At 59.3% G+C, this 57671-nt stretch carries 53 protein-coding genes (1 of these 53 running past the window's edge); 26 read left to right on the top strand and 27 right to left on the bottom strand.

The features are described 5' to 3' along the window. On the top strand, positions 1 to 504 hold a 504-nt coding region (locus V6R85_RS10470), incomplete at its 5' end, for an AGE family epimerase/isomerase (RefSeq protein ID WP_336377050.1). Between the two features lie 51 nt (positions 505 to 555). Here the strand turns inward: V6R85_RS10470 and V6R85_RS10475 are convergent. Genes V6R85_RS10475 through V6R85_RS10495 form a run of 5 tightly spaced genes read right to left on the bottom strand, consistent with a single transcriptional unit; the run spans position 556 to position 5991 of the window. Next, positions 556 to 1518, bottom strand: coding sequence for a glycoside hydrolase family 26 protein (locus V6R85_RS10475; RefSeq protein ID WP_060724773.1), 963 nt, complete (start codon positions 1516 to 1518; stop codon positions 556 to 558). A 13-nt stretch (positions 1519 to 1531) separates the two neighbouring features. After that, positions 1532 to 2035 carry a DUF995 domain-containing protein gene (locus V6R85_RS10480; RefSeq protein ID WP_003506364.1) on the bottom strand — a complete coding sequence of 168 codons (504 nt, stop codon included), beginning with the start codon at positions 2033 to 2035 and terminating at the stop codon, positions 1532 to 1534. Positions 2036 to 2049: 14 nt separating this feature from the next. Further along, on the bottom strand, positions 2050 to 3987 hold the full coding sequence (locus tag V6R85_RS10485) for a glycosyltransferase family 2 protein (RefSeq protein ID WP_112958612.1): 1938 nt from the start codon (positions 3985 to 3987) through the stop codon (positions 2050 to 2052). Next, entirely contained in the window at positions 3984 to 4967 is a 984-nt protein-coding gene (gene galE, locus V6R85_RS10490) for a UDP-glucose 4-epimerase GalE (protein ID WP_112958611.1), read from the bottom strand. Before galE ends, V6R85_RS10485 begins: the two co-directional genes overlap by 4 nt. Before the next feature lies 1 nt (position 4968). Then, positions 4969 to 5991: a UDP-glucuronic acid decarboxylase family protein gene (locus tag V6R85_RS10495; protein ID WP_003506358.1), complete on the bottom strand. Its 1023-nt coding sequence runs from the start codon at positions 5989 to 5991 to the stop codon at positions 4969 to 4971. A gap of 394 nt (positions 5992 to 6385) precedes the next feature. On the opposite strand from V6R85_RS10495, the gene V6R85_RS10500 reads away from it, so the two are divergent. Next, on the top strand, positions 6386 to 6736 hold the full coding sequence (locus tag V6R85_RS10500; RefSeq protein ID WP_020011870.1) for a hypothetical protein: 351 nt from the start codon (positions 6386 to 6388) through the stop codon (positions 6734 to 6736). 59 nt (positions 6737 to 6795) lie between these two features. Here the strand turns inward: V6R85_RS10500 and V6R85_RS10505 are convergent, their stop codons facing one another. After that, complete coding sequence (locus V6R85_RS10505; RefSeq protein ID WP_020809646.1) at positions 6796 to 7569, bottom strand: helix-turn-helix domain-containing protein; 774 nt, start codon at positions 7567 to 7569, stop codon at positions 6796 to 6798. A 912-nt stretch (positions 7570 to 8481) separates the two neighbouring features. On the opposite strand from V6R85_RS10505, the gene V6R85_RS10510 reads away from it, so the two are divergent. The 5 genes from V6R85_RS10510 to V6R85_RS10530 all read left to right on the top strand — a co-directional run bounded on the left by V6R85_RS10510 (position 8482) and on the right by V6R85_RS10530 (position 15840). Further along, positions 8482 to 9438, top strand: a complete 957-nt coding sequence (locus V6R85_RS10510; RefSeq protein ID WP_003506352.1) for a hypothetical protein — start codon at positions 8482 to 8484, stop codon at positions 9436 to 9438. A 151-nt stretch (positions 9439 to 9589) separates the two neighbouring features. After that, positions 9590 to 11608, top strand: coding sequence for a hypothetical protein (locus V6R85_RS10515; RefSeq protein ID WP_111780236.1), 2019 nt, complete (start codon positions 9590 to 9592; stop codon positions 11606 to 11608). A gap of 81 nt (positions 11609 to 11689) precedes the next feature. Beyond that, on the top strand, positions 11690 to 13894 hold the full coding sequence (locus V6R85_RS10520) for a type I secretion system permease/ATPase (RefSeq protein ID WP_112958610.1): 2205 nt from the start codon (positions 11690 to 11692) through the stop codon (positions 13892 to 13894). Positions 13895 to 13902: 8 nt separating this feature from the next. Next, a complete protein-coding gene (locus V6R85_RS10525) occupies positions 13903 to 15261 on the top strand; it encodes an HlyD family type I secretion periplasmic adaptor subunit (protein WP_003506347.1) in 1359 nt (452 codons plus the stop codon). A gap of 84 nt (positions 15262 to 15345) precedes the next feature. Beyond that, the gene (locus tag V6R85_RS10530; RefSeq protein ID WP_003506345.1) at positions 15346 to 15840 is read left to right on the top strand and encodes a hypothetical protein; all 495 of its coding nucleotides are present in this window, start codon (positions 15346 to 15348) and stop codon (positions 15838 to 15840) included. Here V6R85_RS10530 and V6R85_RS10535 read toward each other — a convergent pair. From V6R85_RS10535 to V6R85_RS10550, 4 genes are all read right to left on the bottom strand, one after another. Next, on the bottom strand, positions 15837 to 17105 hold the full coding sequence (locus V6R85_RS10535) for an O-antigen ligase family protein (protein ID WP_099087171.1): 1269 nt from the start codon (positions 17103 to 17105) through the stop codon (positions 15837 to 15839). The genes V6R85_RS10530 and V6R85_RS10535 overlap by 4 nt on opposite strands. 7 nt (positions 17106 to 17112) lie before the next feature. Then, the gene (locus V6R85_RS10540; RefSeq protein WP_087745626.1) at positions 17113 to 18372 is read right to left on the bottom strand and encodes a polysaccharide biosynthesis/export family protein; all 1260 of its coding nucleotides are present in this window, start codon (positions 18370 to 18372) and stop codon (positions 17113 to 17115) included. A 194-nt stretch (positions 18373 to 18566) separates the two neighbouring features. Continuing rightward, complete coding sequence (locus V6R85_RS10545) at positions 18567 to 19247, bottom strand: sugar transferase (RefSeq protein WP_003506336.1); 681 nt, start codon at positions 19245 to 19247, stop codon at positions 18567 to 18569. Positions 19248 to 19865: 618 nt separating this feature from the next. Continuing rightward, positions 19866 to 20414, bottom strand: coding sequence for a cupin domain-containing protein (locus tag V6R85_RS10550; protein WP_003506334.1), 549 nt, complete (start codon positions 20412 to 20414; stop codon positions 19866 to 19868). A gap of 145 nt (positions 20415 to 20559) precedes the next feature. On the opposite strand from V6R85_RS10550, the gene V6R85_RS10555 reads away from it, so the two are divergent. Both V6R85_RS10555 and V6R85_RS10560 read left to right on the top strand, forming a co-directional pair. Further along, positions 20560 to 21894 (top strand): aspartate aminotransferase family protein, encoded by a 1335-nt coding sequence (locus V6R85_RS10555; RefSeq protein WP_112958609.1) that lies wholly within the window; start codon positions 20560 to 20562, stop codon positions 21892 to 21894. Between the two features lie 143 nt (positions 21895 to 22037). After that, the gene (locus tag V6R85_RS10560; protein ID WP_111792900.1) at positions 22038 to 23858 is read left to right on the top strand and encodes a methyl-accepting chemotaxis protein; all 1821 of its coding nucleotides are present in this window, start codon (positions 22038 to 22040) and stop codon (positions 23856 to 23858) included. 98 nt (positions 23859 to 23956) lie between these two features. Here the strand turns inward: V6R85_RS10560 and V6R85_RS10565 are convergent, their stop codons facing one another. The 4 genes from V6R85_RS10565 to V6R85_RS10580 form a co-directional block, all read right to left on the bottom strand. After that, positions 23957 to 24742, bottom strand: a complete 786-nt coding sequence (locus V6R85_RS10565) for a L,D-transpeptidase (protein ID WP_003506330.1) — start codon at positions 24740 to 24742, stop codon at positions 23957 to 23959. Between the two features lie 19 nt (positions 24743 to 24761). Further along, positions 24762 to 25817, bottom strand: a complete 1056-nt coding sequence (locus tag V6R85_RS10570) for a L,D-transpeptidase family protein (RefSeq protein ID WP_003506328.1) — start codon at positions 25815 to 25817, stop codon at positions 24762 to 24764. 175 nt (positions 25818 to 25992) lie between these two features. Next, entirely contained in the window at positions 25993 to 26772 is a 780-nt protein-coding gene (locus V6R85_RS10575; RefSeq protein ID WP_099087176.1) for an SDR family oxidoreductase, read from the bottom strand. Between the two features lie 2 nt (positions 26773 to 26774). Beyond that, the gene (locus V6R85_RS10580; protein WP_031234233.1) at positions 26775 to 27158 is read right to left on the bottom strand and encodes a hypothetical protein; all 384 of its coding nucleotides are present in this window, start codon (positions 27156 to 27158) and stop codon (positions 26775 to 26777) included. A 93-nt stretch (positions 27159 to 27251) separates the two neighbouring features. Between V6R85_RS10580 and V6R85_RS10585 the strand changes: the two genes are divergently transcribed. Continuing rightward, positions 27252 to 27833, top strand: a complete 582-nt coding sequence (locus V6R85_RS10585) for a DNA-3-methyladenine glycosylase (protein WP_112958608.1) — start codon at positions 27252 to 27254, stop codon at positions 27831 to 27833. Continuing rightward, on the top strand, positions 27830 to 28009 hold the full coding sequence (locus V6R85_RS10590) for a hypothetical protein (protein WP_174054540.1): 180 nt from the start codon (positions 27830 to 27832) through the stop codon (positions 28007 to 28009). The genes V6R85_RS10585 and V6R85_RS10590 overlap by 4 nt, the downstream gene beginning before the upstream one ends. A gap of 214 nt (positions 28010 to 28223) precedes the next feature. Here the strand turns inward: V6R85_RS10590 and V6R85_RS10595 are convergent, their stop codons facing one another. Further along, positions 28224 to 28421: a hypothetical protein gene (locus V6R85_RS10595; RefSeq protein WP_003506320.1), complete on the bottom strand. Its 198-nt coding sequence runs from the start codon at positions 28419 to 28421 to the stop codon at positions 28224 to 28226. 174 nt (positions 28422 to 28595) lie between these two features. Continuing rightward, complete coding sequence (locus tag V6R85_RS10600; RefSeq protein ID WP_003506318.1) at positions 28596 to 29609, bottom strand: substrate-binding domain-containing protein; 1014 nt, start codon at positions 29607 to 29609, stop codon at positions 28596 to 28598. Positions 29610 to 29877: 268 nt separating this feature from the next. Between V6R85_RS10600 and V6R85_RS10605 the strand changes: the two genes are divergently transcribed. The 6 genes from V6R85_RS10605 (at position 29878) to V6R85_RS10630 (ending at position 35949) form a co-directional block, all read left to right on the top strand. Beyond that, positions 29878 to 31143 (top strand): ABC transporter substrate-binding protein, encoded by a 1266-nt coding sequence (locus V6R85_RS10605; protein ID WP_099087177.1) that lies wholly within the window; start codon positions 29878 to 29880, stop codon positions 31141 to 31143. A gap of 64 nt (positions 31144 to 31207) precedes the next feature. Next, complete coding sequence (locus V6R85_RS10610) at positions 31208 to 32182, top strand: ABC transporter permease subunit (RefSeq protein ID WP_112958607.1); 975 nt, start codon at positions 31208 to 31210, stop codon at positions 32180 to 32182. Continuing rightward, entirely contained in the window at positions 32179 to 33012 is an 834-nt protein-coding gene (locus V6R85_RS10615; protein WP_112958606.1) for a carbohydrate ABC transporter permease, read from the top strand. Before V6R85_RS10610 ends, V6R85_RS10615 begins: the two co-directional genes overlap by 4 nt. A 10-nt stretch (positions 33013 to 33022) precedes the next feature. Then, complete coding sequence (locus V6R85_RS10620; protein ID WP_112958605.1) at positions 33023 to 34051, top strand: ABC transporter ATP-binding protein; 1029 nt, start codon at positions 33023 to 33025, stop codon at positions 34049 to 34051. 56 nt (positions 34052 to 34107) lie between these two features. Beyond that, positions 34108 to 34893 (top strand): ThuA domain-containing protein, encoded by a 786-nt coding sequence (locus V6R85_RS10625; protein ID WP_003510932.1) that lies wholly within the window; start codon positions 34108 to 34110, stop codon positions 34891 to 34893. Positions 34894 to 34899: 6 nt separating this feature from the next. Continuing rightward, positions 34900 to 35949, top strand: coding sequence for a Gfo/Idh/MocA family protein (locus V6R85_RS10630; protein WP_112958604.1), 1050 nt, complete (start codon positions 34900 to 34902; stop codon positions 35947 to 35949). 180 nt (positions 35950 to 36129) lie between these two features. Here the strand turns inward: V6R85_RS10630 and queE are convergent, their stop codons facing one another. From queE to queC, 3 genes are read right to left on the bottom strand one after another with little or no spacing between them, the layout of a single operon-like run. Then, positions 36130 to 36885 carry a 7-carboxy-7-deazaguanine synthase QueE gene (gene queE / locus V6R85_RS10635; protein WP_060724790.1) on the bottom strand — a complete coding sequence of 252 codons (756 nt, stop codon included), beginning with the start codon at positions 36883 to 36885 and terminating at the stop codon, positions 36130 to 36132. Beyond that, a complete protein-coding gene (gene queD, locus V6R85_RS10640; RefSeq protein WP_003506304.1) occupies positions 36882 to 37238 on the bottom strand; it encodes a 6-carboxytetrahydropterin synthase QueD in 357 nt (118 codons plus the stop codon). The genes queE and queD overlap by 4 nt, the downstream gene beginning before the upstream one ends. Beyond that, positions 37238 to 37948: a 7-cyano-7-deazaguanine synthase QueC gene (gene queC, locus V6R85_RS10645; RefSeq protein WP_003506302.1), complete on the bottom strand. Its 711-nt coding sequence runs from the start codon at positions 37946 to 37948 to the stop codon at positions 37238 to 37240. Before queC ends, queD begins: the two co-directional genes overlap by 1 nt. A 353-nt stretch (positions 37949 to 38301) precedes the next feature. Here queC and V6R85_RS10650 point away from each other — a divergent pair, with 353 nt between their 5' ends. Beyond that, entirely contained in the window at positions 38302 to 38472 is a 171-nt protein-coding gene (locus tag V6R85_RS10650; RefSeq protein ID WP_003506300.1) for a hypothetical protein, read from the top strand. A 100-nt stretch (positions 38473 to 38572) separates the two neighbouring features. On the opposite strand, the gene V6R85_RS10655 is transcribed toward V6R85_RS10650, so the two are convergent. The 6 genes from V6R85_RS10655 to V6R85_RS10680 all read right to left on the bottom strand — a co-directional run bounded on the left by V6R85_RS10655 (position 38573) and on the right by V6R85_RS10680 (position 44860). Continuing rightward, positions 38573 to 39706, bottom strand: coding sequence for a Gfo/Idh/MocA family protein (locus tag V6R85_RS10655; RefSeq protein WP_003506298.1), 1134 nt, complete (start codon positions 39704 to 39706; stop codon positions 38573 to 38575). 24 nt (positions 39707 to 39730) lie between these two features. Beyond that, positions 39731 to 40495 (bottom strand): sugar phosphate isomerase/epimerase family protein, encoded by a 765-nt coding sequence (locus V6R85_RS10660; protein ID WP_003506296.1) that lies wholly within the window; start codon positions 40493 to 40495, stop codon positions 39731 to 39733. 57 nt (positions 40496 to 40552) lie between these two features. After that, positions 40553 to 41641: an ABC transporter ATP-binding protein gene (locus V6R85_RS10665; protein ID WP_003506294.1), complete on the bottom strand. Its 1089-nt coding sequence runs from the start codon at positions 41639 to 41641 to the stop codon at positions 40553 to 40555. Positions 41642 to 41646: 5 nt separating this feature from the next. Then, positions 41647 to 42588: an ABC transporter permease subunit gene (locus tag V6R85_RS10670; RefSeq protein ID WP_112958603.1), complete on the bottom strand. Its 942-nt coding sequence runs from the start codon at positions 42586 to 42588 to the stop codon at positions 41647 to 41649. Next, a complete protein-coding gene (locus V6R85_RS10675; RefSeq protein WP_003506291.1) occupies positions 42581 to 43483 on the bottom strand; it encodes a carbohydrate ABC transporter permease in 903 nt (300 codons plus the stop codon). The genes V6R85_RS10670 and V6R85_RS10675 overlap by 8 nt, the downstream gene beginning before the upstream one ends. A gap of 144 nt (positions 43484 to 43627) precedes the next feature. Next, entirely contained in the window at positions 43628 to 44860 is a 1233-nt protein-coding gene (locus tag V6R85_RS10680; protein ID WP_020811968.1) for an ABC transporter substrate-binding protein, read from the bottom strand. Positions 44861 to 45082: 222 nt separating this feature from the next. Here V6R85_RS10680 and V6R85_RS10685 point away from each other — a divergent pair, with 222 nt between their 5' ends. Beyond that, entirely contained in the window at positions 45083 to 45805 is a 723-nt protein-coding gene (locus V6R85_RS10685) for a CPBP family glutamic-type intramembrane protease (protein ID WP_112958602.1), read from the top strand. Between the two features lie 65 nt (positions 45806 to 45870). Here V6R85_RS10685 and V6R85_RS10690 read toward each other — a convergent pair whose 3' ends face one another. Continuing rightward, complete coding sequence (locus tag V6R85_RS10690) at positions 45871 to 47301, bottom strand: mannose-1-phosphate guanylyltransferase/mannose-6-phosphate isomerase (RefSeq protein WP_112346565.1); 1431 nt, start codon at positions 47299 to 47301, stop codon at positions 45871 to 45873. A gap of 279 nt (positions 47302 to 47580) precedes the next feature. Beyond that, positions 47581 to 50010 carry a glucose/quinate/shikimate family membrane-bound PQQ-dependent dehydrogenase gene (locus V6R85_RS10695; RefSeq protein ID WP_112958601.1) on the bottom strand — a complete coding sequence of 810 codons (2430 nt, stop codon included), beginning with the start codon at positions 50008 to 50010 and terminating at the stop codon, positions 47581 to 47583. Positions 50011 to 50335: 325 nt separating this feature from the next. On the opposite strand from V6R85_RS10695, the gene V6R85_RS10700 reads away from it, so the two are divergent. The 7 genes from V6R85_RS10700 to V6R85_RS10730 form a co-directional block, all read left to right on the top strand. Next, on the top strand, positions 50336 to 51310 hold the full coding sequence (locus tag V6R85_RS10700) for a LysR family transcriptional regulator (RefSeq protein WP_162692728.1): 975 nt from the start codon (positions 50336 to 50338) through the stop codon (positions 51308 to 51310). Positions 51311 to 51469: 159 nt separating this feature from the next. Then, positions 51470 to 53758, top strand: a complete 2289-nt coding sequence (locus tag V6R85_RS10705; RefSeq protein WP_003510306.1) for an NADP-dependent malic enzyme — start codon at positions 51470 to 51472, stop codon at positions 53756 to 53758. Between the two features lie 306 nt (positions 53759 to 54064). Next, positions 54065 to 54904: a transporter substrate-binding domain-containing protein gene (locus V6R85_RS10710; protein ID WP_003510308.1), complete on the top strand. Its 840-nt coding sequence runs from the start codon at positions 54065 to 54067 to the stop codon at positions 54902 to 54904. Positions 54905 to 55183: 279 nt separating this feature from the next. Further along, positions 55184 to 55927: an amino acid ABC transporter permease gene (locus V6R85_RS10715; RefSeq protein ID WP_003510310.1), complete on the top strand. Its 744-nt coding sequence runs from the start codon at positions 55184 to 55186 to the stop codon at positions 55925 to 55927. Next, a complete protein-coding gene (locus V6R85_RS10720; protein WP_020811963.1) occupies positions 55924 to 56706 on the top strand; it encodes an amino acid ABC transporter permease in 783 nt (260 codons plus the stop codon). Before V6R85_RS10715 ends, V6R85_RS10720 begins: the two co-directional genes overlap by 4 nt. Positions 56707 to 56718: 12 nt before the next feature. Next, complete coding sequence (locus tag V6R85_RS10725; RefSeq protein ID WP_003510314.1) at positions 56719 to 57519, top strand: amino acid ABC transporter ATP-binding protein; 801 nt, start codon at positions 56719 to 56721, stop codon at positions 57517 to 57519. A 4-nt stretch (positions 57520 to 57523) separates the two neighbouring features. Beyond that, positions 57524 to 57671 carry the 5' portion of an MmgE/PrpD family protein gene (locus V6R85_RS10730; protein ID WP_112958600.1) on the top strand. 1199 nt of this gene lie beyond the right edge of the window, so only the first 148 of its 1347 coding nucleotides appear in the window; the start codon lies at positions 57524 to 57526; its stop codon lies off the right edge, out of view.

Genomic DNA, 57671 nt, shown 5'->3' on the forward strand with positions numbered 1-57671 from the left:
TTCTTCGCCCATGACTGGACACCCCACGACAGCGACAAGGGCCGGATCATGGAGCCGGGCCACCAGTTCGAATGGGCATGGCTTCTGGTGCGCTGGGGCAGCCTGCGCGGAAACGATGAAGCGATCGACAAGGCAAAACGCCTGTTCCAGATCGGCGAAGAGCACGGCATCTGCGCGCGCCGCAAGGTGGCGGTGATGAGCCTCTACGACGATTTTTCGGTGCATGACGGGCTGGCGCGGTTATGGCCGCAGACGGAATGGCTGAAGGCTTCGGTGCGGCTGGCGAGCGTCACGAACGGCGAGGAGCGGCAGCGTTACCTTGCCTCCGGTCTCAGCGCCATCGGCGCGCTGCAGCCTTTCCTTGACACGCCGGTCAAGGGGCTCTGGTTCGACAAATGGCCGGCCGACAGGCCGATGCTCGACGAGCCGGCGCCGGCAAGCACCTTCTATCACATCGTCTGCGCCATCTATGAGGCCGAGGCAGTGCTGGCGACGGCTAACTAGTATTGGAGCACCGGACGAGCGGCATCGCCGCTCGCCGGTTTTCGACGTCGATCAGGCCTTGGCCGGGCGCACGACGCGCCAGTCCGGTCTGCCGAGATTGTGCGGCCAGGAATGAACATCCTTGTCGTTGAAATAGACGACCTCTTCCAGCTTTGGAAAATCCGCCTGTTTCAGCGTCACGTCGTTCATCCACGGACGAACATAGGAATCGCCGCCTTCATAACCCAGTTCGGCAACCCAGACCGGCTTGTTGAAGGTTTCGACAAGTCCATAGCCCTTGCGCAGCAGATCGGTGAAGGTCTTCGGTCCGCCATATTCGATCTTGTCGTACTCCTCGAGACCGAAGACCGAAAGGCCGACCAGATCGGCGTAACTATCACCGGGGTAGTAGGCCTGCAGACCCTCGAGACCTTTCGGTGACCACATCACCTTGACGCTGGGAACCGCCTTGCGGGTCATGTCCACCATGCGTTTATACGCCGTGATGTAATCACGCGGGTTCCAGCCCGACCACGAGAAGCGGCCGGACGTGTCTTCCATTTCCTGTCCCCAGCGCAGGATCAGCGGGCTTTTCATCGCCGACATGCGCGCGGCGATCGCCTGCATGTTCTGGTCATAGTCACCTCTCATCACCTTGCGGCGCAACTCGTCGGAGGTGAGCCGCCAGTTAACGTCCCAGGACCAGGGTTCGACCGTGATCAACACGTTGCGCTTGCGCTCCAGAGCGTAGGCATCCGCAAGTGCGAGACTGTCGAGATCCACGTCCTCCCAGGGCAGGAACAGATGTTCCGACGCCACCCCGGTCTGGGCCGTGAAATCACCGTGCGGATCGTAGGCGCCGAAACGGATGCCGTCCGCATGCAATGTCGGTCTTTTGTCGGCAAGTGTCTTCATGCCCGTCGACGTCATGGGGGCGACACCCTGTGCGTCGAGCTTGAGCACCGGATACATGCCGGCGGTAAAGGCTGCGGCGGCACCACCTGCGAACAAAAGTTTTCTTCTTGTTATCTGCATGACACCTTACTCCCTACCTTGTTGCCGTCATCGCCTTGTCGTAAGCGGCGATCTGCGGCGTGACATCGTCCTTGCGGACGAGTTTGAGGAACTCATCGCCAGGGCGTGGCGGGTTGTGCCGGAACACGTACCATGGCCCGCCCTGTTTGCGCTGGTAGAGCACCTTGCCAATGCGGCCATGGTCGAAGCAGGTATCGGCCTTGCCGTTTCCTGCCGCGCTTTTCCAGGTGGCGCGCATGCACAGGGTGCCATTGGCATCGACGGTCCAGCGGCCTTCACCGATGGACTTCTTGCCCTTTTCTTCCGTTGCGGCGACGAATTTGCGGCCATCGGCAATGAAGCGTCCGCCGCCCGTTTCCCATTTCCAGGTCTTGTCGAAGTACATGTCCACGACTTCGCTGGTTCTGAGCGGTTTCGGCGTCTTCGTGCCGCCTGCAGCGTGGACGGCGCTTGGCACGACCACCGCAAGACAGAGTACGAAAGCGGAGAATCCGCATTTGCTTATTGTTGTTTTCATCACAGCCTCCTCCTTCATTGTCCGACCCTATTGTCGGCCAGCATGATCTCTCCGGTTGTCACCGCCGGCGGCGGCACCACCATGGGTTCCGCCTGCATTTCCTGCGGTCCACGCAGTCCCGGCACGGCGATGCGCAGTTTCAGACGTACCGATCTGGCACCCTCCACGCCCGCGCCGGCGACCGTGAACCGCGTTTCAGTGAAACTGACATAGGGTTGCCCGTGCGACAGGGCTTCCAGCCCGCCGATCGCATGGGAGCTGAGTTCTGCGGCACTCCCCGCCACCAGCAGCAGCGAACAGGCAGCGGCGGTCGCTCCCCCACGCAATGCCGGCAGCCTTGGCACGCCGTTTTCCATCGCATGGCGGATGAGCAGAAACACCGAAAGGCCCGCATAGATCGCCACATTGAGGGCGGCGAAGACGAAGAAGCCCTCCGCCCCGTTTTCACGCGGCGCCAGAACCATGGCCACAAGGCTGAGCGCTGCCAGAAGAATGTAAGGCGCGACGACCCTCAGCGGCAGCGGCGGTTTTGCCTGCGTGCCCTTCGGCGTGATGCGGAAATCGACGAAATCGCCACGGATCGTGTCGCGTATTGCCGCCAACACACCCATCAGCGACCAGGGCCAGCGCAGGAACAGAAACACTATGGCTTCCCAGCTGAAGAGCTTCGCATCATGCGGGCGGAATGCGCCCGTGGCACGCCAGAAGAACGCAAAGACGATCATGATCAGCGAAACCGGCAGGAAATGCGCCAGGAACGCCGGATAGGACGCGTTGACCAGCACATCACCGCGCATCAGCGCAACGGCGGGAAGCACGAACATCAGCGCCATGAAGCCGGAAAACAGGGGATACCAGAGCTGCGAAAACAGGAACTGGAACTTCAGCCGCGGCGACAGCTTCGGCACATAGTGCCGCGAATATTGCAGCAGAATGGTCATAAGGCTACGCGACCACTGAAACTCCTGCACGATGAGATCGGCAAACGTCACCGGTCCGTCGCCATGGGCGATGGCGTTGACGGCGTGAACACCGCGCCAGCCGCCGGCGTTCATCAGAAGCGTGGTGGAATGATCCTCGGCAAGCTCCGGCCCCAGGCCGCCCACTTCATGCAGGGCCTTCGTGCGCACGGCGTAGTGCGAGCCGATGCAGAGCGGCGCCCAGCCATTATTGTAACCCAGCTGCAGCGCGCCATGCAGGCTCGCCTCGGCATATAGCCTGCCGCGCGCCGCCCAGCTTTCACCTGCATTGGCATCGCAAATGCTCGGGGCCGAAACATATCCCACCTTCGGATCAGCAAAGGGACGGATGATCTCGCTCAGATAATCCGGTTCCGGCACATGGTCCGCATCGAACTGCGCGACGAAATCATAACGCCGATACCCGTAATGGTCGTAGAAATAGGCGAGATTGCCTTCCTTGCAGCGCGTGCGCCGAGGCCAGCTCTTGCGATGATACTCGGCGACACCCTGTCGGGTGGAAACGAAAACGCCGTGCGCGCCACACCATTTCAGCGTTTCCGCATCCGGAGCCTCGTCGGCAAGCCACACGTCGAACTCCAGGCCCTTCTGCTCCAGCATCGCGAGCAGCGTCTTCTGCACCACGGCGAAAGGTTCCGACGGCGCCTTGGTGACGACCATCGCCACCCTGCCCCGTGGCAGAGGGGAGCGCCGGTCGACGACCCTTGCGTTGAGAAAGATGAAGATGAAATAGGACGGCAGAAGCGTGATCCACGCGAGCGTGATCGTGACGACGGTATAATAGGGCCAGTCGATGACGCGATCGCGATCAAGCCACCAGATCCAGAAATAGGCGAGCGTCACCATCCATCCGCCGATGCCGAGAAGATAGGTCATGCGGTTCCAGCCGGCAAAGACCGGCAGCATCCGCAGATCGCTGGTGACTGCGACGGCGCGGGCCGAGGGAACGGAAGGGGTTGAACGGGCTTTCATGACCGCACCTCCAGTCCGAAACCGGGACCGGCCGTCCGGATGATGGTATCGATATCCGAACGCTTCGGGATAAAGCCGAGCATCTCTTCCGCACGCTTTATATCCGCAAACAGGGCTGGCGGATCGCCGGCACGCCTCGCACCGAAATGAACCGGCACTTCCTGCCCCGTCACGCGGTGGATCGCCCGGATGATGTCACCGACGGATGTGCCGTGACCGGAGCCGAGATTGACGCGCAACGTCTCGCCACCCTCGGCAAGATAGTTGACGGCGGCGACATGGGCATCGGCCAGGTCGCTAACATGGATATAATCGCGAATGCAGGTGCCGTCGCTGGTGTCGTAATCCGCCCCGAAGACATCCAGTTGCGGCAGCCGTGCGGCAGCCGCCATCAGCGCCCGCGGGATCAGATGGGTTTCAGGCTCATGCCGTTCGTAAAGCTCACCGTCCGGATCGGCACCGGCGGCATTGAAGTAACGCAGGGCAACGAACCGCAGACCATAGGCCGCAGCATAATCATCAAGCGCCATTTCGAATATCAGCTTGGTGCGCCCGTAAGGGTTGACCGGCATTTGTGCCGTTTCCTCGCGGATCGGCAATTGCGGCGGAACGCCATAGGTGGCGCAGCTGGAAGAAAACACCAGCCCGCCGATATTCTGGTCGAGACAGGCATCCAGGAGCGCCAGGCTGCCGCCGACATTGTTGCGGTAATATTTGCGCGGATCTTCGACGGATTCGCCGACATAGGCATTGGCGGCGCAATGAATGACGAAGGCCGGCGAGGATTCCCTGAGCGTGGCCTTCAGGAGACCACGATCCAGAATATCCCCCTCGATGAAGGGACCCCAGCGGACAGAATCCGCGTGACCCGTCGAGAGATTGTCATAAGCGATGGGCTTGAAGCCGGATTGGGCCAGCGCCTTGCAGATGTGGCTGCCTATGAATCCGGCCCCGCCCGTGACGAGGATTGTGCGGGGCATCTCATACGGCCTCCGCTACAGTCTTGCCTGCCAGCAGTGCATCGAAATAGACGATAGTTTTTTCCAGGCCGATTTCGAGCGGCACGCGCGGCTGCCATCTCAACAGTTCCTTTGCCCGCGAAATATCGGGGCGACGCTGCTGCGGATCATCGATCGCGGCGGGCAGATGCACGATGCGCGACCGGGAACCCGTCATGCGGATGACGATATCGGCGAGCTGCCGCACCGGAATTTCCGTCGGGTTGCCGAGATTGATCGGCCCGGTGCAATCCTTCGGCTTGGCCGAGAAGCGCAGGAAACCGTCGATCAGGTCATCGACATAGCAGAAGGAACGGGTCTGGCTGCCATCGCCGTAAATGGTGATGTCAGCGCCCTTCAACGCCTGGACGATGAAGTTCGAAACCACACGTCCGTCATCCGGGCGCATACGCGGCCCATAGGTGTTGAAGATGCGTCCCACCTTGATATCGACACCGAAGCTACGGTGATAATCGAAAAACAGCGTTTCGGCGCTGCGTTTCCCTTCATCGTAACAAGCTCGCGGCCCGATTGTATTTACATTGCCGAAATAGGTTTCCGGCTGCGGATTGACGTGCGGATCGCCGTAGACTTCCGAGGTCGACGACTGCACTACGGTTGCACCGCATCTGCGCGCTACCTCGAGCACGTTGACGGCGCCAAGCACATTGGTGAGCAGCGTGCCGACGGGATCGCGCTGATAATCTGGCGGTGAGGCCGGTGAGGCGAAGTTGAAGATCAGCGAGACATCGATGTCATAGGGTTTGCGCACATCGTGCTCGACTAGCAAAAAACGCTTATTGTCCCGCAAATGCGCCACATTCGCAGTGCGCCCGGTCGAGAGATCGTCGAGACAGATCACCTCGTGACCGCAACTCAGCAGGCGTTCGCAAAGATGGGAACCGAGAAAACCGGCGCCGCCATTGACGAGAACACGTTGGCCAGGCCTCCACTCGGAGTAGATGGTGACGCCGTTGTCATGTTCGTTGGGAACGAAATTACGCATTACACACTCCTCCCCATGATGAATCAGCGCAGCTGATTCAACTAAACTGGATCAAACTCCCGATTGTACGATATCTTGAATATCACCCTCCGGTTTTTACTTCTTCTGGAGGTTTTAATATTTCGATTCGATAAATTTCAACTTTCATGATAGGCGTGGCAGAAAACTGGTCAACTTAATTTCATCAAAATATTACAATTGATTACCCAAAATTACTCAAAATATCCTCTTGATTTAATACTTTTTAACTACGCCTCCATTATGCCTTTCTTATTGAGCATTAGCGCAAGCTTCGCTCAACCAGTCGGGGCTATCCTGGTTTTGTAAGGCTCGGTCCACCGGGAACAAAACCGCCCGGCGAGATGCGACAGACAGTCGATTTCAGGGGACACACATGATGAATGAAATGCCTTATTCCCATGGCGGCAAAGCAGCCCGCCATTGTCGTTTTGCGCTTGTTGCCGCAGCACTTGTAACTTTCACTTTCGCGACGGCTTCATGCTCAGTGGTCGAAGACGCCGTTCTCATCAAGACCGCGTCGGCCAATACCGCCACGATCAACAGCCGGGTTGCTCCGGCGAAGGCGTCCTACGGTTATCAAAAAACCGGCAACGCAGCCGTTACGCTTGTTGCCGATGCCTCGGGCACACCCGCGGCATCGCGGCAGTCCTATTCGGGTTCTTCTCCCTATATCTGCTCACCGAGCGGATTCGGGCAGAAATCCCGCTGCTTCCTGAGGCCCTGAGCCTCCTGGAGAGAAACCGGAGGGAACTGGCGTCCGGACGGCTCTAGCCGCCCCGACGCTCAGTTCTTCCAGCCGCCGGAGAAGGTCGTGTCTTCGTCTTTGTTGAAGAAGCGCGACGCCGCCTCCGTGCGGTTGCGCACGTTCATTTTCTTATAGATATTGCGAACGTGAACCTTGACAGTGTTCTCGGACAGATGCAGCCGATCAGCGATGATCTTGTTTTGCGTTCCCTTGCAAAGCAGGTCGAGGATTTGCACCTCGCGCGTCGTCAGCGCGGCCACGTCACCCCTGCTCGCAGCAAGGGCATCGGCACGATTGGCGATCACGGCATTGCTTTGAACGCTCTTGCCATTGATGGAAGGCGAATAGGGCGTGAGCTTGCCCAGAAGAGCTGCGGGAAAATGTTCCCCGCCCTTCATAAGCAGATCGACGGCCGCCATAAAGACATCGAGCCTGAGATTGAGCGGCAGCACGCCATCAATGACGCGCATTCCCACCAGCCTTTTCAGCGGCTCTTCGAATTTGTCGATGGTTTCGACGACGAGCGCGATCGGCGCGTCGGGATGCTTTTCCCGAACCTCCGAAAGAACGGCATGAAGGCGCTCACCGGACATCCGGTAAGGCAAAACCAACCGCACATTGTTACCGTAATCGTCCTCGATCCCCCCTGACGAGGTTATACTCACCACCGCGAATGTAGGGAACTTTTTGCCCAGCGCCTCCATGAGGCACTCGGAAAACAGGTCCGGATCCGCGATGACCAATAAAGTTCCATTTATAGGAGCAACGGCGTTTTTTTGTTTTGCCGCATAATCTGAAGTTCCCATGAACATTGACGCCTCCCTAAAGCGCTTACGCATTACGTTCTTTTGGTTGTGCAGTCTGTTGTCCGTCGGGTATCTTTCCCCTGGATCTTTAGGGGCCTCTCCCCGCCTCAGGCCATGTCAACTATTATTAATCACCCGTTAATTAACACACGCTAATACGAAAAGCTGTGTAAATAAATGGCCCAAACGGGTTATTTTTTACAATTGACATACAAAATAGGTTACGCCGAGATAGAATCATTCATCCGGCAACCCGCTGCAAAAACAAACACATCGGAAAAGCTTTCGCTGTGGTTTTGCAATCCTGGAAAATATAACTTTTAGTTGATATCCCTTTACATAGCTCGCCGGCGAAAGACCCCCGGAGCTGTTCCGTTTCGGGATAATGGCCTTTTCCCACCGAAATAAACCATGTTTTTCGAAAAGCCGCGTTTCTCCCGGCACAGCGGCATTTTTCTACGGCCAAACCAGCGAAACGGACCGCCGGACCACCGCTCGCGACATATATATTCGGGATGGGCGCCGATGTGTTTAGCCCGAATTGATATCTAGGAAGCGCAATTTTTCTGCGGCACAGTCTGACCGTCGCTGAACGGCGGCCGATGGAAAGACACCTCCGGCCTTGACGTGTGTTTGAAAACGCCGGTCCCTTTTCAAGAAATATGCAAAGCGAAAAAGACGAAAGCCACCGCGCTCCCCATCGGAGCGAGGAACGGATTTGTGCGCCGTTTTACCGAGTAGCGCACAAGGGCTGAACGAAAAGAGCCCGGTCACGGGTCAATACCGAACCGCAGATGATGCGTACCGAGTGCATCTGCAAACATCAATCTTAATGCTATCAGGAGCAAGCGCGAAAAAATCCCGTTTGAGATGAGAGGGATTTCGAAAGCTGCTCCGAGCTTTTCGGAGGAAATCGAAATGGGTTATAATCCAAAGTCCGGCGACGATATCACCAAGATCGGCGCGCTTTCCGATGGTTTTGCCAACACGGCGACCAACGACGCCAAGGTGGAAGACAGCAACGTCGGCACCGCAAACGGTGAAAACCGCAACAACGACAACAGCGACAACAGCACCAATGTGGATGTTGACGCCAAGGTCGATGTTTCCGCCAATAACGGTGACAATCGCGACAACGACTATGACTGGAGCTATGACAGCAAGTCCTATAGCGACAACGACACGAGCACCAAGACGAGCACCGAAACCAACACCGATATCAAGGTCGACTACGACTGGAGCTATGAAAGCAAGTCGTACAGCGACAACGACACCAATGTGAAGACCATTACGGATACGGACACGAAGACGTCCAACTATTCCGACAACGACACCTCCACCAAGACCACAACGACCTCCGACAGCTTCAACTCCGCTGACAGTTTCTACAAGTCGGATGACGACTTCGGCAACATCACGGGCGTCAAGGATGTCGGCAATCTCGGCATCGCCGGCGGAGACCTCACCTTCAACCTCGGTGACGACTTCTCCTTCACGCTGGACGTTGACAACATCCTCAACGGCTCGCTCAATGGCGACGGTAACGACACCGGCTTCAGCATGGTGCAGGCCAACCACCTGGCAGATCAGGATGAGGCCTATGACATCAAGATGCAGAATGGCGGTGCGGAAAACCATCTGAGCGCCAATGCCGGTGACGCCTTCGGCGCCGAAGGCATCGACGGCAAGGGATGGGACCTCAAGGCCGGCGACGACGCCGCAGGTACCAGCACTGCAGATGCATCGGCAATCCTTGCAAATTCCGGCTTCCATCTGGAACTGGTGCAGGGTGCCAACATGCTCTCCAACGCAGTTGACGCCACGATCACAGGCGGTAACTCGCATGTTTCTGACGTCGGTGAGGATCACTCCTGATACCCACCTCTTGACGAAAAGAGCTGCACCGGCACCCGCCGGTGCAGTTCGCGGTTGAAGGACCGGGTTTGCGTAAAACGAAGCACCGCCTCTGAGACGTGTGCCATGCGCAGCCCCAGGCTCTGCCGCGATGATCAGGGAGGGACCTCCAATGCATATCGACAAGATTTCGGACATGATTGCGCATTTCATCGGCCTGTTCGACACGGTGATCGAGGATGCGCGTCTGAGAACCAACTATAGCGAGGGCCCGGCACGTTCTGATCCGGACCGCCTGCCGGACGATGAAGCGGCAAAGCTGCTCGACAAGAACTACGACGTGCCGCTGCAGGACTACGACCCCGGCGTCAAATACAGCGCCGGCTATTATGATTTTGACTATATCCGACCGCATTTCGCCCGCGCTGTCGAATACGACATGCAGCAGCTTGCAAATGCCATTCCGGTCGATATTTCCGCCGCTCATTTCCGCTTCCCGGGCCGCCTTTCCTTTGAGGAAGAATATGAACTGGTGGTTCACCCCGGCCCCGGCTCGGTCATCGCGCATGTAGCGCAGGTCAATATTCTTCAGGACGACGACTATCTGAACATGACTGATGGCCCCTATGTGTGGCGCGACACCAGCTTCGTGACAGAGCGTACCGTCGAGTTCTACAATGAAGCAGCTATCTTTACGCCTTTTTCCGTTTTCCAGCGCACCGACAGTTACGATGCGCTGCAGGCGCTCGCCAAATCCGCGCACGACTATATCGACCATGCCCGCGAAAACGATGTCACCTCGCTTGGCACCGGTGCGGACCAGGATTTCGTTCTGGCCGGCAACGATATCGACGGTATTTACGTCAATGGCTCGATAGCCAGCGAAAAGCCGATGCTTGATGACTACATGCCCGATCGCGGTATCGCCAAGCCGCCGGAAGAGCCGGAAAAGAGCGATGTTTCGCTGCATGAGGATAGCCCGGCCGGCAACAGCCTTGATGTCGCCGCAGGCGCCAACGTCGTCGCCAACATCGCTACTCTGGTCAATACAGGCGTCATGACTTCGGTGACCGCCGTCATGGGCGATTATCATCAGATCGACGCCATCACCCAGGCCTATATCTATAGCGACCGGGACGAGATCGACTCCGTGTTCACACACTCGGAAGATCAGGCGGCGACGGTTGCCTTCAACATCGCCAGCTTCGAGCGCACCATCTATCCCGGCGCGGAAAACGCAGCAGCGGACAGCCAGGAAACGGGCGCGCCCCCAATATTCCCCACCGCCTGGCGTGTCAGCGTGCTGGAAGGCGACGTTTCCTTCGTGCACTGGATCGAGCAATACCAGTTCGTCAGCGACAACGACACGATGACGATAACCACCTCGGGCGCTACCGTCAGTCTGCTGACGGGCGGCAACGCCGCGCTCAACATTGCGAATTTCCTCGGCATCGGCATGCAATACGACCTGATCATCGTCGGCGGCAATGTGCTGGACATGAACCTGATCAGCCAGATCGCCGTGCTTTACGACAATGACTGGGCGCGCGCCAATCCCGATGCGCCCGATGGCGCCACCATCCAGTCCGGCAACAACCTTCTGTGGAACGATGCCGCCATTCACAATGTTGGCAGCAACGACCGTTTTGAAACCATGCCTGATTACATGACGCAGACGGTCAACGCGATCAACGCGCGCGACCCCAACATGCCGGATGCGCTGGCTCATGACGTCAATTTCGCCGGCTATGAGGGGCTGAACGTCCTCTATATCACCGGCAATCTTTATGATGTCAGCATCATCAAGCAGGTGAGCGTGCTGGGCGATTCCGACGACGTGACGCAGGCAGCCGCCAAGGTTCTCGAAAACAACGAGGACGCCACCGTCCACATCGATACCGGCAGCAACGCCGTCGTCAATCTGGCGCAGATCGTCGATTACGACAGCTTTGGCTCCACCACCTATGTCGCCGGCGGCGTTTATTCCGATGCCATCCTTATTCAGGGCGGCATCATCGAAAACGACACGTCGCAACCCCAGCAGGGTCAGCTGGCAAACGAGGTCATCGCCTTTCTTCACGACGATCCCGCCACCATCGAAAACGAATCCGATGGCGTCATCAATGCCGGTCACGACCTGTCATGGTCGAACGGACATTCGGCCGACGTCATGCAGGCGGTGACCGCGTAGATTTGGCTGGCGGGGCGACAATCGCGTCCCGTCACGGCCGAACCGCAAACACCGTGAGATCACCGAGGGGACCGATAAAAAATGGATCATATTTCAAGAAAAACCATTGCCGACGGACGCTCGCTGGACTTGCCGCTGGATCAGGAGGCGGAAGACAGCAAACTGACGGACGCCTGTATTTCAGCCATCAATGAAGCTGTCGAAAACCTGCGCCAATTATCCGGCGCGGAACAGGCCGCAAAAACCATTTCATCACCAACGCAGATCATTCCCCCACAATCTCTTCCCCAACCTCATGCAAAAATAGAACAGGCGGAACAGCTACGCGACGTTCCCACGGAAAAGCCGGCGCCTCAGCAGGACCGGCAACCCGTCTCTCCGCCGGAACCACATGCCAAGATCGACAATACCGACCTGCCTTTCGTCAAGACCATCGATAACAATGAAGGGCCGATCCGTGAAAACGAGCGCCGGCCGGTAACGGGTGGTGGCGGCAAGGAACCGACGGACAATGGCGGTGGTGGCGGCGGCGGTGGTGGTGGCGGAAGCAAGAGCGGTTTCCATAAGCGCAGCGAGCCGATCAACTTCGCCGCAAGTCTCGCCAAGGGCATCGCCGCCGTGCGACGCAACATGGTGGTGGTGATGCTGTTCACCGTCGCCATCAACGTCCTGCTGCTCGCCATCCCCCTTTATCTGTTCCAGATTTCCGACCGAGTATTGACCAGCCGCTCGATGGATACGCTTGTCATGCTGACGGTTGCCGTGCTCGGCGCGGTTCTGTTGCAAGCCTTCATGGACGCCATCCGCCGCTTCATCCTGATGCGAACCGCCGTCGAACTTGAGGTACAGCTTGGCGCGCCGATCCTTTCGGCCGCCGCCCGCGCCTCCCTGCATGGCAGCGGCAAGGACTACCAGACATTGCAGGACTTGCAGCAATTGCGTTCGTTCATCACCTCCGGCACCCTGATCGCCTTTCTCGACGCACCGCTGATGCCGCTTTTTATCGTGGTGGTCTATCTCGTCCATCCGCATCTCGGCATCATCATCATGGTCTGCTGCGCCGTGCTGTTCATTATCGCCTGGCTGAATCAGCGCTTCACCGCGAGACAGTTTTCCGAGGCGTCCGGTTATCTCAGCCGCGCCAATTTCCACCTCGACTCCATGTCGCGCAATTCGCAGATCATCAATGCGCTGGCGATGATACCGGAAGCGGTGAAGATGTGGGGGCGCGAAACCGCAGGGTCCCTGAAATCTCATGTCGCGGCGCAGGATCGCAACATTATGTTCTCGGGCGTTTCCAAGGCGGCGCGCATGATCACCCAGGTAGCGCTGCTTGGCTGGGGCGCGCATCTGTCGCTATCAGGTGAACTGACCGGCGGCATGGTGATTGCGGCCTCCATCATTTCCGGCCGTGCGCTGGCGCCCATCGAAGGGGCAATCGAGGGCTGGCACCAATTCAACAAATCGGCCGCCGCCTATGGCCGCATCAAGCAGCTTCTCGTCAATTCGCCGCTGAATTTCCCGCGCCTGCGCCTGCCCAATCCGGAAGGGCGTCTCGACGTGGAGCGCATCCTCTTCGTGCCGCCGCCGCAGAAGAAGGTGATCCTGAACGGCATCTCCTTTTCGCTGAAAAAGGGGGAATCGCTTGCCATCATCGGCAATTCCGGCTCCGGCAAGACGACGCTCGGCAAGATGCTGGTCGGCTCGATCCTGCCTACTTCAGGCAATGTGCGCCTCGACCTCATGGATCTGCGCAACTGGGACCAGCGGCAGTTCGGTGAAAGCATCGGCTATCTGCCGCAGGACGTGCAGCTTTTTCCGGGCACCATCAAGGCCAATATCTGCCGCATGCGCGACGATATCGAGGACCGGCAGATCTATGAGGCAGCTGTGCTTGCGGATGTGCATGAGCTGATCGCCGGTTTTCCGCAGGGCTATGAGACCGTGGTCGCCGCCGACGGCGCGCCGCTTTCCGGCGGCCAGAAACAGCGCATCGCGCTTGCCCGCGCCTTCTTCGGCGACCCCAAATTCGTGGTGCTGGACGAGCCGAACTCCAACCTTGATACGCAGGGCGAACAGGCGCTGGCCAAAGCCCTGCTGCACGCCAAAAGACAGGGCATCACCACCGTCACCATCACCCAGCGCCCGGCGCTTCTTCAATGCGTCGACAAGATCATGGTGCTGAAGGACGGATCGGTCGCCATGTTCGGCGAAAGGATGGATGTGCTGAAGGCGCTTTCCGGCAATGGCCGCCCGGCCAGCCAGTCCCCGCAGATCGAGGGTTGAGGACCGTCATGTTCAAGAAGAAAAACGCCGTTGCCGAAATCAAACCCCAGGGCCAGCTCGAATGGTATAGCGAAGTGCCGCGCTCGATCCGCCTGCATAGTTCGATCGGTCTTGCCGTGCTGCTCGCTTCCTTCGGTGGTTTCGGATTTTGGGCCGGCACGGCACCGCTCTCCTCTGCCATCATCGCCCAGGGTAGTTTCGTCGCCACCGGTAACAACAAGGTCGTCCAGCATCTCGAAGGCGGTATCATCAAGGAAATGATGATCAGCGAAGGTGAAACAGTCAAGGAAGGCGACGTTCTTCTGACGCTGGACAAGACGACGGCGCTTGCCAATGAACGCATGTTGCAGATGAGACGGCTTCGCCTCGAAACCATCGTCACGCGCCTGCGCGCCGAAGCGCAGGGGGAAAAGGGCTTCAAGGTGCCTGATATCGTCATGAAGGAAGCCGGCGATCCTGACATCAACGCCATCATCCAGAGCCAGAACATCGTGTTCCACAGCAAGCTCGTCAAGCTGGAGGAACAGCTCAACCTGATCGACAAGAACATCCGGTCGCTGGAGTTCCGCTATGCGGGTTATGACGGACAAAAACAGTCCTTCGACCGGCAACTGGCACTTTTGACGCAGGAGCGCGATTCCAAGGAGAGGCTCGCGAAGGATGGCGTCATCCGCAAGACCGACATGCTGGCGCTGGAGCGCGCCATTGCCGATGTGATGGGTGACATCGCCCGGCTGAGCGGCGAAATGAACCAGAGTGAGGCGGAGATCGCCAAGTTCAGGCAGGAAGCGATCATCGCCGTCAACGCCAACAAGCAGGCGGCGCTCGACGCGCTGGAAATTGCTGAATCCGATCTAGACAGCGTACGCGAACAGGTGCGCGGCGCAGCCGAAGTGCTGGAACGCACCATCATCCGCTCTCCCGTCAACGGCACCGTGGTGCGCGCCTATTATCACACGCCTGGGGGCGTCATCACGACAGGCAAGCCGATCATGGAAATCCTGCCCGCCCATGTTCCCCTCATCCTCGAGGCACAGGTGCTCAGGACCTCCATCGACCAGCTGCATGAGGGGCAGACCGCCGCGATCCGCCTCTCGGCACTCGACCGCCGCACCACGCCGGTTCTGAATGGGAAGGTTTTCTACGTTTCAGCCGATAGCATCGAGGAAAATGCCGGTCTGCAGGTCAAGGACGTCTATATCGTGCGCGTCCAGATACCTGACGAAGAGATCGCCAAGGTCCATAATTTCCATCCCGTGCCCGGCATGCCCGCCGACGTGCTGATCCAGACCTCGGAGCGTACCTTCTTCGAATATCTGACCAAACCGATCTCCGACAGCATGTCCCGCGCCTTCAAGGAAAGATGAAGAGATAACAGGGATTTACACTGTCAATCCTGCCCCTGTCGGCATATAATGCCCGTATAATTCTTTGGGGTGGGAGAAGCGGGCATGGCGGTGATGTCGGACGTATTGCTGCTGGTCGGCAGGCTGAATTACGTGTGGACCAACACCGAAAGCCTGATGATCTATCTGATCGTCCATCTCCTGAAAGTGGAGAAGGAAGCGGCCATCGTCGTATTCCTGACCCTCAACACCACGCGGGCGCGTATGGATCTCATCGAGCGCCTGGCGAAGCTTCCCTCCACCGATGCGAAGGATCGCAAGACCATCCTCTCCATCATGGCGCGGCTGAAGAAGGAAGCGAAGACGCGCAACAAATACAATCACTGCATCTATTCCTTCGACGAGAAGGGCGAAATCGCCAGCACACAGCTGATGCGGCTGGTGGAGGATGACAGCCAGGTGCGTTACGGCAAGGTCGAGCGCATGGACGAGAAGGAAATCGGCCAGCTGGAAAAATCAATCGCCGACATCGTGGAGGTCAGCAAGGACATGTGGAGTTTCATCCACGCCAGTCCGCATGTCTCGGCGGATTATCTCTAGGCTCTCGTCTGTAACCGCATGCCGATCGCCGGGTGAGGCTCGCTACCCTCTGCGGCCCTTGCCGGGAGGCACAGTTTCCCGGCTGCAAAATAAAGCAGGAATGAGCCTATCTGGTAGGGGAAGATGATGTCGATCTCCACGAAGGAACGCACGACAAACAGGGCGCAGATTGCAAACAGGATGACGCCCTGCGGGTCGCTCTTGCGCATCAGCACCGAGCGCAGATGCCCGAGCAAAGTTCCGTAAAGCACCATGCCAAGCAGGAGCATGCCAACGAACCCGTTTTCCACCACGGTTTCGATATAGGTATTATGGAAGTGGAAGCCGGTGCGGCCGGTAATGAAGAAATCGTTCCACAGGCGTTCGGCATCGGGAAAACCCGCGACCCAGAACCCCTGATAACCAACGCCGAGGATTGGCGTCTGTTTCGCCGCCTCGATGCCCTGCTGCCAGAGATAGGTTCGGCCGGTCAGCGTCGAATCCTTGCCGAAAATGCCGAGAATGGCGTCGAGCAGGCCGAATTGCAGGGAAGCGACCACCAGCAATGCGCCGAGTCCACCGAGCGCGAAAAACGTCATCTTTCTGTTCGCCGGCGAAAGCATGCCGATGGGAATGAAGCCGATGATGAGGGCGACCACCGCCGCCGTGGTAATGGTGGATGTGGCCGATTGCGACGCAAGGAGGCTATAGGCCGACAGGAGCCCGGTGACGCCGGCAATCGGCAGCCAGATGCCCCTTTGCTTGAGCACCAGCACCGACGCGGCGGCAAAGATGACGCCGAGCGAGGCATAAAAGCCGAGCTGGTTCTTGGAGGAGAAAGCGCCGACGAAACTATAGGTGCCGTCAAGCGCATCAAAGAGGTAGATGCCGAATAGCAGCGAATAGAGCAGAACGACGGCGATGCCGATAAGCGCGCCACGCGTCAGCGTCCGGATCGAGATCACCCGCATCGCGATCAGCGCGCAGACGATATGCGTCATATACTGGATGGAGGCGCGCATGGTCACCGACGCAGCTTCCGACCAGAAGCTGGACAGAACCGTCAAAATGCCGAAGGCGAAAATCCACAGATAACGCGGATAGTTGCCGAGCACGCGCCGGTAATCGACCACCACCAGCGGCAGCCACATGCCATAATAGGCCAGAACCGAGATTTGCCCGAAACGCGACGAATAGGCGAAAACGAAGAATGACAGCGCAACCGCCGTCATTCCGTAGATTTCATTGCGTTCGGGATCGATCAGCGCCGATTTGGCGATCCGCATGAAAACCTCACTGCATCAGGATTTCGGACGAGACCTTGATGACGTCGCCGGGCTGGAGAAGTGCGTTTTCATCCACCTTCACTTCCTTCGGCTTGCCGTTTTCCTCACGCACCACGACATAGCTGATCGTCGCGGACTTGCCCGACGGATCGAAACGGATCGCTTCGGCCGATTGCGCCAGTGCTTCCGACATCAATTCGCGGCTGGTGGTCAGCTGCAGATTGAGCTTGTCGAGTTCCGCTTCGGTGTCCTGCAATTCCTTGGAGCGCTGCGCCACCCAGTCGTTGCGCAGGTTGATTTCGTCCTGGGTTGCCTTGTTGATGTCCTGCTTGGCGCGCAGCGACTGCGTATCGATATCAAGCAGGGTGGATTCCACCTCCGCCGCGCGTTCTTCCGCGGAAATACGCCGCTGCGACAACGCAAGCCCCTGCTCGTTCAGCCGGTTGACGCGGTCGCGGTCCTCATTGGCAAGCTGCAGCTGGCGGTTCTGTGTCTCTGATTTCTTCTTCAGGGATTCAACTTCGCTCTGCAAAAGCGCATGCAGGTCGGTCAGCGCCTTGAGCTGCAGGGTGTAACGGTCGGTTCGCGATTTCATCAGCGCGCTCTCGCTGGCCAGCAGCACGTCGATCTCGCTGATCTTTTCCATTTCAGGCGTCTTGGCGATGGTCGTGTCACCCTTGACCTCGGCGATCAGCCGCGCCTGACGCGCGAGCAGCCTTGCCCGCTGGTTGTCGTAAACCGCGGCATCGCCACGGGCATTGATGAAGTCACGGGCAAAACGTTGCCCGGCGTCGGAGCGTCGCAGGCCGCCGGCAAGGCTGACGGCCTTCAGCACGGTAAGATTGGCGGCATAGGGATATTCACCCGGCGTCTGCACATCACCACTCAGAAAGATCGGCCGGAACTGGGCGATTTCGACGGAAGCCGAAGGCAGGTTGCGAAGGGCGAACTTGCTCTGAAGCTGCGCGCCGATCTGTTCGCTGACCTCCGAGGGCGTCTTGCCCGCGACATCCAGCTGCCCGATGAAAGGAAGAGACAACGCACCAGACGGGCCGACGGAATAATCGCCGTTGATGACGTCCCAGTTGCGGATGCTGCCATCGGCAGGCTGCCACTCGGCAACGCGGATGCGCAGCTTGTCGGCGGTACCGAGCTTATATTGAGCGCCATCCGCAGCCAGTGCGGAGAGCGGCGCGGCAAGGGCGACGGAAGCGGCAAGAACGAGGGCCACAAACGGGCGGTGGGCGGCAGCAATAAGGCCGTTCATCGGGAAACTCCCTGTTAGCGGATCGCCATGCAGGCGGTCCGGCCGTCGCGCAACCGGGCAAGGCCGGCTGCGCAGCGCCGCAAAAAGCGGCCGGTATGATTAGCACCAATGACGCACCCAAAGACCGGACTTGGGATCCCGGTCGGGGTGCGTGTCGAAACGAAGATCGATAAAGCCGAACTCAATATCGGTTTTCAGTAGCTTCCGCGTGAAAGGCACACGGCGGGAATGGTCTTGACGATGATGAAGACATCCTGCCGCATCGACCAGTTCTGGACATATTGCGTGTCGAAAGCGACGCGGGTCTTGTAGGAGACGTCGTTACGGCCGCTGATCTGCCACAGGCCGGTCAGGCCTGGACGGGTGCTGAGATAATAAGCGGCAGCACTTTCATAATAGCTCAGTTCCTCATCGACGACCGGGCGTGGGCCAACCACGCTCATTTCGCCGCGGATGATGTTGAGGAGCTGCGGCAGTTCGTCAAGCGAGAGCTTGCGCAGCACGGCGCCGACGGCCGTAACACGCGGATCGTTCTTGAGCTTGCGGGTTGCGCGCCATTCTTCGGCGGCTTCCGGATTGGCGGCAAGATATTGCCGCAGAATCTCATCGCCGTTCATCGCCATCGTCCTGAATTTCAGGCAATGGAAATAGCGGCCATTATGTCCCACACGCCGGTGGCCATAAAAGATCGGGCCGGGATCAGACAATTTCACCAGCGCGGCGATCAACAGGAATATCGGGCTGAAGATGAGCAGCGCAAGTGCAGCCGATGTCATATCGAAGCTGCGTTTTGCGATGCCCCCGATAGGGAAACTGACATCGAAATCTTCGGAGCTGCTGAGTGTCTGTTCAGCCGATTGGGTCGCGGACTTCATAGAGAGAACTCCATTTATGTTTTGCGATTGGTCGGTGCCCGGAGGCGCGTCTTTCCGTCTAAAAGAGATAACAAGTCTGTGTTCGGAATTTGATGCTAATGGATTTTTTGTAAGGCACATTGCCCATAACCGTCTATGCGATTTCTTGCGCGAGCGGCCGATTAACGTCCGGGCAATATTAACGGTTGCATAAAAAAGCAACAAATGGGCGGGCGGCCATGTGTTGAGAGCATGGGTGTCGCGCCGGCATGTATTGGGTTTTGTGCCGTCTACAGTCTTTTCTTATGTGTTTCTTATGACTTGCGCAGATGAGACAGGAACGCCAAGAACAGACATGCCCGTAAAAGACTATTAAAGTTTGTTGCAGCGCAGCAAGATTGTGGCAATGCATATAAAATTTGACATATTGGCTGGGATTTTTTTGCCCGACATTGCCACTGCGCCAATAAAAAACGATGGAAAAATCGCAAGAAGGGCGCAAAGACGGCAAAATAGTGGCGCGACAGTGCGTTCTGATCATGGCAGCTACGCAAAAATGCAAGAGCTGACAATCGAATTCTCTCCACCTCACCCTCTCAGCCGTTTCACGAGCGGCGCTAAGCGCCAAATCCGCTGGAATCAGAAGGTTGGCGGAGTGCAAGCGCTGATGACCTCGCACGGCACGGGACCCACACAACGGAATCGGTGCGGCCTGCGGCTTTCGAAATAATAGGCATCCCCCGGCCCGAGCACCCGCCTCTCATCATCGACCGTCACTTCCAGACGCCCGGAGAGAATGATGCCCCCCTCTTCCCCATCGTGAACCAGCGGCACCTTGCCGGTATCGGCGCCCGGCTGGTAACATTCCTTCAGGATTTGCAGGCTGCGGCCGAAAACATTTTCCCCTACCTGCCGGAAGGAGATCGGCCCCTTGCCGATTTCGACCAGTTCATCCGCCCGGTAAAAGGCCTTCCGGCTTGTCTCCGGCTCGAAAGCGAAAAACTCGGCAAGGCCGATCGGTATACCGTCAAGAATGCGCTTCAGCGCACCGACGGATGGGTTGGAGGTGTTGGATTCGATCAGCGAAATCGTCGAATTGGTGACACCGGCACGTCTTGCCAGTTCCCGCTGGGAAATATTATGGCGCAGCCGCAAATGCCGCAAACGTCCGCCTATATCCACCGACATGCCCGAGCCCCCGTTGCCCTTGTTCGAAATATCGAAAATCCATGTTGAGGCCTATAGCATTTTCAATGACTTGGCCACAGAGAGAAAAGGGCTTGTTCAGTCGCAAAAATAGCTTTCAATCACCGGCAACGAACAGGAGACCACCATGGACAATCCGAGCCGATCCAATTCCACCTCACTCGACAGCTACTGGATGCCGTTTACCGCCAACCGGCAGTTCAAGGCCAATCCCCGCCTGCTGACGAGCGCCGAAGGCATGTACTACACCAGCAATGACGGCCGCCAGGTTCTCGACGGCACGGCTGGTCTGTGGTGCGTCAATGCCGGCCACGGCCGCCACCAGATCGCCTCCGCCGTAAAGCACCAGCTTTCGACCATGGATTACGCACCCTCCTTCCAGATAGGACACCCGGTTGCCTTTGAATTTGCCGAGCGGCTGGCCGAAATCGCGCCCGGCCCGGAAGGAGCGAAGCTTGATCGCGTCTTCTACACGGGCTCCGGATCGGAATCGGTCGATACGGCGCTGAAGATCGCCATCGCCTATCAGCGTGCCATCGGACAGGGCACCCGCAGCCGGCTGATTGGCCGTGAACGCGGTTATCATGGCGTCGGTTTCGGCGGCATCTCCGTGGGCGGCCTTGTCAACAACCGCCGCGTTTTCCCGCAGATCCCCGCAGACCATCTGCGCCACACGCATGATCCGGCAAAGAACAGCTTCGTCAAGGGTCAGCCCGAGCATGGCGCAGAGCTTGCGGACGATCTGGAACGCCTGGTCGCCCTGCATGGCGCGGAAACCATCGCCGCCTGCATCGTCGAACCCGTGGCCGGCTCCACCGGCGTGCTGGTGCCGCCGAAAGGTTATCTGGAACGCCTGCGCACCATCTGCGACAAGCACGGCATTCTGCTGATTTTCGATGAGGTCATCACCGGTTTCGGCCGCATGGGCTCCACCTTCGCCAGTAACTATTTCGGCGTTACGCCAGATATCGTCACCACGGCCAAGGGCCTGACCAACGGGGCGATCCCCATGGGCGCGGTCTTCACCAGTCGCAAGGTGCATGATGCGCTGATGCATGGACCGGAAAACCAGATCGAGCTGTTCCATGGCTATACCTATTCCGGCCACCCGGTCGCCTGCGCCGCCGGCATCGCGACGCTCGACATCTACCGCGATGAGGGCCTCTTCACCCGCGCGGCGGAGTTGCAGAATGTCTGGCACGACGCCATCCACTCCCTGAAGGGCCTGCCCAACGTCATCGACATCCGCACCATCGGTTTCATCGCCGGTATCGAGCTGCAGTCACGCGAAGGTGCTGCCGGCGCACGCGCCTATGATGTCTTTACGGATTGCTTCGAGCGCGGCCTGCTTATTCGCGTCACCGGCGATATCATCGCCCTTTCACCGCCGCTGATCGCCGAAAAATCCCATTTCGACGATATTGTCTCAATCCTCGGCGATGCACTGAAACGCGCAAATTAAAGTATAAACTTCTAATAAAGCAAAGGCTGCAATAAAAATTGCAGCCTTTTTTTTGCTTTTATCAAGAGCAGAGCGAAATAGATCATTTATTAAGCATATTCTATTATTTTTTCACAGCATAACCAACAGCGCGGGAGCGTTCCATGGCGTCGATACAGCAGAAGACAATATTGGCAAGCGTCGCCATCTTTTTCATCGCCGGCAGCGCCACAGGTGTCGGCATGTGGGCAACGGAAACGCTCAACCGTAATAGCGAATATGTGGCGCTTTCGGCCCATGTACTTCGCAACCACATGCAAGCGGACATGATGCACGACGCGCTGCGTTCCGACGTGCTCGCCGCCATCCTTTCTTCCGATGAAGGGATGGGCCTGGAGCTGAATGCGGTAAAAGCCGATCTCGCGGAACATGAATCCACCTTCCGGCAAATGATCGAGGAAAACAGGTCTCTGTCAGCCGGTACGAACGTCAGGGCCGTCATCGACGGCGCCGAAAAACCGCTTCTTGCTTATATCGATGCCGCAAATGCGGTTGTCGGCCTTGCCGGCGCCCGTCAGGAAGAGGCTCTCAAACTGATGCCCGAATTCACGCGGCAATTTTCGGCGCTTGAAAAAGCGATGGAAACAGCCGGCGACCAGATCGAAGCCCTTTCCGACGCCGCCTCGGCCGAAAGCGAAAAGACCAAGGCGACCATCAACCTCGTTTTGAAGGGGCTGCTGGTTCTAGCCGTGCTTTTCTCCGCCGGACTTTTCCTCCTCACCCGCAAGTCAATCATCCTCCCCGTTCTGCAATTGTCGAAGAATATGGAAATCCTGGCGGCCGGCGATACGTCGCAACCGCCCTCCGGCACCGACCGCAGGGACGAGATCGGCTCCATGTCCGGCGCGGTCGAGATATTCCGGCAGGCAGCCATCGCCAACCGGGCGCTCGAAGAGCAGGCAGCTTCCGCCCGCCGGCAGGCGGAAGCCGACCAGGAGGAAACGCGGCGGCAGGCGGAGGAAGATGCTTCCGAGCGGCTGCGCATCGCCACCTCCGGCCTCGCGGCCGGCCTGAAGCGGCTCGCATCGGGTGATCTGGCCTTCCAGCTCGACGATGCCTTTGCCCCGCAATTTGAAGCCCTGCGCCACGATTTCAACAGCTCGGTGCGGCAACTGGCCGAAACGCTCTTCGCCATTTCCGATGGCATCGGCACCATCGACGGTAGCAGCCGCGAGATCGCCGCCGGCGCCGGCGATCTTTCCCGCCGCACGGAAAATCAGGCCGCCTCACTTGAACAGACTGCCGCGGCGCTCGATGAAATCACGGTCAACGTGTCGAACGCCAACAAGCGCGCCGCGGAAGCAAGGCTCGCCGCCACAGACGCAAACGAAAGCGCGCTGAAATCGGTCGAAGTGGTCGGCCATGCCGAAGAGGCGATGCGCCGCATCGAAACCTCGTCGCGGCAGATCACCGGCATCATCGGCGTCATAGACGAGATCGCCTTCCAGACCAATCTTCTGGCGCTGAATGCTGGCGTTGAAGCCGCCCGCGCCGGCGAGGCCGGCAAGGGCTTTGCCGTGGTGGCGCAGGAGGTGCGCGATCTCGCCCAGCGCGCGGCAAAGGCCGCAAGTGAAATCCGCGATCATATCCGCCAGTCATCCGTCGAGGTGGAAAGCGGTGTGAAGCTGGTTCTCGATACCGGCACGGCGCTGAAGGATATCGGCGAACGCATTGCCGGCATCGACCGCCATATGAATGCGATAGCCACATCGGCCGCCGAACAATCGACCGGCCTTGCGGAGATCAACGCGGCCGTAAACTCGATGGATCACGCCACCCAGCAGAATGCGGCCATGGTGGAACAATCCACCGCCGCTTCCGCAACACTTGCCGCCGAAACGGCAAAGCTGCGCGCGCTGGTATCGCGTTTCCGTCTTGAGATGGAAATTACTGGCAGCCGGGAAGAGACACGCCGAGTTGCGTGAGAGCAATGGTGAAACGCGAGAACATCGCCTCGCATCATACAGTCCTTGAGGCGGGCCACCTCACGGCGCGCCTGCGCCGTGAGGTGAACGTTTCTTGATCAATAAGCCTGTGTCGGCTGCGACAGGCCGTCGCCGATCACGCCATTGCCGTATTGCGCCACGGGCACACCTTCCTGGCCGATCGGCACGCCCTGCTGCGCAGGGCCGAGTGCCGTCACGACGATCGGCGTACCGTCAGGCACGCGGTTATAAAGATCGATGATATCCTGATTCAGCAGGCGCACGCAGCCTGATGAGACCGACTTGCCGATGGTCCACCATTCAGGCGAGCCGTGCAGGCGGTAGATCGTATCCTTGCCATCCTTGAAGATATAGAGCGCACGCGCGCCGAGCGGGTTCTTGAGGCCCGGCTCCATACCGCCGTTACGGCTGCTATAGGGTTCCAGTTCCGGCTGGCGGGCGACCATTTCATCGGGCGGCGTCCAGCGCGGCCATTGCCGCTTGTACTGAATGACGCCGCGGCCGGACCATTCGAAGCCTGCACGGCCGAGACCGACGCCATAGCGCATGGCCTGACCATTCTCATAGGTGAGATAGAGGAAATGATTGGCCGTATCGACCACGATGATGCCGGGGCGTTCACCGGTCGGGTTCGCCACCATCTGCCGCAGGAACTGGCGCGGAATCCGCTTATAGGGGATTTCCGGCAGCGGGAACTGCTCGTCAGGCCTCGGACCGTACATGGCGGCATACATCGGGTCTTCGGCAGGTGCCGCGGGCCGGGCGGCCTCACGCGCCGTTGTGTTGCAGCCCGCAAGGCCGGCAAGCGCCAGTCCACCTGCTCCAAGCAGGAAACCCCGCCGGGTCGTTGTCGTCTCGTTCAATTGAAAAACCTCATTTACGTCATCTCACGCTGGCAAAGGGATCTGCCAGCGCCGCCTCTGGGCGGCTGATAGGGTACTTCGTGCCGGAAACCTGCGATGCCATGGCCTTGGCGCCGCTGGATTTCAGAATGGCCCGGAAGCTTGGATGCATGCCGCCGTCCACATACGCGCTGAGGGAGGCAGAAGTTCCCTCGCTCATCGCGGCGGCAAGTTTTTGTTGCTCTTCACCGAGTTTTGACGCCACCAGCGGATCCTGCTGGTTGACGGCCGGCGGGCACGCCGCCAGCGGATCGGCAGGCTCGCCGCCAGCAAATTCACTGTTGAAGACATAACGGCGGCCGCAGACGGAAACCTTGGGCTGCCGGCGCGTCACCTCGAAATAGTCGTAACCTTCCTTCAGCGTCTTCCAGAACGGCATGTTAGGATCATCCCGATGCGCCACCATGTTCCGGGCGCTCATGCGGAAGGGATAGGCCTGCACCTGAAAGCGGTCCTGTCCGCCCTGCAATGCACGCGCGACGATAGCGTAAATCTCACCCACCTGAGCGTCGGTCATGGCGTAGCAGCCGGAAGAGGAGCAGGCGCCGTGCACCATCAGCGCCTCGCCGGTGTAACCGAGCGCCGATTCCAGCCGGTTGGGATAACCGAGATTGAAGGAAACGTAATATTGTGAGTTCGGGTTCAGCATGCCGGCCGAGACATGATAAAAACCTTCCGGCGCCTGCCGGTCACCAGTCTTCATCTTGGGGCCGAGCTTTCCCGACCAGCGGCACATGGGATAGGACTTGAGGAGCGCGTAATTTCCTGTCTTGTCGACCTTCCAGACCTCGAGTTCGCTCTCCTGCTTGAAAATACGAACGAGGACCGGGCTTTCCGGGCGCATGCTCTTGGCCGACATCTGCGCCATCATCTTGGACGACAGTTTCGGCGGGTCTTTCTTGACACTGTCGAGGCCCATGGAGGTGCACGCCGCAAGGCCGCCGCCGATCGCGACGACCGCAGCCATTCTTGCCCCTGCCTTTACCTTATGCCGCAACCCCGCAACCGCGAAATCCAGCAATGCCTGCATGCCCATGGATTGTTCTGCCCGCCTGATTTGCCCGCCTTTCCGGCAGACGCTTAACTATCGAAGGTGGCCACAACACGGCAACCTCGCCCATGTACAAAGTCTCGTGAACAGACGTTACCCATTCGTTAATCATAGGGACACAAGCCCGTGATGCCGTTGGCGCTGAGCTTGGATGCCGTAATTATCGGAGCAGCCCCTGGCCGCCATCGATCCATACCGGCGTGCCGGTAATGTGACGGGATGCATCCGACGCCAGGAAACCGATCAGCGCGGCGACGTCGTCGCTCGTTCCGGCCACGCCGCCGGTCACAGGAATGTCCCCGGCGGGAAAACGGACAGGAACCTCCGTTTTTTCCCGCCCGCGTATATCGGTATTTTCATCGATTGCCGTTTCGATTTCGCCCGGACACACCGCATTGACGCGGATACGGTGACGCCCCAGTTCCAGCGCCAGTTGCTGCGCCATGGCAAGTTGTCCGGCTTTCGTCACGGAATAGGCGGTAGCGCCGGGCGACGTGAAGGTGCGCGTACCATTGATCGACGAGATGATGACGATGGATCCGCCGCCGGCCGCCTTCAGATGCGGCACGCTTACATGAACGGTGAGATAGGTGCCGCGCAGGTTGATGCGGATCGTATCGTCCCATTCGGACGGTTTCAATTCATCGATGGGTGCCCAGACGCCGTTGACGCCAGCATTCGCCACCACGACATCAAGCCGCCCGAAAGCCCCAACCAGTGCTGCGACCGCATGACGCATAGCCTCCTCATTCGCCACATCGGCCACAAGGACCTTCGACGAACCGGATGCGGCGCCTATTTCCCGCGCGACATCGTTCAATTCTGATTCGGTGCGGCCAAGCAGGCCGAGCGAGAACCCCTCCGCAGACAGATGAAGGGCGGCAGCGCGGCCGATGCCGGAGCCGGCACCGGTGACGAGAGCGACTTTGCCGTCAGCCAATGTTACAGGCCTCCCTTTCTGGAGGCTATGGAGGTGCCGATCGCCGAGACGGGATCGCTGGCTGGAAAGCTTTCCTCCAGCCCCTCTTCCAACTCCTCCTCCAGAACGTCGCGATCCTTCGATGTGCGGGCGCTCGCCTGACCGTGCGGAGCTTCATCCTGCGCCGTGCCGAGAGCGGAAAATTGCGAAGGCGCATCCGCGCCATGGCGTGTTCCGAAGGCGGTGAGCTGCACCATCACCGCACTTGCCCGCTTGATGGCCTCCGCATCGTCGATCCCTTCAAGACCATCGGCAAGGCGAACAGAGACCTGGTCACCGTCGCTGCCGACGAACTCGACGGAGATAACCCCGTTATTGCGTTTTACATAGGTCGTCGAAAGTTGCATGACATGCCCTCCGGCTTGGAAAGCACCGGCAAAACCGGTGCGGGGAAACGAATAAGCTGACTTCAGAACGACACAGAGCGGAAGGGGTTCCGGATGGATGAGGCCTTTGGCCCGGAAATGCAGGAGAGTTTCTTCCTGCGCGATGCGGTGGGTGTGGCCCGCGCCCTCATCGGCGCGGAGTTCCGCATCGGCAATACCGGCGGCATCATCGTGGAAACCGAAGCCTATCATCCGGACGACCCGGCATCCCACAGTTTCAACGGGCAGACCCCGCGCAACAGGGCGATGTTCGGCCCGGCCGGCCGTCTTTATGTCTACCGGTCCTACGGCATTCACTGGTGCGCCAACTTTGTCTGCGCTCCGGGCTCCGCCGTGCTTCTGCGCGCCATCGAACCGATCACCGGTATAGACATGATGAAACTGCGCCGGGGAACCGACAAGCCGAAACTTCTATGTTCAGGCCCGGGCCGACTTTGCCAGGCGCTCGCGATTACGGGAGAGATGGATGGCGCGCCGTTGAACGCACCGCCGTTTTTCCTGCGGTTGCCGAAAGAAGCCGCCGCCATCACCAGCGGCAGGCGAATCGGCATCAGCCGCGCCACAGAATACCCGTGGCGCTTCGGACTTAAGGACTCGACTTTCGTTAGCAAGAAATTCGAAAATGGAGACCCGTGAAAGACGAGAGCACCCTCGGCGGCCCGTCATTTTCGTCGGGGTTGGGTACCGGCACCTCGTCCGGCAACCTATCGGGTTCCGGCTCTTCCACCGGCGGTATGTCCGGCTGCGGCGGCACGGGCATCGGCGGTTCGGGATACGGTTCGACGGGAACGGCTGGCATCGCGGCCTCCTGATAAACACGCTTTGCCGCAATGGACACAAGCTGCGTTTTTATCTCTCGGGACAACGCCTTCGCGCCGTCGCCAATCGGGCGGCGCGACACCCAATTCGCCCATCGGTCAAATGCCGGTCAGGTCCCTTCGGTCCGGTTGCGCCGCCCAGCGGGTCGTACAGGGAAACGCGGGCACGGCCTGTCCGTTCCGTTTTTTAAGGAAGTTTTTGCGACGCTCAGGCGAAACCGAGCGCGCTGCGGGAAATATCGCGGTTTTCGCAATAATCGCGGGAATGAGCCTCGTGACCATGCTCGCGCGCGGTCGAACGGGAAAGTTCCGGGCTCGGAACGTTGAGCAGCGCATCGGCATAGGTGCCGGTTGCCTCGACGTCATCGATCACAGTCTGCTGTTGCGGTTTTAAAAATTCAAACATCCGTCCACCTCCTTCGACACGTCCCCTCAACGCGCCGGCCCGGGTCCTGTTCCATAACACCCGTAACTGTTCGGATTATACATGAGACGGCGCGGACGTATAGATGACGAAAGACGAACGTTATCAACTGACGTTCACAAAACGGAGTGGAATCAGTGAGCTATGACGAGAAGCTCAGGCAGGGCCGACCGATTCCCGCAGGATCAGTTCGACCGGCCACAATTCCTGAACCTCGCGCACGGGACGACCGCCGATGATCTGCAACAACAGATCCGTCACCCGAATGCCCGCCATGCGCATGGGCGAGCGGGTGGTGGAAAGCGGCGGCATCATGCTTTCCGGCGTCAGATAGGGAAACACGTCGTCATGGGCGATGACGGAAACGTCCTTGCCGATCACCAGCCCCATCTGCGTGGCGGCGCGATAGACACCCTGCGCCGTCATCATCGCGCCCGCGACGAAGGCCGTCGGGCGCGGCGTCTGTTCCAGCAGCGAGCGGGCAAAGCGGAAGGCGGTATCTTCGCTGAAATGCGCGTTCATCATGAAACGCGGATCGGGCGTGATGCCATGGGTGGCCAGCGCATCCCTGAACCCCTGCTCGCGGTCCTGAACGAAGGTGCGGCCGACGGGACCGTTGATTAGGGCGATGCGGCGATGGCCGCGCTCCAGAAAATGGATCGTTGGTCGATAGGTTACATCGTGGTTGTCGATATCAAGCCAGGCATGTTCGAACGGCGTCTTGGAGCGGCCATGCACGATGAAGGGCACGCCCAGCCGGTGAAGCAGCGCGATGCGCTCATCCTCGGGGCGCGGCGAATGCACGATGATGCCATCCACCCGGCCGCTCGCCGCCAGCCGGCTGAAAATCGCCAGCTCCTCATCGAGATTATTGTCGACGGTGACGCTGACGAGAATGTCGGTTTCTTCCTGTTCCAGACGGGTCGCCATGCCGCCCATGAACTCCGAAAAGAAATGCCCGCCGCCCGAACGGCCCATGACGACGCCGATGGCGCCCGCCCTGCCCGTTGCCAGCCTGACGGCGTTGGCATTCGGCCGGTAGCCGTATTTCAGCGCAGCCTCCATCACCCGTTGCCGCGTTTCCTCGCGCACCTCGGGATAGCCGCCAAGCGCACGGCTGACGGTGGTGGGCGATAGCCCAACCTTTTCTGCGAATTCCTTGAGTTTCATGTTTTTCGCCAATTTGCCTCTGCATGCGTTGCCGCCGCAGATTTTTCAAGCGGACAATAATTGAAAACGATTTCAATTTTTATCCATCTGAAACCTTACAGTCGGTCATTTCGAAAAGCAAACACCGCAAAACCATCGTCGGAAATGCCGGGTTTTCACACAATTAGAAAGAGTATTGACAGATTGATCCGCTTTTGAGAGCCTCACGCCAGTCAAAAGCGCTTTCAATTTTGAGGACAATCGGAAGCGTCAACGGAGGAGTTTGACAATGAATATTTCCATGAAGACTTTGTTCCTGTGCGGCAGCGTACTTTCCGCAGCAGTTTCGGCGCAGGCGGCCGAACTTTCCATCGCCGCCAATTCCACCGGCAAGAACATCGCATTTTTCAAGGAGCGGATCGCCGCCTTCGAGAAAGAGACCGGCCACAAGGTCAATCTCGTCACCATGCCTTCTTCATCAAGCGAACAATTCAGCCAGTACCGGCTGTGGCTCGCCGCCGGCAACAAGGATGTCGACGTCTATCAGACCGACGTGATCTGGGCGCCGCAGCTCTCCGACCAGTTCGTGGATTTGACCGAAGCGACCAAGGACGTCATCGGCGATCATTTCCCCTCCATCGTTGCGTCGCAGACCGTGGACGGCAAGCTTGTCGCCATGCCGATGTTCACCGACGCACCCGCTCTGTTCTACCGCAAGGACCTTCTGGAAAAATACGGCAAGCAGCCGCCGAAAACCTGGAAGGAACTGGGCGAGACCGCCAAGGAAATTCAGGACAAGGAACGCGAAGGCGGGCAGAAGGACCTCTGGGGCTTCGTTTTCCAGGGCAGCGCCTATGAAGGCCTAACCTGCAACGCGCTCGAATGGATCGCATCCGCCGGGGGCGGCCATATCGTCGAGACCAACGGCGACATCTCCATCAATAACGAGAAAGCCGCAGCCGCGATCGAAGCCGCCAAGGGCTGGGTCGGCACAATCGCGCCGCAGGGCGTGCTCGCTTACAAGGAAGAGGAAGCGCGTGGCGTGTGGCAGACTGGTAATTCCGTCTTCATGCGCAACTGGCCCTATGCCTATGCACTTGGAAATGGCGCCGACAGCGCCATCAAGGGCAAGTTCGGCGTCACCCCGCTGCCGGCAGGCGCAGAAGGCGAAGCGCCTGCCTCGACACTCGGCGGCTGGAACCTCGCCGTTTCGAAATATTCAGATGACAAGGACGCGGCCATCCAGCTCGTGAAATTCCTGGCATCGAAAGACACCCAGAAGATGCGCGCGATCCAGCTCTCCAACATGCCGACGATCGCCTCGCTTTATGACGACAATGATGTCGCGGCCGCACAGCCGTTCATGCCGACATGGAAGCCGATCTTCCAGACCGCCGTTCCCCGTCCTTCCGCCTCGGCCAAAGTGAAATATAACGAGGTTTCGGCCAAGTTCTGGGGCGCGGTTCACAACACGCTCTCCGGCAACGGCACGGCGGCTGAAAATCTCGAACTGCTCGAGGTGGAACTGACCGATCTCAAAGGCAACGGCTGGTAACCCGGCCCGCGCGGGAGGCGGCCTCGCCTGGCCGTTTCCCGCGCCCCAACCGCGAGATGTCCCCATGAATGACACCACCCTTCAAAGACCGGTCGCGGCATCCGGCACCGGTTCCGATCTTCAATCGGAACGGCTGAAATCCGCCTGGCTGTTTCTTGCCCCCACATTTCTGGTGCTGGCGCTGGTGGCCGGCTGGCCGCTGGTGCGCACCGTCTGGTTCAGCCTCACCGACGCGTCGCTGACCAATCTCGAGGGTGCGCAGTTCGTCGGCCTCAAGAACTACCTCACCTGGATCACACTCGGCAGCGGCCGCACTATCTATCGTGGCCTGCTGGCCGATCCCGCTTGGTGGGGTGCGGTTCTCAACACGCTGAAATTCACCATCCTCTCGGTCAGCTTCGAAACCGTGCTCGGCCTCATCGTCGCGCTGGTGCTGAATGCCGAATTCAAGGGACGCGGCCTCGTGCGCGCCGCCATCCTCGTGCCATGGGCCATTCCCACCATCGTCTCGGCGCAGATGTGGGCGTGGATGTTGAACGACCAGTTCGGCATATTGAACGACCTCTTCCTCAGTCTCGGCCTGATCTCCCAAAAGATCGCCTGGACGGCCAATCCGGACACCGCGATGGTCGCCGTGCTGATCGTCGATATCTGGAAGACGACGCCGTTCATGGCGCTGCTCATTCTCGCCGGCCTGCAAATGGTGCCGAAGGACATGTATGAGGCGGCGAAGGTGGATGGTATCCACCCCGTCAAGGTGTTCTTCCGCGTCACCCTGCCCATGATCCGGCCAGCGCTCATGGTCGCCGTCATCTTTCGCATGCTGGATGCGATGCGCGTCTTTGACCTCATCTACATTCTGACGCCGAATAACGCCCAGACCCGCACGATGTCGGTGCTGGCGCGTGAGAACCTGTTCGATTTCGACAAGTTCGCCTATGGCGCAGCCGCTTCCACCATGCTGTTCCTCATCATCGCCTCGATCACCGTAATTTATATGTGGCTCGGGCGCGTCAACACCGATGGAGCTGCGCGATGACCCTCACCGATATCGTCAAGACCACCGCCTTTTATGCGCTGGTCGCCGTCATCATGGTGATTTCGGTATTCCCGTTCTATTACGCGATACTGACCAGCCTGAAATCCGGCTCAGCGCTGTTCCAGGTGAATTACTGGCCGCGCGAATTCTCGCTGACCAATTACAGCTTCGTCATCGGCAACGGCACGTTCCTGCGCAATCTCGGCAATTCGCTGTTCGTTGCATCTTCAGTCGTTGTACTGTCGCTGTTCCTTGCGGTAACGGCGTCATATGCCTTGGCTCGCGTGCGCTTCCGTGGCCGCTCGCTGCTGTTGCTCACCATCCTCTCGGTTTCGATGTTCCCGCAGATCGCCGTTCTCGCCGGCCTGTTCGAACTTATCCGCTGGGCGGGAATCTTTAACACACCGCTCGCGCTGATCTTTTCCTACATGATCTTCACCCTGCCCTTCACGGTTTGGGTGCTGACAACCTTCATGCGTGACCTGCCGATTGAAATCGAGGAAGCGGCGATCGTCGACGGTGCGACACCGTGGGTCATCATCACCCAGGTCTTCATGCCACTGATGTGGCCGGCGCTCGTCACGACAGGGCTTCTCGCCTTCATCGCGGCATGGAACGAGTTCCTTTTCGCGCTCACCTTCACCTCATCGAACGAACAACGCACGGTGCCGGTCGCCATCGCGCTTCTGTCGGGCGGCTCGCAATTCGAAATCCCCTGGGGAACGATCATGGCTGCGTCCGTCATCGTCACCGCCCCGCTCGTCGTCCTCGTTCTGATCTTCCAGCGACGCATCATCTCCGGCCTCACCGCCGGCGGCGTCAAAGGCTAGGAGAAATCTCATGACCACCATTCAACTGCGCAATCTTCGCAAATCCTTCGGTGCCTTCGATGTCATCAAGGGCATCGACATGGATATCCGCTCTGGCGAATTCATGGTTTTCGTCGGCCCTTCCGGCTGCGGCAAGTCCACGCTTTTACGCCTCATATGCGGGCTGGAGGAAATCACCGGCGGCACGCTTTCCTTCGGCGGTGAGACGGTCAACCGCCTGCCGCCCGCCAAGCGCGGCGTCGCCATGGTCTTCCAGTCCTATGCGCTTTATCCGCATATGACCGTGTTCGAGAACATGGCCTTCGGCATGAAACTATCAGGCGCGGACAAGGAACAGCGCCGCAAGCGCGTGGAGGCGGCAGCCGAAATGCTGCAACTCACGCCCTATCTGGAACGTCTGCCGAAGCAGCTTTCCGGCGGCCAGCGCCAGCGTGTCGCCATCGGCCGTGCCATCGTGCGTGATCCGAAGGTGTTCCTGTTCGATGAACCGCTCTCCAACCTCGATGCGGCGCTGCGCGTCGCAACCCGTCTCGAAATCGCCAAGCTGCACCGGGAGATGCATGACACGACGATGATCTACGTCACCCACGACCAGGTGGAAGCCATGACGCTTGCCGACCGCATCTGCGTTCTGCGCGATGGCCGCGTCGAACAGATCGGCACGCCGCTCGAGCTTTACGAAAGCCCGGTCAACACCTTCGTTGCCGGCTTCATCGGCTCGCCGAAGATGAACTTCCTTGCCGGCAAATATGCGGAAGTCGAAGGTGCCGCGACCATCGGCATCCGCCCCGAACACCTTGCGATCGGTGCCGGTGAGACCGGCTGGAACGGCGAAATCATCCATTCGGAAATGCTGGGATCGGACAGCTACATCTATGTCGAGATTGGTGCTGGCGAACCCATCGTCGTTCGTGAGGAAGGCGTGACCGACCGCAAGCCGGGAGAAAAAATCGTTCTCGTGCCGGATGCGGCGCAGATCCACCGCTTCGACGCGCAGGGCCAGGCCCTTGCCCGCAATCCCGTGCGCGGCGCCGCCTGAACAGTTAACTTTCGCCGGATCACCCAAGCTTCCGGCCTTCACCAAGGAGCAAGAAAATGACCATCAACACCGTTGTATGGGGCGAAAATATCCACGAACACATCAACGAGACGGTGCGTTCGATCTACCCCGATGGTATGCACAACACCATTGCCGATGCGCTGAATACCAACCCTGAGATCAGCGCCACCACCGCCACGCTTCAGGAACCGGAACACGGCCTTTCGCAGGAGCGTCTGGACAAGACCGACGTTCTGGTCTGGTGGGGCCACAAGGACCACGGTGCGGTTCAGGATGAAATCGTCGAGCGCGTTGCCAAGCGTGTCTGGGAAGGCATGGGCCTCATCGTCCTGCATTCCGGCCACTTCTCCAAGCCTTTCAAGCGACTGATGGGCACGCCCTGCGCGCTTAAATGGCGTGAGGCGGGCGAACGCGAACGCCTGTGGACGATCAATCCGCGCCACCCGATTGCAGCCGGCCTGCCCGAGCATTTCGAGCTGGAAAACGAAGAGATGTATGGCGAGCAGTTCTCCGTGCCGGAGCCGCTGGAAACCGTCTTCATCTCCTGGTTCCAGGGCGGCGAAGTCTTCCGTTCTGGCCTCACCTGGCGCCGTGGCGCAGGCAACATCTTCTATTTCCGCCCCGGTCACGAGACTTATCCGACCTATCACGACGCCAATGTACAGAAGGTCATCAGCAATTCGGTGAAATGGGCCTATAATCCGGTCGGCGCACTGAAAAGCATTCATGACGCCCCCAACGTTCCCGTCGACAAGGCGCTGGAGCCTATCGAAGAACGCGGCCCCAAGCTGCACAAGGCAGGCGAAGCAGGTTACAGGTAAACAGCCATGAGACTTCTCATTCTCGGAACCGGCGGCATGGCCAACAACCATGCCACATATTTCTCGCAAATCCCCGGCGTCGAACTGGTGGCTGCGGTGGATGTGGATGATGTGGTTGTGCGGGGCTTTGCGCTTCGCCACAACATTCCACTCTCCTTTACCTCGCTGGATGACGCGATTGCCTGGGGCGAGTTCGACGCGGCGGCGAATGTCACGCCTGACGCCATCCACCACCCCACCAGCCTAAAGCTGCTGGCGGCCGGCAAGCACGTCTTCTGCGAAAAGCCGCTGGCGGAAAACTACGCCAAGGCCGCCGAAATGGCCGATGCCGCGGAAAAAGCGGGCCTTGTTGCCATGGTCAACCTCACCTATCGCAATGTCGCCCCCTTGCAGGCGGCACGCGAAATGGTGCTGGCCGGCAAGATCGGCAAGGTGCGCCATCTGGAAGCCTCCTATCTCCAGAGCTGGCTCGTTTCCAAGGCCTGGGGCGACTGGATGACGGAGAGCAAGTGGCTGTGGCGGCTCTCCACCAAACACGGCTCGAACGGGGTTCTCGGCGATGTCGGCATCCACATTCTCGACTTCGCCTCCTATGGCGCGGGCAGTGATGTGGAACGCATCTTCACGCGGCTGAAGACCTTCGACAAATATGAGGGCAACAAGATCGGCGTCTACGATCTCGACGCCAATGACAGCTTCACCATGACCGCCGAGTTGGAAAACGGCGCCATGGGCGTCATCCATGCCAGCCGCTGGGCAACGGGGCATCTGAATGAACTTCGTCTGCGCATCCATGGCGACAAGGGCGCGCTCGAAGTCATCCACACGCCTGACTATTCCAGCCTGCGGGTCTGCATTGGCGAGGATGTGGAGAAGGCAATCTGGAAGACGATTGATGTGGAGCCGGTGCCGACGAACTACGAAAAATTCGCCAAGGCGGTGATGGAAGGCGGCGTTGCCGACCCCGATTTCCGCCATGCCGCCAATCTGCAGAAGGTGCTTGATCTCTCGATCATCGCCGACCGTGAACGGCGCGAGCTGGCCGTTTCGGCCTGATTTGCAGAAGAGCGGCGGCGCAAGTCGCTGGTAGGGAGGAGTGATGTTCCTCCACATCGCTCCTCCCAATCGACGTCATCCTCGGGCTTTGACCCGAGGATGCATATCCTTCAACGGCGCGTGGATTCTCACCTCAAAGGCGAGGATGATGGGGAAAGGCATGTGCCAATCCGCATCCCTTCAAACGCCCCGCTTATTTCCCCACAACAGAACATGCAGCTGCGGCAGAACACGAGCGGAAAACCAGCGGTCTTCGCTCACCTTGTCCACCAGCCACAACATCCGGTCCATGACCCCCTCGATATCCACGCGCGCGTCGTCATCATCGGGCGGCGGCGGGGTGTGGTTTCCGGGCTGGAGGTAGACCGGCAGACGTGGGAAACGCGCGGATGCCGCTTTGGCATAGGCATAATCCGCATCGTCGAAAACCACGATCTTCAGCGCCACCTGCGGTCCGTCGCCGGCGGCGGTAAGACAGTTTTCGAATGCCTGCCAGTCCGTTTCCATACCACTCGATGGCGGTTTCGGGCTCAGCACCAGATGATCGAGATCGGCGAACCAGTCTTTCGCGATGCTGCCCTGCGTTTCCAGCGCGAAACGATAGCCCTCGCCCTGCCCCTTCGCGATCAAGGCCCCGAGGGGCTGGATGGCGGGATTGCCGCCTGACAGTGAGACCGTCAGCGGTACGCCGCCGGAAAGCCGACGCACCTCCTGCCAGATCGCCTCGACAGGCATCGGTTTCCATGTGTCGCGGTACTCGCTGTCGACGGCATGCAGCGTATCGCACCAGGAACAGCGGTAATCGCAGCCGCCGGTGCGCACGAATACGGTCGGCAGGCCAATCAGCGGCCCCTCGCCCTGAATGGTCGGGCCGAAGATTTCGCTGATGCGGATCGCCGTTTCCTTCGCTGCAACCTTCCGTGCAGCCGCCGTCATGGCCGGTATTCCGCCCAGGTCTTGGCGGTTTCGCTCACCCGCACGGCGCTGGTTTCCGGCAGGCTTATCTTGCACCAGTCATAAAAATGCTTCGCCAGACATTCCGCCGTCACCCGGTCATGGCCGAGAACGTCGTTCAGGTGGCGATGATCGAAATGGCTGTCGATATAGTGCTTCAGTGGCGCAAGCTCATGATAGTCGCGCACGAAACCGTGCTCGTTCAGCTCTTCACCAGTAAGCTCGACCTCGACGATGTAATTGTGCCCATGCAGACGGGCGCACTGGTGATCAGACGGCAGGCTTTTCAGCTGGTGCGAGGCGGAGAAATGAAACTCCTTGGTGATGCGGAACATCAGCGCACCTCCTGCGCCGCATAGGCATGAGTCGCCGCCACCCAGAAATCGGGGTCCTCATAGTCGGTCGGGTCGGTGACGCCCGCCAGATGAAAGGCCTCGCGCCGTTCCACGCAGGTGCCGCAGCGGCCGCAATGGCGTAGCCCCCCCTTGTAGCAGGACCATGTTTCGCCGAAGGGCGTGCCGTATTTCACGCCATCGGTAACGATCGCCGCCTTGGAGACCGTGACGTAAGGCGCAAAGAGCTTGACGTCGGCGTAACCTTCCAGCGCATGCGCCTGCATGGCGTTGAAACTGTCGATGAAGCCCGGCCGGCAATCGGGATAGATGAAATGGTCGCCGCCATGCACGGCGATTGCCACCGCATCCGCCTGCTGGGCGGCGGCAAGGCCGAAGGCGATGGTGAGCATGATGGCGTTGCGGTTCGGCACCACGGTGGAGCGCATGGTCTCCTCCGCATAATGTCCGTCCGGCACCGCAATGTCGTCCGTCAGCGCCGAGCCGGTGAGATGCGCACCGATGGCTCTGATGTCGATGACATGATGCGGCACGCCGAGACGCCTTGCGCAATCGGCGGCGAAATCCAGTTCCTTCTTGTGGCGCTGGCCGTAATCGAAGGAGACGAGAGCGAGAAGTTCATGTTCCGCCGCGATTTTATGCGCAAGCGAAACGGAGTCCAATCCGCCGGAGCAGATGACGATGGTTTTCATAAGTTGGGATCCCTTGTTTTGACCGGGTGGGCTGCGACCGGATTACGGCGCGGCTTTAAACCAAACGGGCCGTCTTGTGAAGGGCTTTACCGAATTCGCGGGAAATCCGCTCCATCACGAAATCGCCCCGCCGCAGAAACAAGACGAAACAATCGGGACATATGCCGGAAACCGGCGCGATCTAGAACGATGACGAATTCACTGTTCTTGAAGGGTCGTGCCAATGATGGCGGCTGATACGTTTCTGTTTTCGCTGAACAATCTCAGCTCGCTTGGCACCGGTATCCTAATAGTTGTTGCGGGTATGTTTTATGTCACACTCACCGTTCGCGGGCTGATCGCCGCTCTACGACATGGATGAGGCTCTTAAGCCGAAACGTCACCGGCTCAGACGCTATCTCGCGACTGGCCTCGTCGTCGCATCGGCAGCGCTCGTCGCCGCAATCGGCATCGCCCCGTTCGTCTTTCTGATCTGGATGGTCAGGACGGTTACACGCTGGCTCGGTCTTTTTATCGGCCTTTAAAAATCGGCTATGAACACGCGACGCTCGTCATTCAAAAGGCTGAGCGGAAAAGGCCCGGCGAACTGGCAGTGCGCCGGGCCTTTTTTCTTTGACTATACGCTCAGCGCAGCAGCGCCTGCGCCTCCTCGATGCCGAGTGCTGCCGGCTGGGTGCAGGTGGTTCTCATCTCGATGAAGCGCCCTTCTTCCCCGGATTTGAGGATTGAGGTCATCACGTCGATGCCGTGCAGGGAACGATCCAGCGAGCAGCGGGCATCGCGGCCTTCCAGAATGGCAATCGCCATATCAGCAAGGCCGGCAGTGCGGTAATTAGCGCGCGGGCCGTTCGGGCTTTCCTGATTGGCGATGCCGAAGGGATGCGCCCAGTCTTCCAGCGGCTGGATATTTTTGTCCCGTCCGCTTGCTTCCACCACGCCGCCGAAGAAGTTCGGGTCCGGCACGTAGATCGAGCCTTCCGTGCCATAGAGTTCCATATTGGCGTGGCGATGCGACCAGACATCCCAGCTGGCCGAAAGCGTGATCGTTGCTCCGTTCACGAATTCCAGCAGTGCATGGATGTTGGTCGGCGTTTCGACCGGGATGATCTCACCGTTCAGCGGCTGGCTGGTCACTGTGCGGGTGGGGTTCGCCATTGACGTCAATGCGCCGACACGCTTGACCGGGCCGATGAGGTTGATGAGATTGGCGACGTAGTAGGGGCCGAGATCGAGGATCGGCCCGCCGCCCTTCAGGAAGAAGAAGCCCGGATTGGGGTGCCACATCTCCATGCCGGGGCTCATCACATGGCAGGTGCCTGACGTGATACGCCCGACCTTGCCCTCATCGATATATTGCCGGGCAAGCTGATGTGCGCCGCCGAGGAAGGTGTCCGGCGCGCAACCAACGGAGAGGTTCTTCTCCCGGGCGATACGCCGCAGTTCTTCACCCTCTTCCAGCGAAAGCACCAGCGGCTTTTCCGAATAGACGTGCTTGCCCGCCTCAAGTGCGGCTTTCGACACCGGAAAATGCGCTGCGGGAATGGTGAGGTTCACCACCACATCGATATCCTTATTGGCGAGCAGGTCCTCGATGGACTGCGCGACAACGCCGAATTCTTCCGCCCTCAGCTCCGCCGCATTGCGGTTGAGGTCGGCGCAGGCAAGCACCTTGATGCCCTTGAAGAGCGGCGCCAGCGAGAAATAAGCAGACGAGATATTGCCGCATCCGATGATGCCGACGCCAAGATCTCTGGCCATGATGAAACTCCGAAAAATTGAAACTCAATAGGTTTTGAACGATGCGATCGAGCGGGTGATGAGCCGGTCGATGTCTTTCGGGTTGTCGTGCTCGACCACGAAATGTTTCGTGGCGGATTTCGCCTTCAACGCAGCAACGAGGCCCTTCCAGTCCACTGTACCATGGCCGACATCGGCCCAGCCATCCTCATCCGCATTCTCTCCCGCAGGCGCGATATCCTTGACATGCACGGCGGTGATGCGCTTGCCGTAGCTTTCGATCCATGCGAGCGGATCGGCATTGCCTCTGATAATCCAGGCTATATCCGCTTCCCATTTCAGGTCCGGGCCGCCGGCAAAAATCTGCTCCTGCGGCGTCGAGCCATCGTCAAGCGTCTTGAACTCGAAATCGTGGTTATGCCAGCCGAAGATCAGCCCGGCATCCACGAAGGGCTTTCCGGCTTCCTGCAGGCGCTTGCCGAAGGCGAACCAGCCTGCAGCATCTGTCGGGCGCTGGTCAGGCATCAGGTAAGGGCAATAGATCGCCTCCACGCCCAGAACTCTCGCGATGTTCAGCGCCTTTTTTGGATCGCCCTCAAGAAGATCGAGACCGAAATGGCCAGTTGGCATGGTCAGGCCGTTGGCATCGAGTTCGGCGCGCAGACCTTTCAGACCAGCTTCATCCAGCGACGCATACATCGCGCCGTAGCCTTCGACATGTTTATAACCCGCCGCCGAAAGCTTTTTCAGAATATCGGAAAAAGGCTGAAAATTGCGGGCGCTGTAAAGCTGGAAACCGAGTTCTGTCATTGTCTCCTCCATAGAGATCTGGGTCTTTGGACTGTGTGGGGGAAAATCGAAGCTGTTCTAGAGCCGTTCCTCGCTTTGCGCGTCGAAAAGCGAGGCCATCGTCATGTCGAGGCCGAGGCGCACCTTGGTGCCCGGTGAAAACCGTCTGTGGCCGCCGACACGCACGGACATGGTATGCCCGGCATGTTTCAGCCAGATCAGATTGTCGGCGCCCATCGGCTCCTCGATATCGACGATCGCCTCGTGCACCTCACCGCCAACAATATCGGCATCGACGCGCACATGTTCCGGGCGGACACCCAGAACCACGGCACGGCCGGCGGCAAGCGGCGTCTCCGGATGATAACCGTCCAGCGCGAAAGTCACGCCATTGGTGGTGAAGACCACCTTGCCGTCTTTTTCAATCAATTCGCCACGCAGGAAATTCATCGAGGGCGAGCCGATGAAGCCGGCGACGAAGAGGTTCCGCGGCTTGTTGTAGATGGTGACGGGATCGGCCAGCTGCTGGATGACACCGCTTTTCATGATGGCGATGCGATCCGCCAGCGTCAGCGCCTCGATCTGGTCGTGCGTCACATAGATCATGGTGTTCTTCAGCGACTGGTGCAGCCGCTTGATTTCGACGCGCAGTTCCGAGCGCAGCTTGGCGTCGAGGTTGGAGAGCGGCTCATCGAACAGGAACACATCCACATCCCGCACCAGCGCCCGGCCAATCGCCACACGCTGGCGCTGGCCGCCGGAAAGCTCGGCAGGCTTGCGTTTCAAAAGCGGCTCGATCTGCAAGATGCCCGCCGCCCGTTTCACGCGCCGGTCGATCTCCTCCTTCGGCACCTTGGCGACCTGAAGGCCGAAGGACAGGTTTTTCTCCACCGTCATCTGCGGATAAAGCGCATAGGACTGGAACACCATGCCGATGCCGCGATCCTTCGGCTCCTCCCAGGTGACGTTGCGGTCCTTGATGAAGATTTGCCCGTCGGTCGGCTCCAGAAGCCCGGCAATGCAGTTGAGAAGGGTCGACTTGCCGCAGCCGGAAGAGCCGAGCAACACGAGGAATTCGCCGTCGTAAATATCGAGATTGAGGTCTTTCAGCACGGTAACGGCGCCGAAGGACAGGGAAAGATCGCGAATGGAAACGCTTTTGTTCATATAACTCAACCTTTTACTGCGCCTGCAGCAATGCCGCGGACGAAAAGCCTGCCGGAGACGAAATAGACGATCAGCGGCACAGCCCCGGTCAGTAGGGTTGCGGCCATGTTGACGTTGTATTCCTTCACGCCCTGCACGGAGTTGACGATGTTATTGAGCTGTACGGTCATCGGGTAATATTCCGGCCGCGTGAACACCACGCCGAACAGAAAGTCGTTCCAGATGCCGGTCACCTGCAGGATCATCGCCACGACGAAGATCGGCAGTGACATGGGCAGCATGATGCGGAAATAAATCTGCCAGAAATTGGCGCCATCAATACGAGCCGCCTTGAACAGTTCCTCCGGCAGCGACGCAAAATAATTGCGGAACAGCAGCGTCAGGATCGGCATGCCAAAGATGGTATGCACGATGACGAGGCCGGTCAGCGTGCCATAAACGCCCATTTCGCGCAGCACGATGACGATCGGATAGATCATCACCTGATAGGGGATGAAGGCGCCGATGATGAGGATGGAGAAGAACAGCTCCGAACCCTTAAATTTCCAGTTCGCCATGGCGTAACCGCTGACGGAAGCGACGATGATCGAGATGACGACCGACGGCACGAGGATGCGCACCGAGTTCCAGAATCCGCGCGAAAGCCCGTCACAGTTCAATCCCGTGCAGGCATTGGCCCAGGCCTTCACCCAGGGCTCAAAGGTGATTTCCACCGGCGGCGCAAAGATGTTGCCCAGCCGGATTTCCGGCATGCCCTTCAGCGAGGTGACAACCATCACGTATAGCGGCAGCAGGTAATAGGCGGCGGCAACGAACAGCGTGCCGTAAAGAATGATGTTGCGGCGGGAAAAGGTTTTCCTTGGCTTCTTGCCGCGCGGGCCGGAAAGGTCCCGGGCAACCGCATCGGTTGCGGCGGCGACCGTGTTCAGTGTGCTGATATTAGCCACGCTTCTTGCCTCCGAATTCGAGGTAGGCCCATGGGATGACGATGATGGCGACGGTCAGAAGCATCATGGTCGAGGCGGCGAAGCCCTGCCCCAGGTTCTGCGCCTGAAACATGTAGTCATAGACATATTTCGCCGGCACTTCGGAGGCGATGCCCGGCCCACCGCTGGTCTGCGCCACCACCAGATCGTAAACCTTGACGATGCCGCTGGCGATGATGACGAGCGTGGTGATGAAGACGGGCCGCATCATGGGAATGATGATGAGAATATAGGTCTTCCACATCGGAATGCCGTCGACGCGTGCAGCTTTCCAGATATCCTCATCGATACCGCGAAGACCGGCGAGCATCAGGCACATGACGAGCCCCGTGCCCTGCCAGAGCGCTGCAATCAAGATGCCGTAAATGACGATCTGAGAATTATAGAGCGGATCGAAGGTGAAGCTTTCCCAACCCATCGAGCGGACCACGGACTGGATGCCGAATTCCGGGTTCAACAGCCATTGCCAGACGAGGCCGGTAACGATGAAGGACAAGGCGAAGGGATAAAGAAATATCGTGCGGAAGGTGTTTTCAAACCGGATTTTCTGGTCCATCAGCGCCGCCAGCACGAAGCCGATGACGAGGCTGAAGATCAGCGACAGCACGCCGTATATCGCGAGATTCTGGATGGACACGATCCAGCGCGGCGCGGCCCACAGCCGCTCATATTGGTCAAAACCGATGAAGCTTGCCCGCGGCAGAAGCTTGGAATTGGTGAAGGAATAAATCACCGTCCAGATCGTTCCGCCAAGGAAAATCACCATGGCGGTTAGGATCATGGGAATGGAGGCAATCTTGGAATTGAGATTGCGGAAAAGCTGGTTGGGACGCCCTGAGCGCGTTTGACCTGCCATGTTACCTCCTCCTGTAACGTTACAGTCAACGACCGAGCAAAAAGCCCCGCCGCGTGAAACCCCGACCAGTGCCAACTGTTCTGGCGCAAGCCGGACGTTGGAAAGGGGAGCAGCGAACCGCTCCCCGATCCGGAGAGATCACAATCAGTCAGCCGAACCGATAATGTCCGCGAAGCGCTTCTGCCCGTCTTCTGCCGACATCGAGCCCGCGAAGAACTCCGCCATCAGGTCTTCCTTCTGTTTCTGCGTATCGGCAGAAATCAGCTGGTCGGTGCTGGTCAGCGCATTGCCCTTGGCCAGAATTGCCAGACCCTTTTTCATGCAGTCATTGGCTGCATTGAGGTCGACGTCGCCGCGGATCGGCAGCGAGCCTTTTTTCAGGTTAAAGGCAACCTGCGTTTTCGGATCAACAATGGTTGCGGCAAGAACGTCCTGCGCCTTGGTTTTCGCCTCGTCTTTCAAAACAGGGAAATAAAAGGCGTCGCCACCCGTGGTGAGGTATTCACTGAGACCCAGACCGGGAAGGCAGGAATAGTCCGTGCCGGCTTTCTGATTGGCAAGCTGGAATTCGCCCTGTGCCCAGTCGCCCATGATCTGGCCGCCGGCCTTGCCCGTTATCACCATATTCGTGGCCTGATTCCAGTCCTGAACATTGGTGCCCTTGGCCATGTCGCGGGCCTCGACGGCAGCTGCGAAAATCTTCGCCATATCAGGACCGGCTGCCGCTTCGGCATCCTTGTCGCCATAGACCTTCTGATAAAGGTCCTTGCCGCCAATCGAAAGCGTCAGCGTGTCGAACAGGCCGTTCGCCTGCCATGCCTGGCCGCCAAGCGCGAGCGGCTGGATGCCCGCCTTTTTCAGCGCCGGTGCGGCTGCGACGAATTCCGTCCAGTTCTTCGGAACCTCTACGCCCGCCTTTTTGAAGGCCGCATTGGAAAGCCACAGCCATTGCCAGGAATGGATATTGACCGGCGCGCAATAGATCTTGCCGTCGATGGTGCAGCTGTCGAGCAGGCTTGCCGGCTTGATCACATCTTTCCAGTTACCCTTTGCGGCAACATCGGAAAGATCGCGCATCAGGCCTGCCTGGACAAGCTCTTCCGCCTGCCGACCGTGGTTGAACTGGGTGGCACCCATCGGGTCGCCACCGGTGATGCGGCTGATCATGATCGGCCGGGCCGTGCCGCCCGAACCGGCAATCGCGCCGTCCACCCATTTATTGCCGGTCGCGTCGAAAGCCTTGGCCAGTTCGGCGACGGCAGCGGCTTCGCCGCCTGATGTCCACCAATGGGTCACCTCAAGATCGGTGGCCCCGGCAATACCCGCCGGAATCATGACGCTGGCCAGAAAAGCCGCAGAAATAACACGCATTCGCATGAGTCTCCTCCCTCACTGAAACGTTGCAGTTGGAACGTATGCGAAGATTTTTGATTAGGCAACCGCCTAAAATACGAATCTCGCCACCACCGTCAGGAGGCATTTCGAACGGGCAGTAAATATGCCGAACAGCCAAGCGACGCAGGGGATTGGACCGCGTAATCCAAACGCAATGCCGGTCATTTACAGACCTCATGGTGAGGAAAACAGGCGAAAGAGACCATGAAACGCTGGCATATTCTTTTGATCATCGGACTGACCGGTGTCGCATCGCTTTTACTGGCAACGTTTGAGCAGCTTATACCGGGGCAGCAAGCTTCATTGGCTATGCGCCTGCTGATCCTCGTCCAGCCGGCAATCCTGACCGTTACAGCGGTGGCAACCGGTCAGGCTCTTGCCGCGAAACTCGGGCTTAGCGCCCCGTTGATCGATAGCTGGTTGCGGGGTGACAATACGCGCGCAGTGCTGCGAAGACAGTTGCCGCCTGCGCTTGCGGCGGGCATTGCCGTCGCCGTGTTGATGATCATCTACTCGTCGGTGATCCTGCCCCTGGTCACGGATGCGGCAACCCTGGCAAAAATGACCAGATTTGACGTCCCGCTGGCGACCCGGATTTTATATGGCGGCATCACGGAAGAGCTGCTGACCCGGTGGGGCCTGATGTCGTTTTTCGCATGGGCCCTCTGGCGCATGACAGGAAGCGGGGAAATCCGATCATCTCTCGTATGGGCTGCCATCATAATCGCCGCAGCTCTCTTCGCCGCCGGCCATCTGCCGTTTCTGTTCACGATCGCCGCTCAGCCGCAACCGGCGCTCGTCCTTGCGGTGCTGCTCGGCAACTTTATTCCCGGCCTCATCTTCGGGTGGCTATTCTGGCGTCGGGGACTAGAAGCGGCGATACTGTCCCATGGCTTTGCCCATTGCCTGAACGCGCTAGCCGCCTGAACCAAAAAAGGCGAAGCGGACTTATGTCCGCCTCGCCTTATGTTCCCTTTGCATAGGCAGCGCCCCTATTGCCTCTTGTAGTCATCCTCGATGCGGATGACATCGTCCTCGCCGATATAGGCCCCGGTCTGGATTTCGACCAGTTCGAGCGGAATCTGCCCCTCATTTGCCAGCCGGTGCGGCTGGCCGATCGGGATATAAACCGACTGGTTTTCCGTCAGCAGCCGGGTTTCCTCGCCGATCGTGACAGTCGCGGTTCCCTTCACGACGATCCAGTGTTCCGAGCGGTGATAGTGTTTCTGGAACGAAATGCGGTGGCCGGGATCGACCGTGATGTGGCCCACCCGGTAACGCTCGTCCACATACATGTGTTCGATATAACCCCAGGGGCGATAGACGCGCTTGTGGGTCTGCGTCTGTGGCGCGTGTTCGCTGTCCTTCAGCTTTTCCACCAGACCCTTCACATCCTGCACCCGGTTTTTCGGCACCACCAGAACCGCATCCTTGGTGGCCACCACCACCATGTCCTTCGCGCCCACCACCGTCGTCAACAATTGCGTGGAATGGATGAGGCAGCCTTCGGAATCGATGAAGACGCCGTTACCTTCCAGTGCGTTGTCGTTGCCACGCTTGTCGGCAATCTCCCAGATCGCATCCCAGCTGCCGATATCTGACCAGCGGAAATGGCCGTGCACCACCGCCATGCGCTTGGTCTTCTCGATCACCGCGTAGTCGATCGAATTTTTCGGCGAGGCCTCGAAGCTTGCCTGATGCAGGCGCACGAAGCCGAGGTCGCTTTCATATTGCTCGACCGCCTGCGTCACCGCGGCAAGGATCTCCGGCGCGAAGGCCTTCAGCTCGGCAATCATCACATCGGAACGGAACAGGAAGTTACCGGAGTTCCAGAGATAACCTTTTTCCAAGTAGGAGATCGCCGTCTTCACATCCGGCTTCTCGACAAAAGCATCGACGGTGCTGAGGTCTTCCTCGCCGTCGATCGCCTCGCCCGGTTTGATATAACCGTAGGAGGTACGCGGCTCGGTCGGCACGAGGCCGAAGACGACGATATTGCCCTGATCGGCGGCTTTTGCGCCGAGCTTCACGGCATCGGAAAACTTTTGGGCATCGAGCACCACATGGTCGGCGGCAAGCGCCAGCACCAGGCATCCGGGCTCGCGGCGCTCGGCAAGCACGGCGGCAGCGGCCATCGCGGCGGCGCTGTCGCGGCGGGCGGGCTCAAGCACCACCGTTGCCGGCAGATCGATCTCTTCCGCCTGGCGGCGAGCGAAGAAACGGAAATCCTCGTTGGTGATCACCAGCGGTTCGGCATAAAGGCTCTTGTCGCCCACCCGCTGCAGCGTCTGCTGATAGGTCGAAAGATTGCCGACCAGCGGCTGGAACTGCTTGGGCAACTGATCGCGCGATACCGGCCAAAGCCGGGAACCAGCACCGCCGGCAAGAAGAACCGGCGTGATCTTTCGAGATTGTTCCTTCACAACAAAACCTTTCCAACTCTAAAAATTTCCCGGCGCGCCGGACAATATACATATTTCGAAATACCGCCATCATCGGTTCACGGGCGGATAAGCGCAAGCTCATAAATTCGCCTTGTGAAAGCTTGGTGAATGGCGGCGATTTGCCGGCAGGCCCCGTTTTCCTAACGCAGGAGGGAGAGTGAGGTTCCGCACGGAATGGCCGCTCACGCCGGCTCACGACAAAGAAAAACCCCGGGATAACGTCCCGGGGTTCCTTTTTTCAGAATGATCAAACCAAAATCAATCCGGCAATGCATAGGCGATTACATAGTCGCCACGATCAGGCGACTGGCGTGCGCCGCCGGCCGAGATAACCACATATTGCTTGCCGGTCTTCGGAGACTTGTAGCTCATCGGACCTCCCTGGCTGCCGACCGGAAGGCGGGCCTTCCAGACTTCCTTGCCGGTCGCCGTATCGAAGGCGCGCAGATAATAATCCTGCGTGCCGGCGATGAAGACGAGACCGCCCTGCGTGGCGAGCGTGCCGCCGAGCGTCGGCATGCCGATCGGGATCGGCAGGCCCATCTTGATGCCGAGAGGCCCGGTATCCTCGACGGTACCAACAGGCACCTGCCACTTGATCTTCTGGGTCTTCATGTCGATCGCGGTCATCGTGCCATAGGGCGGAGCCTGGCAAGGAATGCCGAGAACCGAAAGGAAACGGTTCTTGTCGACGGCATAGGGCGTACCCTTCATAGGCACGAGGCCCATGCCGGTATTGACGCTTTCGCCGCCGCTTGCCGTTGCCTTGCTGGGTGCGGCTTCCTTCATCTGAATCCAGAGGCCGAGGCGCATGTCATTGACGAAAATGGTGTTCGTCGTCGGGTCAGTCGAAAGACCGCCCCAGTTCATGCCGCCGAGCGAACCCGGGAATGACAGGGAGAGGTCCGTACCCGGCGCTGTATAGAGCCCCTCGTAGCGCATTCCCTTGAAGGCAATACGGCAAAGAAGCTGGTCGAACGGGGTTGCACCCCACATATCCGCTTCCGTCAGGGTCTGCGCCCCGATCTCGGGCATGCCGACCGAGCGCGGCTGTGTCGGCGCATAGGGCTCGTTCGGAATATTGGCGGGTTTGACCGGAACTTCTTCAACCTTCGTCAGCGGCTGGCCGGTCGCCCGGTCGAGAACATAGATCTGCGCCGCCTTGGTGCCGAAGACCAGTGCCGGAACAGTCGTTCCATCCGCTTTCGGGAAATCGATGAAGCTTGGCTGCATCGGCACGTCGAAGTCCCAGAGGTCGTTATGAACCGTCTGGTAGACCCATTTTTCCCGACCGGTAGTGGCATCGAGCGCCAGCATCGAAGCACCATATTTATGGTCGAGCGGCGTGCGCGTCGCGCCATACAAGTCCACCGAAGGGCTGCCGACCGGCATGAAGACGGTGTTCAGCTCCGGATCGTAGGACATGGACGCCCAGACGTTGGGCGTGGAACGCGTGTAGGTCTGCCCTTCGGGCGGCAGTCCGGTGATATCAGGATTACCGGGGTCGAAGGCCCAGCGAAGCGCGCCCGTCACCACATCGAAACCGCGCATAACACCGCCGGGCATATCCACCTGTACGTTGTCGGCGATACGGCCGCCGACCACGACGGTCGTTCCCGCCAGTGTAGGGGCCGAGGTCAGCACATATTGCGGGTCCGGCGCATTACCGAGACCGATCTTCAGATCGACACGGCCATTGGTGCCGAAGTCAGGGCAGAACGCGCCGGTGTCGGCATCAAGCGCAATCAGTTCCGCATTGATGGTGTTCATCAGAATACGGCGCTGGCAAAGCGCGCCTTCAGCCACGATTGCCGGGGTAACCGGCGTGGAACCTGGTGCGGTCGGTTGCTTCAGCGGCGCCTTGGCGTCGAAATAGGCAAGACCGCGGCAGCGCATCCAGACGGAGGATTTCGCGTTGATTTCCGTCTTCCATTTCTCAGCGCCGGTATCGGCATCGAGAGCGATGACATTATTGTGCGGCGTGCAAAGGAACACGGTGTCGCCAACCTGCAGCGGCGTTTCCTGATCTTCCGCACCATTCGCGCCGGGGCTGATCGGGGTGTCGCCGGTATGGTAAGTCCATGCGACTTCGAGGTTCTTGACGTTGTCACGGGTGATTTCGTCGAGCGCGACAAAGCGGCTGCCGCCGGATGTATTGCCGTAATGCTCCCAGTTCTTCTGCTCGGTTTCCGGGGTTACCGGCGTCAGCGCGGCCGCCTCACCATTGAAGGCGACGGTCGGATGCGGCACGAACATGCCGGCAAAACCTGCACCGGAAGCGATGGCGAGAATGGCGGCAATGGCAAAGGAAGTGCCATATGCCGGGGCCTTGCCTGCCGCACGGCGCAAAAGCGGATAGGAGAGCGCAACGACCGTGGCGCCGACACCTATCGCCAGAAGGCGGGAAATGAGCGGCCAGAAGTGCAATCCGGCTTCCCACACCGCCCAGGCGCCGGTGAGGACGACGACAAGGCCGAAGAGAAGCGCGCCGGCAGGCTTGCGCAACAGGATGAGCAGGCCGGAGACGATCAACGCGATGCCCGCCGCAATGAAGTAAAGGCTGCCGCCGAGGGCCGCGAGCTGGCCGCCGCCAATGGCGAAGAACAGGCCTGCGGCAATGATGACCGCGCCGAGCACCAACAGCCATAATCTGGCTGGGAGCGATAGTGAAGTTGCTGGATTACCCATGAAAGAATGTCCGGTTAGAAGAGCCGCCAAAAAGGCTGAAGCCCGATGATCGTTCAGTGTCCGGCAAAGCCGGGACAGTTCGCGGCCATTGCGGCCAGGCGAAGATGCGCCGGAGGCGGCGCGGCTGAACGGGGAACAATGGTGGGGAAGACTTCCGTCGTGACTGTCATTTTGACCCATTCACTGCAGGTAACCGCCGACCCCATGGACGGCGGACAAGGTGCTTGAACAAATCCTCCCCGGTTCGCATCGCCAATGCCCGCATAAGCGGCAAAGACGACCGAAACACTGGCTGCGGTATAACGTCGCCTGTGACAAGATGACAATGCGCATGGCGGGCAATTTTGATAAGCTACACTTATATCACACCAAACCCGACAACACAAAGACCTGTCCGCCGATGGATATTCGCCAACTCACAATATTCGTGGAAGCCGCAAGAGCCAGAAACTTTCGCGCCGCCGCCCTGCAGCTCGGCATCGCCCAGCCTGCCGTGACCCAGCGCATCCGCCAGCTGGAGGAAAATCTGGGCTTCAAGCTTTTTCACCGCATCAATCGCGGTGTGGAACTCACGCCTGCCGGCCAATCCATGCTCATCGAGGCGGAGGAAATCCTTGCCCGCACCAAAGGCGCGCTGGAAAAGGCGCAGCAGATCAGGCGCGGCCAGCTCGGAACGTTGCGCATCGGTTACGGCACCAGTGTCATGGCGGAGCGCAAACTGCCAGCGCTGATTACCCGCTATGGCGACGAACACCCTGATGTGACGCTTGAACTGTTGCCCGGCATGACGATGGAACAACTGATCGAGCAGGTGGCGACCCGCAAGACCGACGTTGCCTTCATTCGCGCCCCTCTTCCCTCGCTGCCGCAGACCTTGCGCGCCATGCCCTTTGATCGCTCGAAACTTTGCGTCGCCTTGCCGGAACGGCACGCACTCGCCCACCGCTCGCGGATTTCGGTCGGCGATATCGTGCGCGAAAAACTGCTGTTGCCGGTTGACGAGATTGGCCTTGGCCTCAGCAGCAGCGCGCTTTCGCTTTTCGAGGATGCCGGCTGCACGCCGGAAATCGGCATGCGTATCGCCAACGTCAATACGATCCTAGCACTCGTGGAGGCGGGTGCGGGCATTTCCATCCTGCCGGAAACCACCGTGCGTTCCGCAAGGGGCATTGCCGGCGTGCCACTGGAGAGCGCGGATGCGTGGTCCGATTGTGTGCTGGTCGTCAGGCGCGGCGCCCTCGCCCTGCATGTCGAAGCCTTCGTGAACATGGCCCGTCATGCCTATCGGCCGAGCCTCTGACACGAAAGACAGGAATTAATCGATTGAATCGGCCACAAATTTCATCACGCTTAAATTTGCTGCACTGAACAACATTCAAGGCTTGGCAGGCGCGCGAAAAATACAATAACAACGGCGGATATTTTTACACTATTATCGACAGGAAAGCACGCTCAGCCCATGTCCGACACGACGAAACCCGCCAGCACAAGAACATCGGTTACGGATCAGGAAGCCCTGGATTTCCACGCGGAAGGCAGACCGGGGAAACTGGAAATCACCCCGACCAAACCGATGGCGACGCAGCGGGATCTGTCGCTTGCCTATTCGCCTGGCGTGGCCGTGCCGGTGAAAGCCATCGCCGAAAATCCGGCGACCGCTTACGACTACACCACGCGCGGCAACATGGTGGCGGTCATCTCCAACGGCACGGCCATCCTCGGTCTCGGCAATCTCGGCGCGCTCGCCTCCAAGCCGGTCATGGAAGGCAAGTCGGTGCTGTTCAAGCGCTTCGCCGATGTCGATTCCATCGATCTCGAGGTCGACACCGAAGACGCCGATGAGTTCATCAATTGCGTGCGTTACCTCGGCCCCTCCTTCGGCGGCATTAATCTGGAAGACATCAAGGCGCCGGAATGTTTCATCATCGAAAGCCGCCTGCGCGAACTGATGGATATTCCCGTTTTCCATGACGACCAGCACGGCACCGCCATCATCGCCGCCGCCGGCCTCATCAACGCCATCGAACTGACCGGGCGTGACTTCAAAACCACGAAGCTCGTCTGCAACGGCGCGGGTGCTGCGGCAATCGCCTGCATGGACCTCATCAAGGCCATGGGTTTCAACCCTGAAAACATCACGCTCTGCGACACCAAGGGCGTGATCTACCAGGGCCGCACCGAAGGCATGAACCAGTGGAAATCCGCCCACGCGGTGAAAACCAGCAACCGCACGCTGGCCGAAGCCATGAAGGGTGCGGATGTGGTGTTCGGCCTGTCGCAGAAGGGCGCTTTCAGCGAAGAGATGATCCGCTCCATGGCGCCGAAACCGATCATTTTCGCCATGGCCAATCCGGATCCCGAAATCACCCCCGAGGAAGTCTCACGCATTCGCGACGACGCCATCATGGCGACGGGCCGTTCGGATTACCCGAACCAGGTCAACAATGTCCTCGGCTTCCCCTATATCTTCCGCGGTGCGCTCGATGTTCGCGCCAGCCAGATCAACGACGCGATGAAGATCGCTGCCGCACAGGCGCTGGCGGACCTCGCCCGCGAAGATGTGCCTGACGATGTGGCCGCCGCCTATCAGGGCAACCGCCCGCGCTTCGGATCGCAATACATCATTCCGGTTCCCTTCGATCCGCGTCTGATCTCGGCCATTCCGGTGGCTGTCGCCAAGGCTGCCATTGAAACCGGCGTCGCCCGCCGGGAACTGCCCGATCTCGACGCCTATGCCCGCGAGCTTTCCGCCCGCCGCGACCCGATGGCATCGACCACGCAGCGCCTTTACGAGCGCGTGCGCCGCTCTCCGAAACGGGTCGTTTTTGCGGAAGCCGAAGAAGAACAGGTCATGCGCGCGGCGATTTCCTTCACTGCGCAGGGCCTCGGCACCGCCATCCTGCTCGGCCGTGACGATATCATCAAGGCCAATGCGGAGCGCGCCGGCATCGATCTCGACCGCGCCAATATCGAGATCACCAACGCCCGCCTCTCCAGCCGCGTCGATGCCTATGTCGATTATCTCTATGCGCGTCTGCAGCGCGGCGGTTTCCTGCTGCGTGACGTGCAGCGCCTGGTCCACAACGACCGCAACCATTTCGCGGCCTGCATGGTGGCGATGGGTGATGCGGACGCGGTAGTGACGGGCGTTACCCGCAACTATTCGACGGCGCTCGAGGATATCCGCCGCTGCATCAACACCAAGCCCGGCCACCGCGTCATCGGCGTTTCGCTGGTCGTTTCGCGCAACCGCACCGTCTTCGTGGCCGATACCGCCGTGCATGACATGCCGAATGCGGAGGACCTTGCCGACATTGCCGAAGAAGCAGCCCACCTTGCGCGGCGTTTCGGCTACGAGCCGCGCGTTGCCATGCTTGCCTATTCCACTTTCGGCCAGCCGACCGGCGAACGCTCAGACAAGGTGCGTGAGGCCGTGAAAATCCTCGACAAGCGCAATGTCAATTTCGAGGTCGATGGCGAGATGTCGGCCGATGTGGCGCTCAACCATCACCGCATGCAGAGCCAGTATCCTTTCGCGCGCCTTTCCGGCCCGGCCAATGTGCTGGTCATGCCCGCCATCCATTCCGCCTCCATCTCCACCAAGATGCTGCAGGAACTGGGCGGCGCGACCGTCATCGGCCCGCTTCTTGTCGGCCTCGACAAGTCGGTGCAGATCACCTCGATGGGCGCGAAGGACAGCGATATCGTCAACATGGCGGCAATCGCGGCCTATAACGCCGGTCGTTGAGACAGGCTGGGACGTTGCAGCACGTTTCTTCTCCCCGGCGGGGAGAAGAAACAAGCCGGATGCGCTCGCTCCGCATATGGCCATCCGGTCCTCAGCAACATCTGGATTACTCTCCCGCCCCATGGCAGGACACGAAGCGGCGGGACAAAGAACAGGATTCTACGATTTCCGGTTATTAGGATATTTTTTCCGCTGAAAGACTTTCTTGGAACCGATTTCTATTCATAGTATTTTTTGCGCAATGCCAATTCTCGCTCTTGGCGGGTGCCTCATGTAGTTTCCACCTACAATCAAAAGGAAATACCCATGGCCCTTTCTTTCTCCAGATTTGCCGCAAAACTCATCGCCGGAACCGTCGTCATCGCTTCGATGGCAACCGCCGCTCACGCGGATGCAACGCTCGACCGGATCAAGGGTCGCGGCAAGCTCACCGTCGGCGTCATCCTCTCCGGCGCGCCTTTCGGCTTTATCGATCCGAAGACGCAGGAGCAGAAGGGTCTCAACATCGACGTCGCCAAGGCGCTGGCCGCCGGTCTCGGCGTCGAACTGGTGACTGAGACCGTGACGCCGCCCAACCGCGTGCAGTTCCTGCAGCAGGGCAAGGTCGATATTCTGATCGCCAACATGCAGTACACCGAAGAGCGCGCCAAAACGCTCGATTATGTGCCCACCCCCTATGACCGCCAGGGCGGCGCCGCAATCGGCCGCAAGGACAGTGGCATCAAGGACTGGCCGGACCTGAAGGGCAAGATCGCCTGCGTTTCGCAAGGTTCCAACTACACGCAGCCGCTGATCGAACAATATGGCGCACAGGTAAAGGCGCTGCCGAGCCAGCCAGAATCGCTTCTGGCGCTGAAGGGCGGCAATTGCGATGTTTCCGTACACGTCAACGGTACGCTGAGCCTGATGCTTCAGGACCGCGCCGACGAGTGGAAAGATTACGGCATCCTGATCCCGACCGACCTCATCCCGTCGGATTCCGTCATCTGGCTGCGCAAGGGCGAGGCCGACACGCAGGCCGCTCTCGACAAGATTGTCAAGGAACTGCACGCTTCCGGCAAGATGATCGAATTCGCCAAGGCCAACCGCCTGCCCAGCATCGGTTATATGGAAGAGCAGAAGAAGAAGCTCTCCGCCGCGCAATAAGGACCGGGGCAACCCCGCTCGGGTCTGGGTCCAGCGCGATCTAGTCCTTGACCACGAGAGTCTCCTTCGCGGCGCGGACGTGCCGCGGCTGGATGCCGGATCATCCCCGGGCTTGTTCCGGGGACCGGCATGACGGAAAGGGCGGCGGCTATCATCGCGATTTCCCCCAACCATCAAGAACGGCCGGTTTCGCCTGCCGTTCTTTTCTGCTTTATAACAAGGCAGGCCATTCTGGCGCCGCCCGCCGGACGGCACCCGCAATAACAGCATGGATTTCCGATGCAGGATTCATTTACAGCGCGCTTCATAGAACTGGCCGCGCATCTCGGCCTTAACTATGACTTTCTGAACAGCGGTTACGAGGTTCAGATCTGGCTCGACGGCATGAAGATGACGTTGATCCTCGTCGCCGTCACCTTGCCGCTCAGCCTCGTCTTCGGTTTCATTTTCGCAGCCATGCTGACATCAGGCAAAACCTGGCTTGCCGGCCCCGTCCGCGCCTATGTGGAACTGACGCGCAACACGCCGACGCTGGTGCAGCTGATGTGCGGCTTTCTCGTGCTTAACATGCTGATTTCCAACGTACTCGGCGGCGCACAGAACAATCCGCTGACACCCTTCTTCTGGGTCGTTGCCATTACCGGCCTGCACATTGCCGCTTTCCACGCGGAAGCCTTGCGCGGCGGTATCGAGGCGGTGCCGGCCACTACCATCGAGGCGGCCCGCGCGATTGGTTTCAGCTCCTTCGAGATTTTACGCTATGTGGAGTTTCCGCTGGCGATCCGTACAGCGCTGCCCTCCATCATCAATAACCTCGTCAATCTGGTGAAGCTCACCACTGTCGGCTCGGCAATTGCAGTGGGTGAAATCACCTATGCCTCGATCCTGATCTGGACGCAGCGCGACAATGTGGTCGAGCTGATGATCGTCATCCTCATCTTCTTCAGCGTCATCAATTTTATCGTCGCAAGGGCCGGTCTGTGGCTTGAACGGCGTCTTGCGGTTCCGGGGTTCGGTCAATGAGTGCGGTGGTTTCTCCAACACAGGCGGTAAAGAAGCCGCCCTTCGGCACCATTCTGCTGCTCGGCGTGGCGATATCAGTCATCCTGTGGCTGATCCTCGATCCCTCGCTCGGCCAGGTGCTGCTGCAATGGCTGCCCTATCTGGCCAAGGGTTTTGCCATGAACGTGCTGATCAGCATCCTGGCGATCGCCATCGGCACCTTCATCGGCGTCCTGCTCGGCATCATGGAGCTTGCGCCCTACCGTCTCGTGCGCGCGCCGGCGCTGACCTATGTTCAGATCTTCCGCAACGCCCCGCATCTGGTGCTGATCTTTGCCGCGACCTACATCTTCCCCTTCGAGATCGTCGCTTTCGGCAATTACATCCCGTTTCCGGACTGGATCAAGGCCGTGGTCGGCCTTGCCATTCCGGCCAGCGCCCATATCGCCGAAATCACCCGCGGCGCCATCCAGTCCATTCCGACCGCACAATGGGAAGCGGCGCAGGGGCTCGGCTTCTCGCGTAACCAGACACTGCGCTGGATCATCCTGCCGCAATGCGTGAAGCGCTCGCTGCCGCCATGGATGAACCTCTATGCGTCGATCACCATGGGTACGGCGCTCGCCTCGCTGGTCGGCGTGCATGAGCTTCTGCATGCCGCGACAGACGCCAGCACCGCCGTGCAGCGCAACGATTTTACCGTCGTGGTCTATCTCACTGTCCTGATGGCGTTCTTCCTGTTCTGCTATCCCGTCTCCCGTTTCACGCAGCGCCTCGAGCGGCGCTTCGCCTCCCGCTGATTGGAACAAGCCATGTCCGCACCCGCACCACAAACCGCCGCAAAAGCTCTGGTCGAACTGGAAGGCATACACCTGTCCTTCGGTGACAATCAGGTCCTGAAGGGCATCGACCTCACGGTCAACAAAGGCGACGCCGTCTCCATCATCGGCCCTTCCGGTTCCGGCAAGTCCACCATCCTGCGCTGCATCAACGGCCTGCTCATTCCGCAATCGGGCAAGATCACCGTCGGCGGCACCCGTGTCGACCAGCTGAAGACCGAGGCTGAACGCATCGCACTGCGCAAGCGTATCGGCATCGTTTTCCAGCAGTTCAATCTCTTCCCGCATCTGACTGTCATGGAAAACATCACCATCGCACCAATCAAGATTCTCGGCACGCCGAAGGCTGAAGCCGAGCGCCATGCCCGCGAATTGCTGGAGAAAGTGCGCCTCTCCCAAAAAGTCGATGCCTATCCCGGCCAGCTTTCCGGCGGCCAGCAGCAGCGCGTGGCGATTGCCCGGGCGCTGGCCATGCGGCCGGAACTGGTGCTCTTCGATGAGGTCACCTCCGCGCTCGACCCGGAAACCGTGGGCGAGGTGCTCGCCGTCATCCGTGATCTCGTCAATGACGGTATGACCAGCATTCTCGTCACCCACGAAATGCGTTTTGCCGAAGAAATCAGTGATAATATCGTCTTCACCGAAAACGGCCTGATCGTCGATCAGGGCACGCCGGAGCACATCTTCTACAGGTCGACCAATCCCCGCATCAACGCCTTCGTCAAGGGTCTCGGAGGACAGGTAGCGCGGGTCGCTGACGGCGAAGGGATCTGATGTCATGACCGCCGACGAGAAACTCACGCTTCATCTGGCCGAGGCCATCGCTGCCTCCGATCCGTTGCGCGACGACGAGGCGGTTGCCATCGCCCGCGCGGCGCTGATCGACTTTTTCGCCTGCGTGCTGGGCGGAGCTGCGGATAGAAGCA

This window comes from Agrobacterium sp. CCNWLW32, from assembly GCF_037083425.1.
Classification (GTDB): Bacteria; Pseudomonadota; Alphaproteobacteria; order Rhizobiales; family Rhizobiaceae; genus Agrobacterium; species Agrobacterium radiobacter.

Excerpts from the sequence above, each read along its gene's own strand:
- V6R85_RS10515 (WP_111780236.1), top strand. The coding sequence starts at position 9,590 with ATGCATATCGACAAGATTTCGGACATGATTGCGCATTTCATCGGCCTG.
- V6R85_RS10715 (WP_003510310.1), top strand. The coding sequence starts at position 55,184 with ATGCAGGATTCATTTACAGCGCGCTTCATAGAACTGGCCGCGCATCTC.
- V6R85_RS10610 (WP_112958607.1), top strand. The coding sequence starts at position 31,208 with ATGAATGACACCACCCTTCAAAGACCGGTCGCGGCATCCGGCACCGGT.
- V6R85_RS10620 (WP_112958605.1), top strand. The coding sequence starts at position 33,023 with ATGACCACCATTCAACTGCGCAATCTTCGCAAATCCTTCGGTGCCTTC.
- V6R85_RS10680 (WP_020811968.1), bottom strand. The coding sequence starts at position 44,860 with ATGCGAATGCGTGTTATTTCTGCGGCTTTTCTGGCCAGCGTCATGATT.
- V6R85_RS10550 (WP_003506334.1), bottom strand. The coding sequence starts at position 20,414 with ATGTCGGTGGATATAGGCGGACGTTTGCGGCATTTGCGGCTGCGCCAT.
- V6R85_RS10525 (WP_003506347.1), top strand. The coding sequence starts at position 13,903 with ATGTTCAAGAAGAAAAACGCCGTTGCCGAAATCAAACCCCAGGGCCAG.
- V6R85_RS10475 (WP_060724773.1), bottom strand. The coding sequence starts at position 1,518 with ATGCAGATAACAAGAAGAAAACTTTTGTTCGCAGGTGGTGCCGCCGCA.
- V6R85_RS10485 (WP_112958612.1), bottom strand. The coding sequence starts at position 3,987 with ATGAAAGCCCGTTCAACCCCTTCCGTTCCCTCGGCCCGCGCCGTCGCA.
- V6R85_RS10615 (WP_112958606.1), top strand. The coding sequence starts at position 32,179 with ATGACCCTCACCGATATCGTCAAGACCACCGCCTTTTATGCGCTGGTC.
- V6R85_RS10520 (WP_112958610.1), top strand. The coding sequence starts at position 11,690 with ATGGATCATATTTCAAGAAAAACCATTGCCGACGGACGCTCGCTGGAC.
- V6R85_RS10605 (WP_099087177.1), top strand. The coding sequence starts at position 29,878 with ATGAATATTTCCATGAAGACTTTGTTCCTGTGCGGCAGCGTACTTTCC.
- V6R85_RS10500 (WP_020011870.1), top strand. The coding sequence starts at position 6,386 with ATGATGAATGAAATGCCTTATTCCCATGGCGGCAAAGCAGCCCGCCAT.
- V6R85_RS10660 (WP_003506296.1), bottom strand. The coding sequence starts at position 40,495 with ATGACAGAACTCGGTTTCCAGCTTTACAGCGCCCGCAATTTTCAGCCT.
- V6R85_RS10700 (WP_162692728.1), top strand. The coding sequence starts at position 50,336 with ATGCGCATGGCGGGCAATTTTGATAAGCTACACTTATATCACACCAAA.
- V6R85_RS10630 (WP_112958604.1), top strand. The coding sequence starts at position 34,900 with ATGAGACTTCTCATTCTCGGAACCGGCGGCATGGCCAACAACCATGCC.
- V6R85_RS10705 (WP_003510306.1), top strand. The coding sequence starts at position 51,470 with ATGTCCGACACGACGAAACCCGCCAGCACAAGAACATCGGTTACGGAT.
- V6R85_RS10655 (WP_003506298.1), bottom strand. The coding sequence starts at position 39,706 with ATGGCCAGAGATCTTGGCGTCGGCATCATCGGATGCGGCAATATCTCG.
- V6R85_RS10495 (WP_003506358.1), bottom strand. The coding sequence starts at position 5,991 with ATGCGTAATTTCGTTCCCAACGAACATGACAACGGCGTCACCATCTAC.
- V6R85_RS10540 (WP_087745626.1), bottom strand. The coding sequence starts at position 18,372 with ATGAACGGCCTTATTGCTGCCGCCCACCGCCCGTTTGTGGCCCTCGTT.
- V6R85_RS10585 (WP_112958608.1), top strand. The coding sequence starts at position 27,252 with ATGGATGAGGCCTTTGGCCCGGAAATGCAGGAGAGTTTCTTCCTGCGC.
- V6R85_RS10665 (WP_003506294.1), bottom strand. The coding sequence starts at position 41,641 with ATGAACAAAAGCGTTTCCATTCGCGATCTTTCCCTGTCCTTCGGCGCC.
- V6R85_RS10505 (WP_020809646.1), bottom strand. The coding sequence starts at position 7,569 with ATGTTCATGGGAACTTCAGATTATGCGGCAAAACAAAAAAACGCCGTT.
- V6R85_RS10545 (WP_003506336.1), bottom strand. The coding sequence starts at position 19,247 with ATGAAGTCCGCGACCCAATCGGCTGAACAGACACTCAGCAGCTCCGAA.
- V6R85_RS10530 (WP_003506345.1), top strand. The coding sequence starts at position 15,346 with ATGGCGGTGATGTCGGACGTATTGCTGCTGGTCGGCAGGCTGAATTAC.
- V6R85_RS10650 (WP_003506300.1), top strand. The coding sequence starts at position 38,302 with ATGGATGAGGCTCTTAAGCCGAAACGTCACCGGCTCAGACGCTATCTC.
- V6R85_RS10695 (WP_112958601.1), bottom strand. The coding sequence starts at position 50,010 with ATGGGTAATCCAGCAACTTCACTATCGCTCCCAGCCAGATTATGGCTG.
- V6R85_RS10675 (WP_003506291.1), bottom strand. The coding sequence starts at position 43,483 with ATGGCAGGTCAAACGCGCTCAGGGCGTCCCAACCAGCTTTTCCGCAAT.
- V6R85_RS10580 (WP_031234233.1), bottom strand. The coding sequence starts at position 27,158 with ATGCAACTTTCGACGACCTATGTAAAACGCAATAACGGGGTTATCTCC.
- galE (WP_112958611.1), bottom strand. The coding sequence starts at position 4,967 with ATGCCCCGCACAATCCTCGTCACGGGCGGGGCCGGATTCATAGGCAGC.
- V6R85_RS10595 (WP_003506320.1), bottom strand. The coding sequence starts at position 28,421 with ATGTTTGAATTTTTAAAACCGCAACAGCAGACTGTGATCGATGACGTC.
- V6R85_RS10535 (WP_099087171.1), bottom strand. The coding sequence starts at position 17,105 with ATGCGGATCGCCAAATCGGCGCTGATCGATCCCGAACGCAATGAAATC.
- V6R85_RS10570 (WP_003506328.1), bottom strand. The coding sequence starts at position 25,817 with ATGGGCATGCAGGCATTGCTGGATTTCGCGGTTGCGGGGTTGCGGCAT.
- V6R85_RS10685 (WP_112958602.1), top strand. The coding sequence starts at position 45,083 with ATGAAACGCTGGCATATTCTTTTGATCATCGGACTGACCGGTGTCGCA.
- queD (WP_003506304.1), bottom strand. The coding sequence starts at position 37,238 with ATGTTCCGCATCACCAAGGAGTTTCATTTCTCCGCCTCGCACCAGCTG.
- V6R85_RS10710 (WP_003510308.1), top strand. The coding sequence starts at position 54,065 with ATGGCCCTTTCTTTCTCCAGATTTGCCGCAAAACTCATCGCCGGAACC.
- V6R85_RS10625 (WP_003510932.1), top strand. The coding sequence starts at position 34,108 with ATGACCATCAACACCGTTGTATGGGGCGAAAATATCCACGAACACATC.
- V6R85_RS10480 (WP_003506364.1), bottom strand. The coding sequence starts at position 2,035 with ATGAAAACAACAATAAGCAAATGCGGATTCTCCGCTTTCGTACTCTGT.
- V6R85_RS10555 (WP_112958609.1), top strand. The coding sequence starts at position 20,560 with ATGGACAATCCGAGCCGATCCAATTCCACCTCACTCGACAGCTACTGG.
- queC (WP_003506302.1), bottom strand. The coding sequence starts at position 37,948 with ATGAAAACCATCGTCATCTGCTCCGGCGGATTGGACTCCGTTTCGCTT.
- V6R85_RS10560 (WP_111792900.1), top strand. The coding sequence starts at position 22,038 with ATGGCGTCGATACAGCAGAAGACAATATTGGCAAGCGTCGCCATCTTT.
- V6R85_RS10725 (WP_003510314.1), top strand. The coding sequence starts at position 56,719 with ATGTCCGCACCCGCACCACAAACCGCCGCAAAAGCTCTGGTCGAACTG.
- V6R85_RS10600 (WP_003506318.1), bottom strand. The coding sequence starts at position 29,609 with ATGAAACTCAAGGAATTCGCAGAAAAGGTTGGGCTATCGCCCACCACC.
- queE (WP_060724790.1), bottom strand. The coding sequence starts at position 36,885 with ATGACGGCGGCTGCACGGAAGGTTGCAGCGAAGGAAACGGCGATCCGC.
- V6R85_RS10720 (WP_020811963.1), top strand. The coding sequence starts at position 55,924 with ATGAGTGCGGTGGTTTCTCCAACACAGGCGGTAAAGAAGCCGCCCTTC.
- V6R85_RS10510 (WP_003506352.1), top strand. The coding sequence starts at position 8,482 with ATGGGTTATAATCCAAAGTCCGGCGACGATATCACCAAGATCGGCGCG.